51 protein-coding genes (1 of these 51 running past the window's edge) are annotated in these 57,671 nt (G+C 56.2%); 24 read left to right on the top strand and 27 right to left on the bottom strand.

From position 1 onward, the window contains the following. Positions 1-1,190 carry the 5' portion of a carbohydrate porin gene (locus tag GOB85_RS06905; RefSeq protein ID WP_242011342.1) on the bottom strand. 247 nt of this gene lie to the left of the window's left edge, so only the first 1,190 of its 1,437 coding nucleotides appear in the window; the start codon lies at positions 1,188-1,190; the stop codon falls past the left edge of the window. Between the two features lie 243 nt (positions 1,191-1,433). On the opposite strand from GOB85_RS06905, the gene moaB reads away from it, so the two are divergent. Both moaB and GOB85_RS06895 read left to right on the top strand, forming a co-directional pair. Then, complete coding sequence (gene moaB, locus GOB85_RS06900) at positions 1,434-1,964, top strand: molybdenum cofactor biosynthesis protein B (RefSeq protein WP_173576824.1); 531 nt, start codon at positions 1,434-1,436, stop codon at positions 1,962-1,964. An 11-nt stretch (positions 1,965-1,975) separates the two neighbouring features. Beyond that, positions 1,976-2,554 (top strand): DJ-1/PfpI family protein, encoded by a 579-nt coding sequence (locus tag GOB85_RS06895; protein ID WP_173576823.1) that lies wholly within the window; start codon positions 1,976-1,978, stop codon positions 2,552-2,554. A 94-nt stretch (positions 2,555-2,648) separates the two neighbouring features. Here GOB85_RS06895 and GOB85_RS06890 read toward each other — a convergent pair whose 3' ends face one another. From GOB85_RS06890 to GOB85_RS06860, 7 genes are all read right to left on the bottom strand, one after another. Beyond that, positions 2,649-3,338, bottom strand: coding sequence for an SIMPL domain-containing protein (locus tag GOB85_RS06890; protein ID WP_173576822.1), 690 nt, complete (start codon positions 3,336-3,338; stop codon positions 2,649-2,651). Beyond that, on the bottom strand, positions 3,335-3,727 hold the full coding sequence (locus GOB85_RS06885) for a hypothetical protein (RefSeq protein ID WP_173576821.1): 393 nt from the start codon (positions 3,725-3,727) through the stop codon (positions 3,335-3,337). The genes GOB85_RS06890 and GOB85_RS06885 overlap by 4 nt, the downstream gene beginning before the upstream one ends. Then, on the bottom strand, positions 3,724-5,199 hold the full coding sequence (locus tag GOB85_RS06880; RefSeq protein WP_338421669.1) for a sensor histidine kinase: 1,476 nt from the start codon (positions 5,197-5,199) through the stop codon (positions 3,724-3,726). The genes GOB85_RS06885 and GOB85_RS06880 overlap by 4 nt, the downstream gene beginning before the upstream one ends. Before the next feature lie 191 nt (positions 5,200-5,390). Further along, entirely contained in the window at positions 5,391-6,071 is a 681-nt protein-coding gene (locus tag GOB85_RS06875) for a winged helix-turn-helix domain-containing protein (RefSeq protein ID WP_146887381.1), read from the bottom strand. 127 nt (positions 6,072-6,198) lie between these two features. Beyond that, positions 6,199-6,966, bottom strand: coding sequence for an arginyltransferase (locus tag GOB85_RS06870; protein ID WP_173576819.1), 768 nt, complete (start codon positions 6,964-6,966; stop codon positions 6,199-6,201). Positions 6,967-7,116: 150 nt separating this feature from the next. Beyond that, positions 7,117-8,118, bottom strand: a complete 1,002-nt coding sequence (hemB, locus tag GOB85_RS06865; RefSeq protein WP_173576818.1) for a porphobilinogen synthase — start codon at positions 8,116-8,118, stop codon at positions 7,117-7,119. A 259-nt stretch (positions 8,119-8,377) separates the two neighbouring features. Further along, positions 8,378-10,558, bottom strand: coding sequence for a hypothetical protein (locus tag GOB85_RS06860; RefSeq protein ID WP_173576817.1), 2,181 nt, complete (start codon positions 10,556-10,558; stop codon positions 8,378-8,380). A 250-nt stretch (positions 10,559-10,808) separates the two neighbouring features. On the opposite strand from GOB85_RS06860, the gene pheS reads away from it, so the two are divergent. The 6 genes from pheS (at position 10,809) to GOB85_RS06825 (ending at position 19,453) form a co-directional block, all read left to right on the top strand. Next, positions 10,809-11,876: a phenylalanine--tRNA ligase subunit alpha gene (gene pheS, locus GOB85_RS06855; RefSeq protein ID WP_173576816.1), complete on the top strand. Its 1,068-nt coding sequence runs from the start codon at positions 10,809-10,811 to the stop codon at positions 11,874-11,876. 3 nt (positions 11,877-11,879) lie between these two features. Continuing rightward, positions 11,880-14,342 carry a phenylalanine--tRNA ligase subunit beta gene (gene pheT, locus GOB85_RS06850; RefSeq protein ID WP_173576815.1) on the top strand — a complete coding sequence of 821 codons (2,463 nt, stop codon included), beginning with the start codon at positions 11,880-11,882 and terminating at the stop codon, positions 14,340-14,342. A 53-nt stretch (positions 14,343-14,395) separates the two neighbouring features. Next, the gene (locus GOB85_RS06845) at positions 14,396-15,544 is read left to right on the top strand and encodes an ATP phosphoribosyltransferase regulatory subunit (RefSeq protein ID WP_173576814.1); all 1,149 of its coding nucleotides are present in this window, start codon (positions 14,396-14,398) and stop codon (positions 15,542-15,544) included. A gap of 84 nt (positions 15,545-15,628) precedes the next feature. After that, complete coding sequence (locus tag GOB85_RS06840) at positions 15,629-16,918, top strand: adenylosuccinate synthase (protein WP_173576813.1); 1,290 nt, start codon at positions 15,629-15,631, stop codon at positions 16,916-16,918. Positions 16,919-17,021: 103 nt separating this feature from the next. Next, positions 17,022-19,004, top strand: a complete 1,983-nt coding sequence (locus GOB85_RS06830; RefSeq protein WP_242011333.1) for a serine/threonine-protein kinase — start codon at positions 17,022-17,024, stop codon at positions 19,002-19,004. Positions 19,005-19,030: 26 nt separating this feature from the next. Continuing rightward, positions 19,031-19,453, top strand: a complete 423-nt coding sequence (locus tag GOB85_RS06825) for a hypothetical protein (RefSeq protein ID WP_194298704.1) — start codon at positions 19,031-19,033, stop codon at positions 19,451-19,453. A gap of 59 nt (positions 19,454-19,512) precedes the next feature. On the opposite strand, the gene GOB85_RS06820 is transcribed toward GOB85_RS06825, so the two are convergent. From GOB85_RS06820 to GOB85_RS06770, 11 genes are all read right to left on the bottom strand, one after another. Continuing rightward, positions 19,513-20,424 (bottom strand): Tim44 domain-containing protein, encoded by a 912-nt coding sequence (locus GOB85_RS06820; protein ID WP_173576809.1) that lies wholly within the window; start codon positions 20,422-20,424, stop codon positions 19,513-19,515. Between the two features lie 114 nt (positions 20,425-20,538). Further along, positions 20,539-21,882, bottom strand: coding sequence for a TldD/PmbA family protein (locus GOB85_RS06815; RefSeq protein WP_173576808.1), 1,344 nt, complete (start codon positions 21,880-21,882; stop codon positions 20,539-20,541). Next, positions 21,879-23,144: a M16 family metallopeptidase gene (locus tag GOB85_RS06810; protein WP_173576807.1), complete on the bottom strand. Its 1,266-nt coding sequence runs from the start codon at positions 23,142-23,144 to the stop codon at positions 21,879-21,881. Before GOB85_RS06810 ends, GOB85_RS06815 begins: the two co-directional genes overlap by 4 nt. Positions 23,145-23,182: 38 nt before the next feature. After that, on the bottom strand, positions 23,183-24,583 hold the full coding sequence (gene thrC / locus GOB85_RS06805; protein WP_173576806.1) for a threonine synthase: 1,401 nt from the start codon (positions 24,581-24,583) through the stop codon (positions 23,183-23,185). Positions 24,584-24,623: 40 nt separating this feature from the next. Then, positions 24,624-25,757 (bottom strand): L-dopachrome tautomerase-related protein, encoded by a 1,134-nt coding sequence (locus GOB85_RS06800; protein WP_173576805.1) that lies wholly within the window; start codon positions 25,755-25,757, stop codon positions 24,624-24,626. Between the two features lie 73 nt (positions 25,758-25,830). Continuing rightward, the gene (locus GOB85_RS06795; protein ID WP_173576804.1) at positions 25,831-27,126 is read right to left on the bottom strand and encodes an Hsp70 family protein; all 1,296 of its coding nucleotides are present in this window, start codon (positions 27,124-27,126) and stop codon (positions 25,831-25,833) included. Between the two features lie 58 nt (positions 27,127-27,184). Further along, positions 27,185-27,982 carry an EAL domain-containing protein gene (locus tag GOB85_RS06790; protein ID WP_173576803.1) on the bottom strand — a complete coding sequence of 266 codons (798 nt, stop codon included), beginning with the start codon at positions 27,980-27,982 and terminating at the stop codon, positions 27,185-27,187. Positions 27,983-28,169: 187 nt separating this feature from the next. Then, entirely contained in the window at positions 28,170-29,201 is a 1,032-nt protein-coding gene (locus tag GOB85_RS06785; protein WP_173576802.1) for an isocitrate/isopropylmalate dehydrogenase family protein, read from the bottom strand. Positions 29,202-29,271: 70 nt separating this feature from the next. Continuing rightward, on the bottom strand, positions 29,272-31,059 hold the full coding sequence (locus GOB85_RS06780; RefSeq protein ID WP_173576801.1) for an aminopeptidase P family protein: 1,788 nt from the start codon (positions 31,057-31,059) through the stop codon (positions 29,272-29,274). Between the two features lie 171 nt (positions 31,060-31,230). Further along, a complete protein-coding gene (locus GOB85_RS06775) occupies positions 31,231-31,671 on the bottom strand; it encodes a hypothetical protein (protein ID WP_173576800.1) in 441 nt (146 codons plus the stop codon). Continuing rightward, positions 31,668-31,880: a hypothetical protein gene (locus tag GOB85_RS06770; protein WP_173576799.1), complete on the bottom strand. Its 213-nt coding sequence runs from the start codon at positions 31,878-31,880 to the stop codon at positions 31,668-31,670. Before GOB85_RS06770 ends, GOB85_RS06775 begins: the two co-directional genes overlap by 4 nt. A 383-nt stretch (positions 31,881-32,263) precedes the next feature. On the opposite strand from GOB85_RS06770, the gene GOB85_RS06765 reads away from it, so the two are divergent. After that, positions 32,264-33,265: an MIP/aquaporin family protein gene (locus tag GOB85_RS06765; protein WP_173576798.1), complete on the top strand. Its 1,002-nt coding sequence runs from the start codon at positions 32,264-32,266 to the stop codon at positions 33,263-33,265. Positions 33,266-33,311: 46 nt separating this feature from the next. Here GOB85_RS06765 and GOB85_RS06760 read toward each other — a convergent pair whose 3' ends face one another. The 4 genes from GOB85_RS06760 to GOB85_RS06745 form a co-directional block, all read right to left on the bottom strand. Beyond that, positions 33,312-33,470 carry a hypothetical protein gene (locus GOB85_RS06760; protein WP_173578986.1) on the bottom strand — a complete coding sequence of 53 codons (159 nt, stop codon included), beginning with the start codon at positions 33,468-33,470 and terminating at the stop codon, positions 33,312-33,314. A 926-nt stretch (positions 33,471-34,396) separates the two neighbouring features. After that, complete coding sequence (locus GOB85_RS06755; protein WP_173576797.1) at positions 34,397-35,620, bottom strand: phosphoglycerate kinase; 1,224 nt, start codon at positions 35,618-35,620, stop codon at positions 34,397-34,399. Positions 35,621-35,747: 127 nt separating this feature from the next. Next, complete coding sequence (gene gap / locus GOB85_RS06750) at positions 35,748-36,770, bottom strand: type I glyceraldehyde-3-phosphate dehydrogenase (RefSeq protein WP_173576796.1); 1,023 nt, start codon at positions 36,768-36,770, stop codon at positions 35,748-35,750. A 91-nt stretch (positions 36,771-36,861) separates the two neighbouring features. Then, on the bottom strand, positions 36,862-38,790 hold the full coding sequence (locus GOB85_RS06745; RefSeq protein WP_173576795.1) for a transketolase-like TK C-terminal-containing protein: 1,929 nt from the start codon (positions 38,788-38,790) through the stop codon (positions 36,862-36,864). Between the two features lie 166 nt (positions 38,791-38,956). On the opposite strand from GOB85_RS06745, the gene GOB85_RS06740 reads away from it, so the two are divergent. Next, positions 38,957-39,547, top strand: a complete 591-nt coding sequence (locus GOB85_RS06740; protein WP_242011332.1) for a hypothetical protein — start codon at positions 38,957-38,959, stop codon at positions 39,545-39,547. A gap of 280 nt (positions 39,548-39,827) precedes the next feature. Then, the gene (hemA, locus tag GOB85_RS06735) at positions 39,828-41,090 is read left to right on the top strand and encodes a 5-aminolevulinate synthase (protein ID WP_173576794.1); all 1,263 of its coding nucleotides are present in this window, start codon (positions 39,828-39,830) and stop codon (positions 41,088-41,090) included. 279 nt (positions 41,091-41,369) lie between these two features. Here hemA and GOB85_RS06730 read toward each other — a convergent pair whose 3' ends face one another. Further along, the gene (locus tag GOB85_RS06730) at positions 41,370-41,768 is read right to left on the bottom strand and encodes a hypothetical protein (RefSeq protein ID WP_173576793.1); all 399 of its coding nucleotides are present in this window, start codon (positions 41,766-41,768) and stop codon (positions 41,370-41,372) included. 302 nt (positions 41,769-42,070) lie between these two features. Beyond that, a complete protein-coding gene (locus GOB85_RS06725) occupies positions 42,071-43,414 on the bottom strand; it encodes a DUF445 domain-containing protein (protein ID WP_242011331.1) in 1,344 nt (447 codons plus the stop codon). 146 nt (positions 43,415-43,560) lie between these two features. On the opposite strand from GOB85_RS06725, the gene GOB85_RS06720 reads away from it, so the two are divergent. The 9 genes from GOB85_RS06720 to GOB85_RS06680 all read left to right on the top strand — a co-directional run bounded on the left by GOB85_RS06720 (position 43,561) and on the right by GOB85_RS06680 (position 53,277). After that, positions 43,561-46,395: a phosphoenolpyruvate carboxylase gene (locus tag GOB85_RS06720; RefSeq protein ID WP_173576792.1), complete on the top strand. Its 2,835-nt coding sequence runs from the start codon at positions 43,561-43,563 to the stop codon at positions 46,393-46,395. A gap of 155 nt (positions 46,396-46,550) precedes the next feature. Continuing rightward, positions 46,551-47,045 carry an SUF system Fe-S cluster assembly regulator gene (locus tag GOB85_RS06715; RefSeq protein WP_173576791.1) on the top strand — a complete coding sequence of 165 codons (495 nt, stop codon included), beginning with the start codon at positions 46,551-46,553 and terminating at the stop codon, positions 47,043-47,045. Between the two features lie 7 nt (positions 47,046-47,052). After that, positions 47,053-48,543 carry a Fe-S cluster assembly protein SufB gene (gene sufB / locus GOB85_RS06710; RefSeq protein ID WP_173576790.1) on the top strand — a complete coding sequence of 497 codons (1,491 nt, stop codon included), beginning with the start codon at positions 47,053-47,055 and terminating at the stop codon, positions 48,541-48,543. Positions 48,544-48,641: 98 nt separating this feature from the next. Next, positions 48,642-49,412 (top strand): Fe-S cluster assembly ATPase SufC, encoded by a 771-nt coding sequence (sufC, locus tag GOB85_RS06705; RefSeq protein WP_173576789.1) that lies wholly within the window; start codon positions 48,642-48,644, stop codon positions 49,410-49,412. After that, complete coding sequence (gene sufD / locus GOB85_RS06700) at positions 49,409-50,719, top strand: Fe-S cluster assembly protein SufD (RefSeq protein ID WP_173576788.1); 1,311 nt, start codon at positions 49,409-49,411, stop codon at positions 50,717-50,719. The genes sufC and sufD overlap by 4 nt, the downstream gene beginning before the upstream one ends. Then, complete coding sequence (locus GOB85_RS06695; RefSeq protein WP_173576787.1) at positions 50,716-51,963, top strand: aminotransferase class V-fold PLP-dependent enzyme; 1,248 nt, start codon at positions 50,716-50,718, stop codon at positions 51,961-51,963. The genes sufD and GOB85_RS06695 overlap by 4 nt, the downstream gene beginning before the upstream one ends. A gap of 9 nt (positions 51,964-51,972) precedes the next feature. Further along, complete coding sequence (gene sufU, locus GOB85_RS06690; protein WP_173576786.1) at positions 51,973-52,410, top strand: Fe-S cluster assembly sulfur transfer protein SufU; 438 nt, start codon at positions 51,973-51,975, stop codon at positions 52,408-52,410. Continuing rightward, complete coding sequence (locus GOB85_RS06685; RefSeq protein WP_194298703.1) at positions 52,403-52,867, top strand: SUF system Fe-S cluster assembly protein; 465 nt, start codon at positions 52,403-52,405, stop codon at positions 52,865-52,867. Before sufU ends, GOB85_RS06685 begins: the two co-directional genes overlap by 8 nt. A gap of 14 nt (positions 52,868-52,881) precedes the next feature. Beyond that, positions 52,882-53,277 (top strand): HesB/IscA family protein, encoded by a 396-nt coding sequence (locus tag GOB85_RS06680; protein WP_173576785.1) that lies wholly within the window; start codon positions 52,882-52,884, stop codon positions 53,275-53,277. A 39-nt stretch (positions 53,278-53,316) separates the two neighbouring features. On the opposite strand, the gene GOB85_RS06675 is transcribed toward GOB85_RS06680, so the two are convergent. Both GOB85_RS06675 and GOB85_RS06670 read right to left on the bottom strand, forming a co-directional pair. Then, entirely contained in the window at positions 53,317-54,633 is a 1,317-nt protein-coding gene (locus GOB85_RS06675; RefSeq protein ID WP_173576784.1) for a DNA polymerase IV, read from the bottom strand. Then, the gene (locus GOB85_RS06670; RefSeq protein ID WP_173576783.1) at positions 54,600-55,526 is read right to left on the bottom strand and encodes an ROK family protein; all 927 of its coding nucleotides are present in this window, start codon (positions 55,524-55,526) and stop codon (positions 54,600-54,602) included. The genes GOB85_RS06675 and GOB85_RS06670 overlap by 34 nt, the downstream gene beginning before the upstream one ends. A gap of 137 nt (positions 55,527-55,663) precedes the next feature. Here GOB85_RS06670 and GOB85_RS06665 point away from each other — a divergent pair, with 137 nt between their 5' ends. The 4 genes from GOB85_RS06665 to GOB85_RS06650 all read left to right on the top strand — a co-directional run. Continuing rightward, entirely contained in the window at positions 55,664-55,942 is a 279-nt protein-coding gene (locus GOB85_RS06665) for a sulfurtransferase TusA family protein (protein WP_173576782.1), read from the top strand. A 115-nt stretch (positions 55,943-56,057) separates the two neighbouring features. Continuing rightward, positions 56,058-56,288 carry an exodeoxyribonuclease VII small subunit gene (locus GOB85_RS06660; RefSeq protein ID WP_173576781.1) on the top strand — a complete coding sequence of 77 codons (231 nt, stop codon included), beginning with the start codon at positions 56,058-56,060 and terminating at the stop codon, positions 56,286-56,288. A gap of 8 nt (positions 56,289-56,296) precedes the next feature. Then, positions 56,297-57,244, top strand: coding sequence for a polyprenyl synthetase family protein (locus tag GOB85_RS06655; RefSeq protein WP_173576780.1), 948 nt, complete (start codon positions 56,297-56,299; stop codon positions 57,242-57,244). 4 nt (positions 57,245-57,248) lie between these two features. Then, a partial coding sequence (locus GOB85_RS06650; RefSeq protein WP_277875868.1) for a 1-deoxy-D-xylulose-5-phosphate synthase N-terminal domain-containing protein occupies positions 57,249-57,671 on the top strand: 423 nt, incomplete at its 3' end.

Raw genomic sequence — 57,671 nt, 5'->3', positions numbered from 1 at the left:
TCAAGCCACTGGTACATAGCGCCGATACTGTCGAGAGGACGTCCCCACGGAGCACCTGTTTCCACCATTCCGGCCCAGGCATGGTGTGCCATTGCTGTTGTCTGGCCATCTGTCCACATATATCCGGCGAGAGCAATCAGGCCATTTGTTGGCCCTGCGCCATTGCGAATAAGCATCTGGTCGAGCTGAACCCAGGCGCTGGCCCGACCGGCATGCATTCTTTCCGGAAGACCGGTTTCCTGCCAGGAATTTCCGTTAATATCGGAATAAAGATCAGCGTAACGGGAGTTGTCATAGCTGAAACCAGCTTTGTAATGGCCATCAAGTTTGTTGCGGCCCCAATGAGGCATCCAGGCAACTTCGACGGGAGATGAAAACTTTCCAAGTCCGTCCTGTGCCCAGGCCCAGCCTGAAATGCCGCCATTGAACGAATGCGGTGACACAGCGAATAATCCAGCCATGATGTAAGTGTCGCGTGTCGGATTTACGCGAACCACAAAACCCAGATTGCCAGATGGCCAGTCACGGTTGCCCTGAGTATATTTATTAGGCGCCGGGTTTCCGCACATCGCGACGTTCATGAACATACAATAAAGTGGGGAGGCGGCGAAAAAGCTGCCTACTGGAATCCAGCCTGCACTGACGTCGATGCGATTGTGGAGAAACGTCTTTTCGCCCCAAAGATACACAAGATGCGCCACGACGTTGCCTCGAGCACCATAGATCTGCTGAACTCCGCCAATCGCATCGCCGATATACTGTGTGCTGAGATTCTGTCCATGGCCGTTAACGACCATCATATGTGTCCAGAAGCCATCCATAAATTTTGCGTTTGTCAGCTTTCCCCAGTCGACGTCTGTCTCAACACCAACCTGTCCGGCATTTGTCACACCCTGACGCCATCCACCCCGGAAATTTCCGGCCAGTTCTTCATGCACATCGACCAGAATATGGATGCCGTGATCCTGCAACCACGTCTGAGCACCCCACCAGTCTCCGAAAAAATGAGTCGCACCATAAGGTGCAGAAAACTGTTGAGGATACTGGTTGTCTTTGCCGAGCTCGTTATTGACCGCCAGAGAAGGTTCGAGGCCAACGGCACTGTTTCCGCCCGGCAATATCTGAGCTTCTGCTGGAAGTGATGCGACGCCTGACAAAAGGGAAAAACTCGCTGCGACCGCAAGCGGCATCTTTCGGAATACAGAAAACATATGGCGGGGCATATCAGAAACAAACGGAAGAAAAGGCATGAAATTTCGGCTCTGTTGCTCGTTATTTTTGCGCGGACCACGCGTTGATCTTTTGTGGATCATTTTCGTTATCTAACATGCCGCAATGGCTTTTTGCGATGTCATAGGGCAAAAAAACATCCTTGCGTGACATTTTTGCATGAATATTGACGTGAGGCGCCGCTGCGGGGATATGCTCGAAGCATGACACGTATTGATCATTCCAAACCGTTTCTGCCCGTCCGGATCGCAGTCCTGACAGTCTCGGACACACGTACGCCCGAAACCGATATTTCCGGCAAAGTGCTTGCTGAGCGGATTGAAGGTGCTGGTCACATTGTTGCTGATCGCTGCATCGAGCAGGACGATGCGGGGAAGCTGGTGAAACGGCTCGAGGGCTGGATAGCTGATCCGGAAATCGATGTCGTCATCACAAATGGAGGAACCGGCGTGACAGGTCGCGATGTCACACCGGAGGCATTTGATCGGGTTCTGGAAAAACGCATTGAAGGTTTTGGCGAGTTATTTCGGATGCTGTCCTACAACAAAATAGGCACGTCAACGATCCAGTCTCGTGCGCTTGCCGGTGTTGCCCGGGGAACTTACCTGTTTGCTCTCCCTGGTTCGAGTGGCGCGGTAAAGGACGGCTGGGACGATATCCTGGTGTTCCAGCTCGATAGTCGCCACATGCCCTGCAATTTTGTCGAGCTTATGCCACGTCTGCAGGAACAATAGGGGAATTACGGATGACAGACGATATTCGGCTACTCATGCTCGCCGGCGATTATGTGGAAGACTACGAAATCATGGTGCCATTCCAGGCACTGACGATGGTAGGTTACACGGTCGATGTTATCTCGCCTGGCAAGAAAAAGGGTGAGACAGTTATCACTGCCATCCATGATTTTGAAGGCGCGCAGACTTACAGCGAAAAACCCGGGCACCATTTCGCTCTGACTGCTGATTTTGATGCAGTGTCTCTCGATGATTATATCGGACTGATTGTTCCGGGTGGCCGTATGCCAGAATATTTACGGCTTGATCCTAAAGTCATAGCGATGGTCCAGGCGTTCTCAGATCGGCCGATTGCCTGCATCTGTCATGGAATCCAGATTCTTACGGCGGCAGGCATGGTGAAAGGACGACATGTTTCCGCATATCCGGCATGTCGTCCTGAGGTCGAGATGGCAGGCGGAGTTTATGCGGATATCCCGGTGACTGAAGCTGTCACAGATGATCAGCTTGTCACCGCTCCGGCGTGGCCTGCTCATCCGGCCTGGCTCGCTCAGTTCCTGAAAGTGCTTGGCGCGAACGTATCCATCTGAGCGCACCATTCCGGGCAACTCCGTATGGCGTTGTCCGAAATGGTAGTTTTGTCAGCGAGTGAACAAATTAACAGGACACTTCATCGTGGGGTGGTTATTTAAGCAGCAGGGTCGCTCGCACCATTGCAGTCACTTTCTGTGTATCCGGTGTCGACATGGGGGCTGCTGCCGCGCGAGCCATGAACATCATTGGGTGCGGGATCATGGACTCATCCACGGTCACGTCCGCAATTGAAGCAACCTTCATGGAAAGCTCTGAAGCAATACCGGTGGCCCGGTGAAGCATATCCTGCACTGCCTGCTTCTCAGCATCACGCATGAGCGCTTTGCGGTGGTCGTCAGAGAGTGACCAGTCCAGGCCTTCCAGAAGCAACCCCGCTGATTGCAACCGGCCAACGAGCGATAACAGTGTCTCCGGGTTCTTCGATTTCACAGAGAGGGTCTGACGGGCCTCCCAGTTTCGTGGATTATTATTGCCCGAACTGTTCTGCGATACAGAATAGGCGCCCGCAGAAGCTGACACGCCGCTCACACCCTGAGTCATCGTCATGGCTTTATGTGTCATGTCATTTGTTCCCGTCTGTGCCCGGGCAGCATTGCCAGCTTCCGTACGCACGGTCAGAGTGGCGGTGATCAGATCTGGTGATGCTTCCACCGAACCGGAGCCTGTCACATGGAGTTTCGTCCGATCGTCATCGGTTCCTCTCGGAGACTCTGCTGAGGCGCTCCAGCTAAAACACAGGCAGACAGCTGCGATGGCTGCAGCCAGTTTTGAACCTCTCATTGATGATCCTTGCCTTTGAGCATGATAAGCGCTTCCCGAAGCCGCGCCAGCCCCAGTCGGACATGGCCTTCGTCGCACAGGCGCTCTCCTTCATGACGCAACGTTCTTATGGAACTCACTGCATCATTGCTACGGGCATCAATAACGTGAAGCAAGCGTGAACAGAAATCACGACTATCAGATGTCACCTCAATGCCACTGTCGTTTTCTGCCTCTTTGCGGTCCTGATTCTCCTGTTCTGACCGGGCTTTGTCGGCGTTCAGATAAGATGGTAGCTGATTCGCGGTAAACAGGGCGGGTGAGGAGCCAGTTACCTCCTGCTCAGCCGTGGCACCACATAGTTCCAGAGCCAGGGCAGGCATAACAACTAAGAGAATCACACGTTTCATATGTGAGGCTGTATCATCACGGATCTGTCCTGATGATGGGAAGACTGTGAATCCTGCTTCATGTCGGTTTCAGGTGCTTCTTTACTCTTTCCTGAAATGGGGAGCTGCATTTCTACCGATAAACCTGGTGAACGCCGTACAAATTGCAATATGCCGCCATGTAATTGTACGATAGCCTGTACCAGTGACAGCCCAAGGCCTGATCCCGGCGTGTTGCGGGCTGAGTCGGCACGAAAAAATCTTTCGGAGGCACGATCAAGATCGGCTTCGCTCATTCCCATGCCCTCATCTGTCACGGCGATGGTCGTAGCTTGTCCGGGCGATTTCCCGTCATGAGATAAATCGGGACCTATAGCGGCGGAGACAGTAATGGTCCCGCCATGCGGTGAAAATTTGATAGCATTATCGAGAAGATTGGATATTGCCTGCTGGATCATAGAACGGTCGCCATAAAACGAGATACGCTCAGGCATTCGGGGAACGACGCGGATCTCCTGTTCTTCAGCGACAGGTTCATAAAGTTCGACAATATCCTGCAAAACGGTGACGAGATCAAATGATGCGAAGGCGGAGCGACGTGATCCGGCTTCAATCTGCGCAATTCGTAACAAAGCCTCGAAGACCGTTGTGATATTATCGAGATCATTTACGCCGTTTTCGATAGCCATGCGCAGTGCTGCTTCATCAGGCGCATGCAATGCAGCATATTCGAGCTGAGTTCTTGCCCGGGTGATTGGGGTGCGGAGATCGTGCGCAATGGCATTGGAAACCTGCTTTACGCCGTCCATCAGCCGCGCGATACGGTCGAGCATTTCGTTGATTGCTTCGGCGACCTCATCGAGTTCATCGCCACGCCCGGACACGTTCATTCGCCGGCCCATGTCGCCATGTGCTATAGCAGAGGTGGTTCGGGCGATGGAGGAGATCATCCGCCGAAACATGTTGCGCACCAGAAGGGCGCCGACGAGCGTCAGAATAGTAATGACGACCCACGCCCATAACAGCGTATCAGTCAGAAGCCTGCGCAGATTGGTGCGACCTCGGACGTCTCGCCCGACCAGTAATCGATAGCCGCTTGGTAAATCGAATGCCTGCACTTCAGCGATGCCGCGGGAACCTGCCCGTCGGATAGTCAACTGATACCAGACACCGCTCATTGCGACATCGCCAGGCCAGGCAGAAAGATTGCCGGCCACGCGCTGACCGTGTGGATCGACAAGAAGGTAAAGCGCGTCGTCATCGACGTTGTCTTCAAGTCGGTCTTCAATGGTCAGAGCCAGCGCTGAAAGCCCTCCATCGGTCCATCGTTCCGATAAAGCCCGCGCATCCGCGGAGACTGATGCTTCAACCTGACGTTCCAGTAAACCAGCGGTGCCCCACCAGATGACAGACAGGAACATTACTGCCGAAACCCAGAAGAGGACAGCGTAACCGAGTGCAAAGCGAACTCCGGCGGAACGGAGACCACCGATATGATGACGAAAAGCAGCGTAGGAAAAGCGCCGGTTTTTCCGGTTTTCAGTCCGCCCATTACGTCTGTTCGCAGCGGAGTGAACCGGAATCACTCCGCCCGACCCAAATCGAATTTTGAATTAAGCGATTTCAGATCGACCGTCCTTATGAGCTGATCCGAAAGCCATATTGTACAGCTGCTTTTCATGGCTCAGTCTGCGCGCAGCATATAACCTGAGTTGCGCACGGTCTGGATCAATGGCTGTGAAAAGGGCTTATCGACTTTCTGACGCAGTCTTGAAACATGGACGTCGATGACGTTGGTCTGCGGATCAAAATGGTAATCCCATACTCCCTCCAGCAGCATGGTGCGGGTTACCACCTGTCCTGCGTGGCGCATGAGAAATTCAAGAAGACGAAACTCCCGTGGCTGAAGGTCGATTTTCTGTCCATCGCGGCGCACGCTGCGCGACAGAAGATCCATCTCCAGTCCGCCAACTTCGAGTTTGGTCTGGGGAGCTGCCTCATTCCGACCCCGGCGCCCCAGGGCCTCCACCCGGGCGAGAAGTTCCGAAAAAGCAAAAGGTTTGGTCAGATAATCATCGCTGCCTGATTTGAGGCCGGCGACCCGGTCATCCACATCGGCCAGCGCCGAAAGAATCAGAACTGGTGTGGCGTTGGACTGGGCGCGGAGGGTTTCAAGAATGCGAAGACCGTCGATACCGCCGGGTAGCATCCGGTCCAGAATAATGACATCGAATTTCTCGCTGACTGCCAGAAACAGGCCGTCTTTTCCATTGTCGGCCTGTTCGACGAGATGGCCCGTTTCAGTGAGGCCTTTTGCCACGAAGCTTCGGACGGTCGGGTCATCTTCAACGAGAAGTATACGCATGATGTGACTCCGCAACTGCGATGTCCCGTGTATCGGGTACTTCAAGTCTAGAGAGCGCGCGCCTGCCTGTCACCTGAACGCCGTTGCTCGTACGGATAAAATGGAGTGCCTGCTTACGATAAAGCTGCTAAGAAGCCGCCGGTTCTTCTTTGAGGGGCATTCCGGGTAGTGCTTTAGCGGCATCCAGGTCGCGCCACATGCCACGGAACAGAATTTCCGCAGGCCTGAAATTCGATTTGTAAGCCATTTTACGACTTTCTGCGATCCAGTAGCCAAGGTAAACGTATGGCAAATTTCTGGCGCGAGCTCGTTCGATCAACCACATCACTGCGAAGGTTCCAGGTGAGCGGGCATCCATGGTCGGATCGAAAAAGCTATAGACAGCGGAAAGACCATCTCCCAGTCTGTCTACGAGACTGACTCCGGTCAGCTGATCGTTTTGCGTACGGAATTCGATGATATTCGTCTCGATCGGGGTGTCTTCGACCATCGAGCGATAGTCAGTGAAGCTCATCCCCGCCATATCACCTTCAGCATGACGCGCCATCTGATACTGATGAAACAGGATGAACTGCTCGGCAGTTGCCCGTGCCGGCATTTCAAATCCTTCAATTGTGGCGTTAGCCTTCATGATTCGGCGTTGTGTCCGGCTGGGAAGGAACCGCATCACGGGAATGCGGATCGGTATACAGGCGTTACAGCCGTTACAGACCGGTGCATAAGCAATCGTATGACTGCGGCGAAATCCGGAACGCGACAGCCGCTCATGCAGACCTTCCGCGTCGGCGCCGGCGAGGTCTGTGACGACTTTTCTCTCCATTCGCTCCGGCAGATACGGACAGGGCAGGGGAGCCGTCGTATAGAAAAACTGAGGATGACGCGATGAATAGGTCACGGTCTCACGCCTCCTTATTTTGCGCCATAGCAGGCAACGGATACCGTCCGTTACCTGCTGAGGTCAGGACTGATAATGTGGGTAAGACCGGACAGGTTTCAATCACCCTAGTGTATGCAAATCATACCTGAGACTAATAATGGCCCCCCGTCAGCCCAACCCTTTATGGATTCGTTCGGCGGCTTCGATGGCGAAATAAGTCAGAACGCCATTCGCGCCGGCACGCTTAAAGGCCAGCAGACTTTCCATCATGGCCTGCTCGTGATCAAGCCAGCCGTTCTGTATTGCCGCCATCAGCATCGCGTATTCACCGGATACCTGATAGGCAAAGGTAGGAACCGCGAAGCGCTCCTGGACGCGTCGGATGATGTCGAGATACGGCATTCCCGGTTTCACCATCACCATATCCGCGCCTTCCAGGAGATCGCTTTCGACTTCCCGCAGAGCTTCGTCCGAATTGGCGGGGTCCATCTGATAGGTTTTTTTGTCACCCTTCAGGAGACCTCCCGAACCCAGCGCATCGCGAAACGGGCCGTAGAACGCGCTGGCATACTTAGCCGCGTAGGACATAATCCGTGTGTTAACGAAGCCGCTTTCATCGAGATCACGCCTGATGGCTTCAATCCGACCGTCCATCATGTCGGATGGTGCGATAATATCGATCCCGGCAGCCGCCTGATTGGTCGCCTGACGCTTCAGAATCTGCACCGACTCATCGTTGATGACATAGCCATCGCGAATAATCCCGTCATGACCGTGGCTTGTGTAAGGATCAAGTGCGACGTCGCCAATAAGGCCGATCCCGGGAAATTCCTTCTTAAGCAGGCGGGCTGCCCGGCACATCAGATTGTCCGGGTTCATGGCATCCGTGCCTTTTTCATCACGCACTTCAGCGGGGGTGATCGGAAAAAGTGCGAGAGCGGGGATGTCGACCTTAGCTGCCCGTTCGACATGAGCGGCAAGCCGGTCAAGCGTCACTCGCTGTACGCCAGGCATCGAAGCAACATCAGTAACGGAGTTTGTTCCCTCCATGATGAAGATCGGCCAGATCAGATCATCAATGGAAAGAGATGTCTCGGCGACCAGTCTGCGGGTAAACCGGTCGTGCCGGTTGCGGCGTAGTCGGGTTAAGGGAAAACGACCGATGGTCATGAATGGCTCCTCTGACACCGATCGGAGAGCAGACACTCCCCGCCCGGATCAGCTTGTGATCAATTCAGAAGTGCAATCCGTGAGCCGGAGCAAAAGATCGCACTTTCACTGCGGGATATGCCCCGCCGCTAACGGAAATATGATCCCTTTCTGTCCGTCTGCAAACAGACGAGCGCGCAACCCTGTTTTCGGGATTTTTTCGTAACAAAACGATTCGTATATTTAACAAATATGCCGAACATTCTGAGATGACGTAATTTTAATATTTTACAGTGGCTCCTATGGCATCAGTCCATGCCGAACCATTCCACCAGACGGGAATCCCTTTCTGGCTGGTCGAGCCCGTCACTGAATAACAATCACTGCAGTAACGCTGGTCTCCGGTGACAGATCCGCTGGTCGGCAGAGCAGAATAAGTACTGACTGGTGCATTGACAGCGCCATTGCTCTTGAGTCTTGCGTCGACAACGACATTGCCGTTGTCTCCTGCCGTCTGCGAGATGTGGACCGCTCCGTCTGTTCCTGCCCAGATATTTCCACGCTGAACATTATTCGCGTCGTTGAAGTAGATTGACTTTCCGTTGGTCACGGTTCCATCGGCGATCAGTTGCGCTGCTCCGTTGCGGTCAACCGCGAAGCCGCAGCCACTGTAGCCACATAGTGCAATTCCGTTTGGGTAAGTTGCCGGATTGAATTCCAGATGCTCCTGCAGAGTGCCGTCCATGGAAAGGCTCCGGATGTCGTTGTGACCATCGACCTGAACACCCATGCTGGTCGTGATGTCATTGTAATCATTTGTATTATTGGTATCGTCGAGATTGCGCGTGTTCCAGACTGTCAGGCGCATATCGTGAGAAGAGCCCGGCCACGCCGTGTCAGCTACCCAGCCAGGACTGTTTGATTGATCGAATTCCGCCACTACTTTTTGGGAGCCCTGAGTATAATCAGGCCCGCCGAAGCTGCCGGACGCAAATGGCCTTGAGGCAATGTTCTGCGAATACCATTCACCGTTGATCTCAAGCATGTTGGCGTTTCCGCCAGCAAGGTTCATGTCATAACTATCGGCTGTCGGATTGCTTCTGCCGCTGTATGCGACTGTGATGCCGTGCATATAGGCTGTGTTATTTGTCTGGTCATTGTCCCAGAGATCGTATTCGATGCCTTCGCAACTTCGTGTCTGGTTGTTTGCCTTGCCTGTCGGGTCGTTAATGTCGCCTGGCTGTGCGTGTGGCGTCGGTCCCGGTAAATAGCAGATTACATTATTAGCAAATGCTTTGGTATAAACTCCGAACATAATTGCCGGATCAGTGAAGTCTGACCATACCGTGTCAATTGCCGGCGTCGAGCCGTCCGCCGTTGATGTCCCCGGAATCTGATTGGCTGTGGCGGAAGGCTGATCGAAAATACGCCATCCGTCTGTATAAATCTCTGTAATGAGACCACTTGCGTTGGCACCATAACCGGTCAGCACACCAGCATAAGTTCTGATTTCTCCTGTGCTGGCTCCCAGTTCGTTGGTCATCATCCGTACATGATTATGAGCCTTGATCCAGTCTGACCATTTCTGAGGAAGTGGGTTGGAAAATGTGGCTCCCCAGGAAGTAAATGTCGGGATATGTGTCAGGTTGTCCGGTGCAGTAACCGCCGCCCCTGTTGTCGTGAAAACCGGTGAACTCGGGCCCGCGTAGGTATAACGCGCCACGGCATCGAAATTATCGGTAGTAGCAATGCCATTTGCGTCGCCAACGCCAACGCCGGCAATTGAACCACGCATATTTTCAGATTGCATATAAACGCCCTCAACAATGCCCATATTGCCCTCACCGTAAGGGATATTGTGGATGAAGAGAGGAACGCCATCGAACTCCTGCGATCCGCCAAGTCGCAGATGGGTCGGAGGCATGTAATCGTCGACCGTATTGTTATCCATCATCCATCGGTGATTGAAAGCGACCGGGGGATTAGCTTCCTGAATGTTGCTGCCTGTGCCTGTGACCGTCCATTGAATTGCATCATTCCATCCGACTGTCGCATAATCGCTGGCTGTCGAGGTTGTCGTGGCAACCGGATCAGTCAGTGAACCGGATGCATCAAGTGCGGCAGGACCGTCTGGCTGGCCAAGCTGAGAGCTCTGAAGTGCGGATAGTGCCGTGAAATAGATCTGGTTAACGGTAGCAGAGACGGAACTGATAGTGCTCGTGTTCTGCTGGCCGGCACTGACGACGCTGGCAAGCGTCTGGTTTGTCCCAGAGACGACAGTGGTGCCGCTGATTTCGGCTACTGTAAATACAGAGGAGGCAAGAGCACCTGAATAAAACGGCATAATGTAAGCAGCAGCCATGCCGAGAGTGATACGGCGCCAGGATGTCGTCAGGGAGTGATGTTTAAATTCTCGATGTTGTGTATTCGGGAAAGCCCGCGAAAAAATCCGTATCATCATATCCTGCTGGATTGGCGAAATAAAATTAAAGAAAAGTCGTTCAATATCTGTCGCAAAATCTGTGTGAACCGATGCGGATATTACCCCGTCTCCACTCGCTCCGCCGATAATGAGTCCGGACGGTCATCAGGTGGGGCTGTTGGTCGATCCTGTTGCATGGGGGGTTTTCTCGGGCTTCCGAAGCAGCTATCCGCCCATAAAAGAACGGTCACTTCCTGGTGGATGGGGCGTAACACGCGGACGGGGTCACATGAGCGACGATGTCAATATTCTTCGGGAGGAGTGCCTGAACGCGCTTGCTGCCGCCTCAGATCATCGCGCGTGGGATGCGATCCGTGTCAGCGTTCTTGGTAAGTCAGGCCAGCTCACCGGGTTGCTGAAACAGCTCGGCCGCATGGACGCAGAAGAACGAAAGACACGGGGATTACTGCTCAATCGTCTGCGCGATGAACTCACCAGAGCCATTGAGGCACGAGGCCAGGAACTCGAAACCGCCGCTCTTGACGCCCGCCTTACCGCTGAACGCGTGGATGTTTCTGTTCCCGTCATGGAGGCAGGTCGCGGTGCAATCCATCCTGTCAGCCAGGCCGTGGAAGAAATTACTGCCATCTTTGGCGCCATGGGCTTTTCTATCGCGGAAGGGCCCGACATTGAGACCGACTGGCATAATTTCTCGGCTCTCAATACCCCTGAACACCATTCTGCCCGCACGGATCACGATACATTTTATCTTCCGGCAGAAGGGGACGGTCGCAATCGTGTCCTGAGAACACAGACGTCTGGCGTGCAGATCCGCACGATGCTCGGCAATAAGCCTCCGATCCGCATCATCGCGCCTGGACGGACCTATCGCGCGGATCATGATGCCACGCATTCTCCGATGTTTCATCAGTGCGAAGGTCTGGTTATTGATCGTGGAATCACGCTCGGACATCTCAAAGGTTGTCTGATCGAGTTCCTGCGCGTGTTCTTTGGGAAGCCAGACCTGCCAGTTCGCTTTCGGGCGTCCTACTTTCCCTTTACCGAGCCATCCATGGAAGTCGATATTGGCTGGTCCCGCAAAACCGGAGAAATCGGCGGAGGTAAAGACTGGCTGGAGGTTCTGGGTTCCGGCATGGTTCATCCCCGTGTTCTGGCGAATTGCGGTCTCAATCCGGAAGAGTGGCAGGGATTCGCATTCGGTATGGGGATTGAGCGTTTATCGATGCTGAAGAACGGTATCCCGGACCTGCGTTCATTCTACGAAAGCGACGTCCGGTGGCTACGGCATTATGGAACTGATCCACTCGTTCCCGCTCTGCTGCATGAGGGATTCTGATCCATGAAGTTCACGCTATCCTGGCTCCGCGATCACCTCGAAACCAGCGCTACGGCCGATGAAATCTGTGCAACGCTGAATCGTATCGGCCTTGAGGTCGAGCATGTGGAGCAACTCGGTGCGCAACTGGCGCCGTTCCGTACCGCTCGTATTCTGGAGGCTATTCAGCATCCGAACGCTGATCGGCTAAGGGTGTGTAAAGTTGATGCCGGGCCGGACCTCGGCGAGGTGCAGGTCGTTTGTGGCGCGCCAAACGCACGTGCAGGTATTGCTGTAATTTTTGCTCCGCCCGGAACATATGTTCCGGGATCGGATATCACCATCAAGGCAGGCAAAATTCGGGGTGAGGCCAGTGGCGGCATGCTCTGTTCGCTGCGGGAACTGGGGCTGGGGCAGGAAACGGATGGTATTGCCGAACTGCCAGAGGACACATTGCCTGGTGAGTCATACGCGGATTTTGCCGGTCTTGATGATACGGTCATTGAGATTGCAGTGACACCCAATCGTGGCGATGCCCTCGCTATTTACGGGATCGCGCGCGATCTGGCTGCTGCAGGCATTGGTGAACTGAAGCCTTTTCTGGCTGATACCGTCGAAGGAACCTTTGAGTGTCCGATAAGCTGGAGCATCAGCTATCCGGAAGCCTGTCCATGGGTGCTGGGCCGGACAGTTCGCGGTGTAAAGAACGGACCAAGTCCGAAATGGCTGCGGGATAAACTGGAATCCGTCGGCCTGCGGTCCATTTCGACTCTTGTCGATATCACAAATCTGTTCACCATCGATCTTGGCCGCCCGCTGCATGTTTTTGATGCAGACCGGATCAAAGGCAATACTCTGTCTCTCTGCCGGGGGGGGAACGAGACTGTTCGTGCTCTTGACGGTAAAGATTACATCGTCACGGCTGAAGACTGCGTGATCGCGGATGGCGCCGGGGTGCAGTCCATTGCAGGCATCATGGGAGGTTCCGACACTGAGGTGACAGATCGGACGACGGATGTTTTTGTCGAATGTGCTCTGTTCGATCCTGTGCGTATTGCCCTGACCGGGCGGCGGCTTGGGATCAGTTCCGACGCTCGCTACCGTTTTGAGCGAGGCGTTGATCAGGCGATGCCTGTCGCCGCGCTGGAAGCTGCAACCCGCCTGATTATGGATCTCTGTGGCGGGGAAGCCAGTGAAGTGGTTTCAGCAGGTAATCAGCCGCACTGGCAAAGGGATGCACGGCTGAGATTTGAGAGAATCAGCGCCCTTGGCGGTCTCGATATCGCGCCCGAAGAAGCTGTAGTGATCCTCGGTCACCTTGGTTTTGAGACAAAGTTACGCGATGAGCATAGTGTAACTGTTGCGGTCCCGTCCTGGCGCAACGATGTCGCGCAACCGGTCGTCCTTGATCCGGCGCCGACACTCTCGCCTGAGCAGTGCATGGTGCTTGAAAGTGCCGTTGCTCATATTGAACCAGAATGCGATCTGATAGAGGAAATCCTCCGTATCAAGGGACTGGATCAGGTTGCGCCGATACCGCTGCCTCCCGTTTCCACAGTGCCGGGTGTGTCGATGACGCCGGCCCGCACCCGTGTGGCACGGGTGCGCCGCGTGCTCGCAACACGAGGCCTTCTGGAAACGATCGGATTTTCCTTCATTGCACACGAGGAAGCCGCTAAATTCGGAGATGCGCCCGAGTCTCTGAGGCTGCTTAATCCAATCGCCGCCGACCTCGATCAGATGCGTCCGACACCTCTGCCGGGTCTGCTGGCAGCCGTTCGGCGCAACACGGCGCGTGGCTGGCCAGATCTCGGATTGTTCGAAATCGGTGCCGGTTTCGCGGAGGACGGGCAGACAACAATTGTCGCTGGTCTTCGTTCCGGGCGTACACCGCGCCAGCCTGGCGGCGGTGGTGAGGTGATGACATTCATGGCAGCCAGGGCTGATGCGACAGATGTACTGACGTCTCTGGGGGTCTCGTCTGATGCGCTGACAATTACGGCCGATGCTCCAAAATATTATCATCCCGGTCGTTCGGGTATATTGAGGCTTGGTCCGAAGACTGTGCTGGCTGCTTTTGGCGAACTGCACCCGTCACTGCTTCAGGATGCGGGGTTTGAGGTGCCCGTTGTCGCGTTTGAAATCTTCCTTGACCGGATCAGCGACCCGAAGAAGCGTCGCAGAACTGCACCGGATTTTTCTGCGCTGCAGCCGGTGCGCCGGGATTTCGCTTTCCTTGTCAGGAATGACACGCCGGTTGATTCGGTATTGCGGGCCGCACGAGGAGCGGAGCGCGCTCTGATAACGGGTGTGTCGCTTTTCGATATTTATGAAGGAAGCAAGCTTCCTGATGGTCAGAAATCGATAGGAATTGAAGTGACACTGCAGCCGGAGAGCGTCAGCCTGACGGATGCAGAGATTGAAAAAGTCTCGGAAAAGGTCGTTGCCGCAGTGGCAAAAGCCACGAATGCGGTCCTGCGGTCATGAAGCAGGCATTTGTCGGGCATGACGTGCGGGATATGCGGTGATATGAGCGCATCATGACAACCGACCAGTCTCCTTCACCGGCGCTTTTGCCGTCCGGCTTTGTTGATCGTCTTCCACTTGACGCGCAGGCGGAGGCAAGTGGTACGGAGACGTTGCTGTCGGTCTTTGCCAGCCATGGATATGAGCGTGTAGCGCCGCCTTTGCTGGAGTTTGAGGATACATTGCTGGGGGGGGCGGGCGCTGCACTTGCCGATCAGGCCTTCCGTCTGATGGATCCTGATACACGCAGGATGATGGCGCTGCGTCCGGATATCACGCCGCAGATTGCCCGCATCGCTTCTACCCGGCTCGTCGGGGTCCAAAGGCCTCTGCGTCTTTCTTATGCCGGACAATCCGTTATTGTCGGGAATGGCAGCGCCGGGCAGAATGAAAGACAAATCGGGCAGGCTGGAATCGAACTTATCGGCCCTGATAGCGTCGAAGCAGATGCCGAAGTTGTGGCCGTTGCGGCAGAGGCGCTTGCCTGCCTTGGTGTCACTGCTGTTTCGTTCGATCTGACGATGCCTCCTCTGGCTCCGTCCCTGATTGAGCAGGCGGGACTTCCCGGGGCAGCAAGAACGGCTCTGATGCATGCTCTGGACCGCAAAGACGCCGCTGCCATCGCGCAGCATGGGGGAGCGATTGCCAATACACTGATCGGACTCCTCAGCGCTGCCGGTGCAGCAGACCAGGCACTGGAAGCCCTGAGGACTGCTGATCTGCCAGCTGTCACACGTTTGTTCAGCGAGCGATTGAGAGCATCTGTTGAGGCTATTCGGACGAGACTCCCTGATTTGCAGATCACGGTCGATCCGGTGGAATTCCGTGGCTGGAAATATCACACCGGCGTCTGTGTCACTGCTTACGCGCTTGATAGCGGAGAAGAGCTCGGCCGCGGTGGACGCTATCTCTGTAACGATAATGAACCGGCCTGTGGCCTCACTTTTCGACCTGACGCAGTTTTCAGAGCGGCTCCGCGCCGAACATTGCCCGGTCGGGTCTATATTTCGTCTGGAACAGACCCGTCCGTCGCGAAATTGTTGCGCACGGCAGGATATGTGACAGTCGCAGGCCTTGATTCGCATGAGCAGCCTGAAGAAGAAGCGCGACGTCTGTCCTGTTCCTCCGTTGTCCAGGGCGATAAGCTCATATCGCTTGATTAACGGCACCTGTCACAGCCTGATTTCGCCCCAACCATGCCCCTGATCCGGGCGTTCCTCTGAATTTACCGCCGGAGAACCTGAGCCATGTCCAATGTCACCGTTATTGGCGCCCAGTGGGGCGATGAAGGTAAAGGCAAGATTGTCGACTGGCTTGCCAGCCGGGCCGATGTCGTCGTGCGGTTTCAGGGGGGGCACAACGCAGGTCACACTCTGGTGGTCGGCAATCAGGTCTACAAGTTATCTCTGCTGCCCTCAGGACTGGTGCGTGGCAAGCTTGGTGTAATCGGCAATGGTGTCGTCGTTGATCCGGAAGCGCTGCTGGCAGAGATCGGCAGGGTAACGGAAAAAGGGCTGACAGTGTCGCCTGATACGCTGAAAATCGCGGAGAATGTTCCGCTCATCCTGCCACTGCATGGTGCGCTTGACCGTGCGCGTGAAGCCGCGCGCGGCGATCGTAAAATTGGCACGACGGGACGGGGTATCGGGCCTGCCTATGAGGATAAAGTCGCAAGGCGCGCTATTCGTCTCTGTGATCTTGCTGAGCCGGAGACGCTGGACTGGAAACTCGACGAACTCCTGCTGCATCACAATACTCTTCTTGCAGGACTGGGCGCAGAAACATTTAAAAAAGCGGATCTGCTCCAGTTTCTGAATGACATTTCTTCGCATGTCCTGGCGTATATGGCGCCCGTTGCTGATCTTCTGGAAGAACAGCGTAAAGCTGGAAAACGCATTCTTTTCGAAGGGGCGCAGGCGGTTATGCTTGATGTTGACCACGGAACGTATCCGTTTGTCACAAGCTCCAATACTGTAGCATCCAATGCAGGCACAGGGTCCGGGATGGCGCCTTCAGCCGGCGGTTTTGTGCTCGGGATCGCAAAGGCTTACACCACACGCGTGGGCGAGGGACCTTTCCCCAGTGAACTGCATGACGACACGGGACGGACACTGGGCGAGCGCGGCCATGAATTCGGGACGGTGACGGGGCGTCCGCGTCGATGTGGCTGGTTTGATGCCGTACTTGTCCGGCATGCAGTGCGGGTCGGTGGTATTGATGGTCTGGCCCTGACCAAGCTTGACGTTCTGGACGGGCTTGACGAAATACAGATCTGTGTTGGCTACGAACTTGATGGTGAAATAATCGGGCGCTTTCCGGCCGGTCCTGCCGCTCAGACGCGGCTCAAACCTGTCTTCGAAAAGCTTGATGGATGGAAAGAGTCGACGTGTGGCGCAAGAAGCTGGGCTGAACTCCCGGCACAGGCGATTAAGTATGTCCGTCGGATCGAAGAGCTCGTTGGTGCACCCGTTACACTTCTCTCCACGAGCCCGGAACGCGATGACACAATCCTGATGCGTGATCCGTTCGACTCCTGAGTTGGCACTGCGAATATCTGCGGTAGTCTGCGGACATTTGTAAGCAATCCTTTAAGGCATCTCCGGTATTCTGAACGCGTTCATGGATGCGTGAAGGATACCTATGGCTGAGGCGGACTTTGCTGCGGATGCAGAGCATTCTGCGGAGAGAAAAAGCGATCGGGTCACGATCGGGGAGCGCTATGTCATTGAGATGACACATGCGCTGCCCGAACTTGCGGGTTGCCCGGCCTGTGTCGCACATGACACGCTTTCAGCGCATTCAGGGGTCATCGCCCTGGCGCCCGATGCCTTTCATCCGGTGCGCCCAAACGCACAGAAGATGGCAAGAATCCGCTCGCCACATCTGCTGACGGTCCATGCGCTGGATGAAGCGACCGGTTCTGTCTGGCTTATCTGTGATGCTCCGCCCGGACCGGCTCTGACTGAGAACTCAAACTGGTCTGAGGCAGCGGTTCTTGAAAGGGTTATCGAGCCGATTGCGGCCGCTCTCCATACATATAAAGAATCCGGCTTCACGCATCGTGCGATCCGCCCGGACAATGTTTTTGACCCAGGAGGTCGTTTTTCAGTTCGACTGGGGCCGGGCCTCGCGACACCTCCTGCAATATTTCAGCCCGACAGATTCGAGGCGCTTTCATCCGTTGTCTGTGCGCCCGCCACTCGTGGGAATGGCACGATTGCTGACGATGTGTTTTCTCTTGGAGCACTTGCAGCCTGGCTTCTTGGTGGCGGTAAGCCTTACGGTAGCGAGCAGCCCGGAGCATTAACTGAAGAGCGGATGGCGAAAGGCAGCTTCACGGTGCTCGCCGGACATCTTTCGCTTTCTCCTGATGTGATGTCGCTTCTGGCAGCGATGCTTTCGGATGATCCTTCTGCTCGGCCGGCTCCCAGGGATCTGCTCAATGCAGCGGATCGTAAGGGATTTGTCGCCAGACGGCAGGTCGTGGCCTCTATGCCTGTTCAGCTTGGGCCAGTCCGTGTTCGAACGGCGAGGGAACTGGCGTGGCACGCCACACGGTACCAGACGGAATTTACCGGATTGTTTCGTCGTGGAGTCGTCGAACGATGGCTGTCACATGAGCTGGGTCTCACGCAGGTCGCCAGCCGATTAAGCGTTATTGCCAAAGAAGGCGCCGTTTCCGCAGATTCATCCCTGTCTCCATACAGCATGATGGAGATCATTGCCGTCCTGGATCCGTTTTTACCGATGTTCTGGGATGGTCTCTGGTTCTGGCCAGACGCGATCGGAACCCTTGCTGTCGCGGCTGCATCGGAGGCCAGCGCCTTCCCCGTTGATCCGGCTACTGCAATCGTTGCGATCACACAGGGGGGAAAGCTCGCTCGTTTTGCTCAGCTATCCGGAGTAGAGGGGCAGGTCGCAGCCTGCCAGCAGGTGCAGCTTGCCACCAGGCAGGCAACAATTGAAGGGCCTTCGGATGTGATCCGGCTGGCCTATCTTCTCAATCCATATCAGGCTTGCCTGTCATCGCGTTGCGTAGAGAAACGCTTTTCAACTGCGTGGGCTCTTCTTCAATGGCTGAACGCCGGGGAAAATGTTGATAAGCCCGGGGTTTCCGGTCTGCTTGATCCTTACATGATGACGTTTCTGTTTGCGTGTTCCCACAGAAATGGCCTGATAGAGTATTTTGATGACATTGCGGCCAGGGATAATTCTCCATGGGCGTCTGATCTTCGGATACTTGCAAAATTGCAGCATCTGTATGCTACGGGGCCTCTGTCCGGAATTGCAAGGCAACTTCTTCCTCACCTCAGTCCGTCATTAAAACAATGGCGCAGCCGTACAATGAGAACGCGGCGGGGCGAAGATCTGGCTACCGCAGCCGATACAGGCGATCTCATCAAAATGTTCGAACTTCTGAATGATATCAAGGCGCTCGCCAAAGATCGGGAAGCGTGGCTGGCGGCGAAACGTGAAGCAAGAACACTGGAGCTTCAGCAGGCCAGTCTCACGCCGCAGTCGACTGATGTCCCCCCGAAACTTCGGGCTGAGATGTTTCGGGTCGCTACGGCATTCGGGGCAGTGACAGCAATAGCCTCATTGTGTCTGGAGATCGTGTTGTGACGTCCCTTGTCAGGCGCGGGCAGCCGATGAAATGGACACATGGTCTGGTCTGTGGAGCTGCGCTGGCCTGGTTGCCAGCTTATTCGTTGCTGATTGGAGTTCTGTTTCTACCTCTTGTCATTGCGTACTTTACCGATACATCGCGCAATCAGGACATGGTTCGTATGATGTTGCCATACGAATTTGCGGCGCTGATTCATCCATTACACATACTGTGGAACGATGAGGGCTCGCTTAACACAACGATTTCGTTGCTTCTGAACCCTATGACCAGCGTCGTTGGCTGGCTATCAGCCGGAGCCGGATGGTTTGTCCTGGAGATGACTCTGATTTCAGCGAAACTCATCCGACAGTATCAGACACGTAGCAAAAAAGCTGAAATTGCAGCACGTTTGAAAGAGATTCACGAGGAATGGACTGAAAACCCCGGTATGCCAGAAGCATCCTGACCAGATCCTCAGCCCTTATCCCCTGATCGGCCCCGATCAGGGGCGCGTATAAAGTACCGTTAGCGGCCTTGCTGGATCGCGGACAAAAGCCAGCTTCCACCGCGCGAAGGACGCACGAACGTCCACAATTCAGTCACAGTAACCGGGTCGGTCGAACTGCCTGAAACCACACGTCCGGTCATGTCGGTCGTCAGGTCAATCAGGCTGTAACGCATGGCGACAGTCGCATAATCAAAGCCGTTCTCTGCCCAGGATTCAGACAGATCACCCTGGATAAACCTGACATCCGACACGATATTGCGTTCACCCCGGCTTACGAGTGCACTTAATTGCTGATTGAAATAACTTACCATTTCGGGCGTCGCCATGCCCTGCAGTGCCGGGATATTCTGCTGGCTCCAAGCCGCCTGAATGTTCATCAGCAACTGCTGGAAAGCCTGATAATCCTGCGCTCCGATTTGCAGAGAAGGCTGGCTGCCACCCGACGAAAAGCCGGCATTGCCCGGAAGGGCTGGGCCGGAGGATATCGGAGCACCATTCCTGTTCCGAACAAACATCCCAATCAGCCAGCGAATAATAAGAATGCCAAGGGCGATCTGGATCAGGAGACCGATAACACCAAATAAACCATGAACGCCACCAAACAGACCATGTCCGGATAGCAGGCCAAACAGTCCCGCGCCCAGAAGGCCGCCCGCAAACCCCGTCAGAAACGGATGGCGACGCGGCGCCATGCCCATACCATTACTGGTGTAGGGTGCATTATAACCTGGCGCCTGACGTGGAGCGATCGATCGCTCCACGTCAGGCGCACTATAAGGCGACGTTCGTGTCGGAGGTGGTGCCGACCAGGTGCGGCTGCCACGGCTGCCCATCGACCCGCCTTCTCCCGGGCGCGCATACGCCAGCCCGGGAGAGAGCGCCAGTAACAGAGCGAGGGCTGCGGCTGAATAAGTGGCCTTACGTTTCATGGCGGGCAGAGGAAATCTCCTGTGAGTTGCGGTGGTCTTCAGGACATTAATGCAGCTTTTCGGAAGGGAACGACTCCATCGTGTCATATAAGTCTGGCGCGGACTAACCAGATATCAGTCACCGGCGATGCTCATCGCATCAATACGGACGGTCGGAGCGTTCATCCCGAATCGGAACGACAGATCGTTTGCTATCTGTAAGCGCCCGAACATGTCCGAAAGATTGCCGGCGACTGTGAATTCAGCAACGGCTTCAGCGATTTGTCCGTTTCTGATCATGAAGCCGGATGCTCCCCGACTGTAATCACCTGTCAGTCCGTTAATCGCGGACCCCATCATTTCGGTAATGTAGAGCCCTTCAGTGATGTCGGACATCAACTCTGCAGGGGATACTGCACCCGCTTCAAAGAAAAGATTGGTGACTCCCGGAGCGGGTGGAGAAGATGGTCCCCGGGTTGCTCTTCCGTTTGTCTGCAATCCGAGTTGCCGCCCGCTGCGACTGTCCAGAAGCCAGCTTTGCAGTACACCATCTTTCACCAGATCGAGCTTCTGACCCGGAACACCCTCACCGTCGAAAGGACGGGACCGCAATCCGCGCGTCCGGCGTGGATCATCGGTCACAGTAATGCCGGAAGAAAATATCTTTTCACCCATTCTGGTTTTCAGAAATGAGGTGCCACGGGAAATCGCCGCTCCGTTGATGGCTGACGACAGATGACCGAGCAAGCTGCTGGCGACGCGTGAAGCAAGGACAATTGGCAGCGTACCTGTCCGCGGGCGAACCGGATTGAGGCGGCCCACGGCCCTTCGTCCGGCGCTGGCACCGATAACTCCCGGATCGTCGAGATCAGATAGCCAGACCGTTGAATGATAATCGTAATCGCGCTGCATACCGGTTCCCTGGCCGGCCAGCGCACTCATCGATACGGAATGACTCGTGCGGGAATAACAGCCTGCTACTCCCGATGAAGTCACCAGAGCCACCGTGCTGCGGCCCCATGTGGCGCTCGCCCCGGCCGAATTTGTCACACCTTCGATTGCCCGTGCGGCATCTTCCGATGTGCGTGCACGCTCCAGAAGTGCGGCAGCATCAGGTTCCGTGGCGTCCACAAGATCAAGATCGTTTGTTTCAACGCGACCAATCAGGGGTACGCCCTCAGGCAGACCAGCATGGGCGTCTTCCGGAAGAACCTGCGCCATAGCAAGAGCCTGATCCACGAGCGCGTCGAAACCGCTCGAATCGAGCGTAGACGTTGAAACGATCGCCGATCGTTTGCCGCGGAAAACCCGCAAACCAAGATCCGTAGTCTCTGAGCGCTCAAGTTCTTCAGTAATTCCGTTTCTGACACCCACACCAAGTGATGTGCTGCCAACATAAACCGCATCTGCCGCGTCCGCGCCTTTCTTCCGTGCGCGATCGACCAGATCGCTGGCGAGATCGAGAGGAGATGTGCTCATGCGGCAAGTTGTCCCTGAAGCGAATGAAGTGACATGACGCCACTGATCGGACCCAGCGTGGCAAGTGTCGGCTGAGCACGGAAAATGCGTGAGGCAGCGCGACAGATATCAGCGGGCGTCACTGCGTTGATCTTCTGCACTGTTTCTTCAACAGGAATCAGTCGGCCAAAAATCTGAAGCTGACGGGCAATTTGCTCACATCGGCTGCCGGTACTCTCGAGTGACATCAGCAACGAGGATTTGAGCTGTGCCCGGGCACGGGACAGTTCGGCATCGCCGACCTGTTCCTGAATTTTGTGTAACTCCGCCAGAGTAACCGGCAGGAGTTCAGCTGCTTCCTTTTCGCCCGTTCCGGCGTAAATACCGAACAGGCCACCATCAAGAAATGGTGAGGCAAAGGAATACACTGAATAGACAAGTCCGCGTTTCTCACGAATTTCCTGAAACAAGCGGGAAGACATGCCGCCACCCAGAACCGTGGAAAGGAGAAGAACCGGATAATAATCGGGGTCACCGAACCCAACTGATGGAAAGCCCAGCACAATATGTGCCTGGTCGAGGTCTTTTTCACGACGGAATTCGCCACCGGTATAATGACTCGGGGTTCTGTCAGGAATCTGCACAGAAGGCAGATCCTCAAAGTGGCGGGCAACCATATCCACAACCGCGTCGTGTCGCAGATTACCCGCTGCCGCAACGACCATGTTTGCCGGCGTGTAGTGTGTTTTCATGTATGACATGAGGGTCTCGCGACTCATGTCCCGGATCAGTGCTTCAGTGCCAAGTGTAGGCAGCCCCATAGGCTGACCGCTGAAAGCGGTTTCCTGAAAATGATCGAATACGATATCATCCGGCGTATCATTGGCCTGACCGATTTCCTGCAGGATCACACCGCGTTCCCGCTCGACCTCTTCAGGTGCAAAAGCGGAATGTGTCAGAATATCGCCGATAATATCGATGCCGAGTGGCAGGTCGTCTTTCAGAAGCTTGACGTAATAGGCTGTCTGCTCCCGTGCTGTGTAAGCATTGATATGGCCGCCAACATTTTCGATCTCCTCGGCAATCTGCGCTGCAGACCGGGCCGCCGTGCCTTTGAAGGCCATGTGCTCAAGAAAATGCGATACGCCATTCTCCTCAGGACGTTCGTTTCGCGTGCCGGTCGCGACATACGCGCCGAATGACACGGTCTCGACGCGGTCCATGCGCTCGGTCACGACTGTCAGGCCGGAAGGAAGGCGGGTCTGCTGGATGGGATCGGTCATATTGGTCCTGAAGTCGGGTGGAGAAGTCCCGGTGAAAATCAGCGATCGTTATTGAGAACGCCCGAGCGTACAGCATCTTCAACAAGGTTGAGTGTATTGGGCACAACACGGAAACGTTCTTCGCGGTCAAAGAGGTCTGCGAGTGACGGTGGCAGGGCAGGAAAAATGCCTGTGGCAGCCCGCATTGCATCAGGGAATTTCGCCGGATGAGCGGTTGCCATTGCCACCATGGGAATACCAGGCTGACGAAATTTCCGGCCAGCCGCGATCCCGATGATCGTGTGTGGATCCGCGAGGTACTGACTTTTCTGATGCACGTTGCGGATTTCGGTGGTCGTGGCCTCATCATCAAGGGCCAGACCAGAAAAAAGCCCGTGAATTGATGACCACACCGATTCGGGTACATCCATTTTCCCGGTTTGGCGGAAGCCGGTCATTAGCGAAGCGCAGGATTCCGAGTCGCGGTCCAAAAACTCGAACAACAGCCGTTCGAAGTTTGAGGATACCTGTATGTCCATGGAAGGAGAGAGGCTCGGTACGACGGCCCGGGCTGTCATATCGTTGGTGTTGAGGAAGCGTGTGAGAATGTCGTTCCGGTTGGAGCCGACGCACAGGTGTCTGACGGGCAGACCCATTCGGCGTGCCACCCAGGCAGCAAGAACGTTGCCGAAATTTCCGGTCGGGACCGCGAATGATATCTCGCGATCGGGTGCGCCCAGAGAGAGCGCTGCGTAAACGTAATACGGAATCTGCGCCGCGATTCGCGCCCAGTTAATGGAATTTACCGCAGACAGACGCATCTCGTTGCGGAACGGCATGTCCGCGAACATTGCCTTCACCAGATCCTGGCAGTCATCAAACGTGCCCTGCACGGCGAGATTCGAGATGTTTGGATCCAGCACAGTCGTCATCTGACGACGCTGGACATCGGAAGTCCGCCCTTCCGGATGCAGAATGACTACGGACAGACGTTCCCGGCCTTTGCAGGCCTCGATTGCCGCTGATCCTGTGTCGCCTGATGTCGCCCCGACGATGGTCACCCTTTCGTCACGTTCCGTCAGAACATGATCGAACAGCCTCCCCAGAAGCTGCATCGCCATATCTTTGAAGGCGAGGGTCGGCCCATGGAACAACTCCTGCACAAACAAACCGTCTTCAATCTGTACAAGCGGGGCGATCGCTGCATGATCAAAGTTTGCGTAAGCATCCCGACACAGGCGCAGCAATGTTTTCTGATCGATTGAGCCTGCCATGAAAGGCGCCATGACTCGCGCCGCCAGCTGCGCGTAGGGGAGGGAGCGCATGTCCCGCCAGTCTTCAGCGGTAAATTGTGGCCATGTCTCAGGCATGAACAGGCCGCCGTCTTCGGCGAGACCGGCGAGCAGGATATCGGAGAAGGAGCGCGCCGGAGCCTGGCCACGCGTGGAAACGTATTTCATGCGCGTTGTATAACCCGTCTGGTCCCGGTCGGGGAGGGGACTATTTATGGAGAACGTTTGACGTAGCGTCGTCGGGCACTCTGAACTTATAGACCGTCACCGGCCATTGAACGGCAGAGTGTCCGTTATGGAACCGCGCCGCCTGGTCAAGCTGCGAGGCAGGTACGTAAAGCGTCTTGCCTGAAAGTGAGAGACCGCCCGGCCAGCGCAGACGCGGATCGGTGATCAGATGGTGCGGGATACGGCCTTCTGTGTAACTATCGATGCTTCCGGTCGTGACATCTGACCAGTAAAGCGTCCCGTCCGGACCAACGGTAAGGCCGCCAAGTGAATGGGTTTTATACCATCGCGTGGCACTCTCCTGCAGAGCCGTTCTGGTTGAGTTGGGGTCTCTGAAAAGCGATGTCGCGATGTGGAAGAGCGGGCCACAATATGGCTGAACATAAAGCCAGTTTCCATCGGGGCTCACTGCAATAAGGCTGGCATCGATGGCAAGAGGCCGACCGTCCCTCGCTTTGACCACACCCGCAGCCGCATCGATCGGGCGTCCGGCGGTCAAAGCTTTTTCACGGTCAAGCAGACGGCGCGTCTCACCCGTCCGGAGATCAACGGCGAGCAATCCTGCTACGCCCGAGTCCGGTACGTAGGCTATCTGTCCATGCACGGCGATGCCGCCAACGATGCTGCCAGGATGAAGGCTGGAAGGCGGAATGGAAACAATTTTAGTTACCCGCGCGGTTGCAGTATCAATGCGGATCAGCCGGGCTGGCGCTACAGGCGGTTTTTCCCGATCGGGCACGCCACTGTCGACTATCCAGAGGCCACCATCCTTTGCCAAAGTTATCCCTGTGACCGCAACAAAACGATGCGTAATATCGCCGTCTGCAGCATTCCAGTCCGCATCAGGATAGGGGGCCGCCGGTGATGACTCTCCCGGTGTGCCAATGCTGAGTTGCGGTGAGGAGTTTCCCAGCCATGGAGGAGCTTCAAGCACCAGGCGACCGTCCGGCAAGGCAATGACAGCGTCGATAATCTGTGACGTCGAGGTGAGAGCCGGCAGGAGATCTGCTGCTGATGCTTCAGGCTTGTGCGGCATGTGAACAGCAAGACCCGGCAGCACAGCCGCGAGTGCCATCGCTAAAAAAAACAGAGCAAGGAAGAAGTGGCGTTTCATGGGCTTATGTCACCTGGACAGAGGCCTGTTGACAACTCCCGGCTGATGCGGAGCTGCCTCATGTTAGCGCGGATTATGTAGCGGGAGATGATTCAGCCAGAGCCAGTCCCTCTGCGACAGATACAAATTCACCACCAAGTTCGACCCTTTCGGAGCCAAAGCGACTGGTGAACAGTTCCCGAACGGCGGGGACAAATGAAGTGCCTCCTGTAAGGAAGACCCGGTCAATCTGTTCCGGCGCCAGCCCCGAACGCTGCATGGCGAGATCGACCCCGTTCCCGAGCCGGGTGATATCCGGTGTAATCCACTGTTCAAACGCCTCACGGGTCACCTCCTGTTCGATGACCAGACCGCGCTGAGAGAAACGCAGTGTAGCCCGATCTGAGGAAGAAAGCGCGCGTTTGGTCTCAGAAACAGCGGTATAGAGTGTCTGCCCGTTTTGTTCCTGGATAAGCTCAATGAGATTTTCAAGTTTGTCGGGTTCAGAGGCGGTTCGGGCGACCTCTGCGATTTCGTTCAGAATTCGTGGTGTCCGCATAAGTGACAGACGATGCCATCGGGCAAGTGAGGTATACCACTCTGCCGGCACAGGCAGTGGCGTCCCACCCATAATACGGAACGTACTGTCGCGACCAAGCTGTGGTGAGATAACATGATCAATGATGCGGAAATCAAACTGATCACCGGCCAGTCCCACACCGGCATAACCGAGAGCCTGTGTTGCATCCCTTTCATCGGGATCAAAACGCATGACCGAAAAATCGCTCGTTCCACCGCCAAAATCACCGACAAGTACTGTGGCTGGCTGATTGAGCCGCTGCGCGAATCTCCATCCGGCCGCTTCCGGTTCCAGCATGACTGAAACTTCAGTGAAGCCTGCCGCTGCGAAACTCGCGCGAAGACGTCTTTCCCCAAGTGCATCGTCCGCATTGTCACCAACGAACTGTACCGGACGTCCGACCGCGACTATGCACTCTTCAGGCTTCAGCCTGGCAAGGGTCATGAGTTCTCGAAGAAAAGTGGCGACGAGAGTTTCGAGGGGTAAGCGCTGGCCAAAAACCTGCGTTTCACGGAAGCTGGCCTGTGCGAGGTAAGATTTCATCGACATGATCAGACGCGTTTCAGTCGGATCGTCGAGATAGGCTTCGATGGCCTCTGCGCCCACCGCTCGCCTTATGGTGCGCCGGTTGCCTTCGTTATCGAGCCAGATGCCGAGTAATGTCCGGCATGTATCGGTCTCGCTGCCATCGGGCATCCGGAAGCTGATGGTCTGCGTGGTGGCATCAGGTTGCCTGATGACGATAACGCTGTTTGTGGTTCCGAAATCGATCCCGATCCGCGTCTTGCTGGCATATTTCGTCGTGGTCATGGCCGGGCGAATAAAGTGTCTGTTGCCGGCTGTCCACGATGCAGTGAGATGTGTTGCTTCAGGACTGTCGCCGGGAGCGGTCTGGCTGAAAGTAGGAAGACACGAATAGCGGTAAGGTCTGAGGTTTCCCCAACACTGAACCGCGGCCTTCCTGGCATCCAATGTCCTGCAGAAACGCAAGTGTCTCCTGGGTGTCGATACCATCTGCCCGGGTTGTCAGACCGAAATCACCCCCGAGTTTCACAATGGTGCGCGCCAGAACATGTCCCGCTTCGGCATGCATGGGGTCGCGGAGTAAAAGAAGGCGATCAAGTTTGAGGCCCGTCAGCAGGCCGCCGAGAACACGGTCCCGCAAAAGGGTCAGACTGGTTACGCCGGTCCCGAGACCGGAAAGCACGAGGCCCACGCCAACATCACGAAGCGCGGCAAGAGAGTAGTACAAAGTGTCACTGTCAGCAGTGAGGCTCGATTCGCTAAATTCAAGATCGAGTCGCTCGGCACTGACACCCGATTCCGAGAGTGCGGCCGTGAGCTGGAGAATCAGATCTTCAGGAATAGCGTCCATGTGCTCGATGGGTAATGCAAGCCGGCAATGTGCTGGCAATGTCGCTGCAACCGGGCACCCCTGTGCGAGCATGGTGGTCCATGCTGGCTCACGATGTTTCCGGCGCATCGTCGTCCGGCCTGCACTCAGAACCGGTTCGCTTTGCATATCCGCGCCAGCCAGCGTTAACGTAGAGAGCTTGAATCGGGGCGCGAGGGTCGGGACAGTAGTGTTGCGGTCTTCAGCACGTAACAGACCACTACGGATCACTCTGCGTTTCAGTGGGTCTGCTGACACCGGTTCGGTTGTCACAGGTAAAAAATCTCCGTGCTGCGAGTCAGCTACGAAGAATGCTCTGCGCCGGTAACCGTCTGGTAAATATCGCAGGATTTCTGATTAATATGCGCCGTATAAAATAAAAATGGCCGCTTCCGATATTATGAAAGCGGCCATTTTCATTAGTCTGCATGGCACGACATAATGCCCTGCAATGCAGTGATCAGACGAGCTTCTGCTTCAGAGCTGCGGTCAGGTCTTTTGTGGTGGCTTTACCGCCCATATCACCAGTGCGGACTTCACCGCTGGTGATTACGGATTTAATGGCGCTGTCGATGCGATCAGCAAGATCCTGGCGACCAACATGACGGAGCATCATCACAGCGGCAAGCAGCAGGGCCAGCGGGTTGGCGATACCTTTGCCGGCAATGTCAGGCGCGGAGCCATGCACGGCTTCAAAGACAGCCGCCTTGTCGCTGATGTTCGCACCAGGTGCGAGGCCGAGCCCGCCGACGAGTCCGGCGGCCTGATCCGAGAGAATGTCACCAAACAGGTTGGTGGTGACAAGCACGTCGAACTGCCACGGATTGGTCACAAGCTGCATGGAACAGGCGTCGACGATACGTTCGTCGCAGGCCACCCGGCCCTTATATTCCTCAGCGACCTTGCGGCCTTCCTCAAGGAACATGCCGCACATCTGTTTGATGATGTTCGCCTTATGGACGAGCGTCACCTTCTTGCGGTCATTCTTCACCGCATAATCGAACGCAAAGCGTACGATGCGATTGCACTCCTTGCGTGATACGTAACCACCACTGAGCGCGATGCCTTTCGGATCGCCATCAGACGGGATCGTGTGCTCCATCGCCGCGTAATAGCCCTCAAGGTTTTCGCGAACGATCACAAGGTTAATGTCTTCGTAACGACCACCCGGAATAATCGTCTTGGTCGGACGAAGATTTGCGTAAAGACCAAACTCCTGGCGCAGTGTGACGTTGATGGATTTAAATCCACCACCGACTGGTGTCGTCAGAGGACCTTTCAGTGCCAGACCCGTCTTGCGGATGCTGTCAATCGTGTCCTTCGGCAGAGGATCGTTCACGGCGTCGACGGCTGCCATGCCGGCGATGTGGCGTTCCCAGGCAAATGGTGCGTTTACGGCATCCAGGATTTCAACCACTGATTCCGTGATTTCCGGCCCGATCCCGTCGCCCGGAATAAGCGTGGTGGGGATGGTTTTGCTGTCTGTCATCATACACTCCCTAAGCATCCGCCGCCTGTTCTGCCTCGCATTGGCTCAGAACGCGACGCGCAATCGCGTGTTTTCACTTCCTGTTGATGGGAGAGCAGGCATGCGCCAGCCATGAGCGTATCTCATCTGACAGATGCGGTCCGACGGTCTCCAGAACGTGAGCATGGTAGGAGTCGAGGGCATCTGTGTCTTCCGGGCCGAGAATGTCCGGGTCAATCAGTTGCTTGTCGAATGGCGCCAATGTCAGCGTTTCGAACGACAGAAAGGACTTTCCATCCGGACCTGGCTCAGGTTCGCTGACCATCAGAAGCGTTTCAAGCCGGATACCAAATGAGCCGGGCCGGTAATAACCAGGCTCATTAGAAAGGATCATCCCTGGAGCGAGCGGTACAGAGCTGAAAGCTTTTGAAATACGTTGTGGTCCTTCATGCACGGAGAGGTAGCTGCCAACGCCGTGTCCCGTGCCATGATCGAAATCGAGCCGCGCCTGCCACAGGGAAAATCGGGCCAGCGTATCAAGCGCATGTCCGGCTACCCCGTCGGGGAATATAACACGCCCGAGCAGAAGATTACCTTTGAGAACGCGGGTGAATGCAGCTTTCAGTTCTGCTGATGGTGTGCCGGGGCCAGTCCAGATCGTGCGCGTGATATCAGTCGTGCCATCGGCGTACTGACCACCACTGTCGACGAGGTAAACCATATCAGGTCCGATGGCCCGGTTGAGTTCCGGGGTCACGCGATAATGCATGATCGCGCCATTTGATCCGACGGCGGAGATCGTCTCAAATGATTCATCACGGAATTCCGGCGCTTCGGCACGAAAGGCCGTCAGTCGCGCGGCGGTGTCCATTTCTGTAGACCCGACCGCATGGGACACAAGCCAGTGCAGAAATTTGCAGACTGCCACTGCATCGCGGAGATGTGCCTTTCGCGCACCTTCCTGCTCGACGAGATTTTTCCTCGCACGAGGCAGAGCGCAGGGATCGTTCGCATCCACAACGGTAGCACCTGCCGCCTCAAGTGTCTGCGCGAACCAGACCGGTGTCGCGATCGGATCGGCCGCAACAGTTTTGCCGGAAAGGGCCGCGAGCGCAGCCGGTAATTGCGCCGGCGTCCTGATGGTTATGTCATTGCCAAGCCAGACGCGAACGTCGTCCGTGATTTTCTCCGGAGCGATAAATAAATCGACCTGTGCGTCACGATAAAGCAGGGCCGAACTCAGGACGACCGGCGTGCAAGGCACGTCCGTTCCGCGGATATTCAGCAGCCAGGCGACCGATGTCGTATCGCTGATCACCACGGCATCCCAACCTGCGCTGACCATGTCACCAGCCAGAGCTCCGCGTTTCGCAGCGCTGCTTTCACCTGCAAATTCCAATGGATGCACCCTGGCAGAAGCAGACGGAGCCGCCGGACGATCAGTCCATATCGCATCAATCAGATTGTATGGCGTCGGAATGAGTTCAATATCAGGCGATGCAAGTCCGTCCCTCACGGCACGGCTGATAACGCGGGGATCATAACCGATTTTTGCTCTCTTAGGGGCATGGATTGCGAGCCAGTCACGCGGCGATGCTTCAGTGATATGCTGGCAGTCCCATAATGCATCATCAACCTGATCATGCATCTGGGTGATGTAGCGCCCGTCTGAGAAGACGGCAGCGCGGGTATCGAGAATGATGGCGATGCCAGCGCTGCCCGTGAAGCCGGAGATCCATGCAAGACGTTCCGCACAAGCGGGAACATACTCACCAAGATATTCGTCACTTCTCGGCACGACTACGCCATCAAGCCCTTCGCTTCTGAGCAGAACACGCAGCGAGGCCAGGCGACTGGCTGCTCTGACGGCGACATCGGACATGGACGGGCGTCTCCTGATACGTGGCGCGAGGCCGCGCCGGAAGCCAGCACACTATCGTCAGGTCGCAGAAAGATCGACGGCGGATGAGAAAAGATCGATCGGATTACATCGGGCGGCCACCAGAGTTGCTGAGTGCCCCGGAAGGTGGCGCGTTCAGCATGTAAGTCGATATCAGTTTGATGTCTGGCTGGTCCCGGTAGGTTTTCCGGTGAAGAAATTACCGATGCCCTGGCCGGTCTTTTCGCTCCAGTTGCCGACCTTCTTTTCCGTCTTGCCGCCCCATTTTCCAACGTTGCTGGTTTTCTCCCTGCTCCACTTGCTTACAGTCTTCTCTTTGTGGCTGCTCCAGCTACCGACCTGATCTTTTTTCTCCTTTCCCCAACTGCCGACCTTTTTTCCTGTCCTGCTGCCCCATGAACCGATATTCTTTCCGGTATGCTCACCCCAGCTGGCAGTCTCATGAGCGGCGTTCTGCGTTCCGTTTGCGATGGTCTGCCCGATGCCCGGGCTTCCGGTGCAGCCCGATCCGGTGCAACTGGTGTCCGCCATCGCAGGTAAGCTCGCTGCGATCAGGCCAGTCGTGAAAGCAGCAATAAGAAAACGCTTCGTCATTCGTCGAATCCATTCAGTGTTGTTTTATCGGCGTCCGGGGCCATGCCAGCGCGGATCGCGCCATCCCCGGGTGCGTTCGTCGTGCCAGATGCCGTCTCGCTGCCATCCCCGCCAATAACCCTGAGGGTCATACCAGCCCCTATGGCCACCGTAATAACCTGTGTACCAGCCCTGGTTCCATCCTGACGGGCGATAGTTGTAATGCGCATAGCAGCCACTCAGAGTAAGTATCAGCAGCAGCGAACTGGCTGGCAGGATAAGGCGCTTCATGACAACTCCTGTGCCCGGTTTCATATGATCTGGTCCAGTCATATGCGGATCTGCGGCATCTTATGGAGGCCTCGGTTCCTGTTGCATGACGGGTCAAACGGATATTGTTTCAGGTCAGAATATAACAGGCAGTTTCCTCCAGGTTCGGACGATTTGATGCCACAACCGGTGCCTGTATTTCGGAATGGCAGTATCATATAACGATTGCAGGTAATTGCGACTTCCTTCCTGAGTCGAATGACATAGTCATGTCCCGCGTTGGTATGAACCCGAGACGCAATATTGCGAATGCGTCGTTAACCGGAGAAAGAACGCGTTTATTATGTGGAAGCATGCGTCACATCTGCCTCGTGAAGCTGGTCATACTCATCCGGATTTTCATCCCATTCGTTTTACGCGACGAGAACTCGATGATCGTCCCCTGGCCGGCGCGCCTCATCCAAATCATCTGCTGCACTGGAAGCTTTACGGGTGCGAGGCTGTTGCGACCGCAATCATGATGATCATCGGCGTGGTTTCAGTCATTCTTCTGTCCGGTGACGGTTCACCGTTTGCACGCCTTCTCGATGGACATCCATATCTGCAGACAGCACTCTGTGGGTTGTTCTTTGGCTCTGCCGGGACCTGGGCGGCAATGACACGTTTTGGAAAAGTCAGCGGTGCTCACCTCAGCCCATCGGTTTCTCTGGCTTTCGCGCTGGCCGGTCGTCTGTCATGGATCGATGCTCTCGGGTATGTCTGTGCCCAGACACTGGGTGCGTTAGCCGGAACCGGGCTTGTGTCGCTCAGTGGCGCATTGTTCCGCCCATGGGAGCACATTGCCGCCTCTGCGCATTATGCCGCGACAATTCCCACAGCGGCCCTTGGTCCGCTCTGGGTCGTGGTTACGGAAATCGTTGTCACGGCAGGACTGATTTTTGCGCTGTACTGGGCAGCAGCTCATCCACGCCTCCAGCTTTTTACTCCCTGGATCGGCGGCTGGTATTTTTTCATTATGAACCCGGTTTTCGCCTGGATCTCCGGTGACAGCACAAATTTTGCACGATCACTCGGCCCGGCGATATTTGATGGTAATCTGACGGGGATCTGGATTTACCTCATTGGTCCGCTGATCGGTTCGGCCTGTGCCGTTGGTATCATCAGGTCCGGTCTCGTCGGTTATGTTCATCTGGCAGAAGCGCGCATCGTCAATTTTGGTCACCACGGTCGCGTGCCGCATCTGAACGCGCCGGATGTCAGAAGTGCTGAGCCTGTAACAGCCGAAGACCCAGGCACAGTTAAAACTGAAACAGATAAAGTCTCACTTTCACCGGGTGATCGCTGACCGATACAACTATGATTACGCGCGCTCTGTCGGTTTGCGGCTGGAGTCAGTGAAATGTTTCAGGCGGTGGATCTTTGACCGGTACAGGCTGCTCCGGATCATGCTGTGGCGGCGGCGCATCCGGATCATTCGGCTGCGACGGCGGGGTGGTCGGATGGGGTGGAATTTCAGGGCTGGAAGGGACACCATCGGCTTTGTGTCGCATCTGAACCTCCGGGAGTGGAATACAGATTTAACGAATGGCGGGAGAACTGGTTTCCGGGGATAATTGACATCCGGTATCACTCGAAGTGATCGGATTGCGTCAGTCGAAAACATTATGTGCTGCATGGTGTCCGCGGCGGGATTCGAACCCACGGCCCCAGGATTCATACCACTTCGACTTTCGCCGCCGCAGGCCGTTCCGGCACTGCGTTCGTGGTCTGGACTGTCCCTTCGCCATAGGCCCGTCAGGGCCAACAGGCGCTGCCCGTCCAGTCTCTACACCTTTCCGGCTAAACCGGACTTGGCTCGGGATCGGCATGACCTGAGAAGGTCAAGCGTTCCCCGAATTTGAGCAGATTCACCATATGGTTTCCCGACATGGTGCCCAATTCAATAGGAATCCTGTGCTCTATCCTGCTGAGCTACGCGGACAGCACGAGCCTTCTCTACCTGAGCTGTGACGGAGCGACAAGCACGAAAAAAGCATCGTGACTGATGTGGGGAATTGCTCTGACTGTGTCGTTCTGGCTTCAGTGAGGAGAACTTTGCTCCGGGTTGAAGGGGCCGTCGTACGCAGCACGCCTTCGTGTGACGGTCTCTTCCGGGTTCAGGCAGAGCTCAATCTTCATGCTCGTTGGTTTCAGACAACCAGATCCAGGTAATATCCACGTCGCCGGAAGGCAGGTGTGAGTCCGTCCGAAGTTGGAATCATCGTTCGGCTGCTGCTCGCAGGGAATGAGCGCGTGCCTGCGGTGGATTGCACTGCCAGAGCAGAAGAGGACGCGCGGGTTTTGCGCGCTGCTTGCGAAGTAGACTGCGTTCTGCCCGGTAATGAAAAAATACTTAAAAGATCAGACGAGATCACACAAAAACGCCTTGTAGTCAGGTAACCGGCATCGATATTGCCCGATGCCGATTAACGGAAATTTAAAGCGGAGCGACGTCGTGCGCTGTTTCTTCCAGCATGACAATGCCGGGCAACAGCTTACCTTCCAGCCACTCAAGGAAAGCGCCGCCAGCCGTCGATACATAAGACATGTCATGAAGCACATGCGCGTGCCGCAGCGCCGACACTGTATCGCCGCCGCCTGCCACAGTCTTCAGTTTTCCGTCCTTTGTCAGCCGGGCGGCTTCCTGTGCCACGGCATTTGTGCCGGTGTCGAAAGGCGGCAACTCGAACACACCCAGTGGTCCGTTCCAGACGAGCGTTTTGAGTGTGCCGAGTTTTTCGGTCAGCAGCGCCACGGTTTTCGGTCCGATATCAAGCGCCATCCAGCCAGCAGGAATTTCACTGACTGATACAAGTTCAGTCGGTGCTCCGGCCATGAAATCGGAGGCAACCACCACATCCAGTGGGAGCACCAGATCACACCCACGTTGCTTCGCCTGTTCTATGATGGATCTGGCCGTGTCGAGCATGTCGTCTTCCTTGAGCGACTTGCCTACGGAGTATCCTTGCGCCGCGAGGAAAGTGTTCGCCATAGCACCGCCGACGGCGAGCATATCCACTTTCCCGATCATGTTGTTCAGCAGGTCGAGCTTTGTTGAAACTTTTGCTCCGCCAACAATCGCGCCGACCGGCCGTTCCGGATTTTCCAGTGCGGCTTCCAGTGCGCTCAGTTCGATCTGCATGAGCCGACCAGCAAAGGACGGCAGATGATGCGCCACGCCTTCTGTCGATGCATGTGCCCGATGAGCAGCCGAAAACGCGTCATTGACATAGACGTCCGCGAGCGAGGCGAGAGATTTCGCCATCTCAGGATCGTTTTTCTCTTCACCGGGATAAAAACGGGTGTTTTCAAGAACAATTACATCACCGTCCTGCATGGCCGTGGCGGCGTTCTGCGCCAGGGAGCCAACACAGTCGGGAACAAACGTCACTTTTTTACCAAGGACGCGAGCGAGTGCTTCTGAGATCGGCGCGAGCGACAGTTCAGGCACCGGCTTGCCTTTTGGCCGGTCGAAATGGCTGACGACAATCACGCGTCCACCTTTCTCAGCAAGCTCTTTAATGGTTGGCGCGAGCCGCTCGATACGGGTCAGATCAGAAATTGCGCCATCGCGCACAGGCACATTCAGGTCGGCGCGCAGGAGAATTTTTTTGCCGCGGGGATCGAGTGTATCCAGCGTCCTGAAGGACTGGGTTGTCATCGACTTAATCCTTTCTGTCGCTGCGCGGATTTGCCGCATCCGTTCAGAAGTATGCGGCTGCCACGAGCGAGAAATCAGCAGAGAGTCCGCAAGCATGTCGCCAGTGAGATGCTTGCGGAGGTCAGTCTCAGAGCGTTCCGAAGACAGCAGCGGTGTCTGACATGCGGTTGGAAAAGCCCCATTCATTGTCATACCAGGCACAGATGCGGACGAGCTGGCCCCCATCGACCAGTGAAGTCTGCGTCGCATCGAATGTCGATGATGCAAGGGCATGATTGAAGTCGGAACTGACGAGGGGGGCCGTGTTGTATGCCAGAATGCCCTTCAATGGCCCGGCCTCAGACGCCTTCCGGATGGCCTCATTCACGGCTTCAACAGAATCGGGCACATTTTTCGGCACAAAATCGAGCGAGACGAGGGACACATTGGCCGTAGGGACGCGAATTGCAGTGCCATCCAGCTTGCCTTTCAGATGCGGGAGAACCAGCCCGACCGCGCGTGCAGCCCCTGTGGAGGTCGGAATCATGTTCAGCCCCGCAGCGCGCGCACGGCGCAGATCTTTGTGGAGAGTATCCACGGTGCGCTGGTCGCCTGTGTAGGAGTGAATTGTCACCATGTAGCCGCGCACGATCCCAAACGTATCGTCGAGTACTTTTGCGACCGGTGCGAGACAGTTGGTTGTGCAGGATGCGTTGGAGATAACGGTCATGTCGGAGGTCAGGGTGTCCTGATTCACGCCATAGACGATGGTGGCGTCGACACTGTCGCCCGGCGCCGAGATGATAACTTTACGCGCGCCTGCCGTGAGCAGCGGAGAGGCCTTCTCCTTCGTGGTAAACAGGCCGGTACATTCCATGGCGACGTCAATACCGCCAAGCGGTACTTTTGAAGGATCCCGTTCCGCTGTGACGGTAATCGGATCCCACGTCCGGCCATGTGCACTGATAATCAGCTTATTGCCATCGACTTTCACTTCGGCCGGGAAGCGACCGTGAACACTGTCATAGCTCAGAAGGTGGGCATTTGCTTCGACGCTGCCGAGGTCGTTGATGACAACCGGAACTACATCTGTTCGGCCGCTTTCAATGATGCCACGCAGGACGAGGCGGCCAATGCGGCCGAATCCGTTAATCGCGATTTTGACTGCCATCTGATTGTGTCTCCGTCTTATTTTTCAGGCGCCGAAATGGCTCCATGCGTTTGACTTGAGCAACAGGGGCGTAACCTGCCTCTGTCGCATTTCAGTGATGCAGCCCGCCATGCGGGTCCGCCGCCGTTCGTGTCGTTCCGAGCAGATCATGCACATGGTCACGAATGGCCTCCGGCGTAATGCCGAAATTCTGGTATAGCGCGCCGAAACAGGACGCCAGATCGAATTCATCTGTGCCGATAAAGACTCCTCCGCCACCGAGCCAGCGCTCCCAGCCGAAACCGGAAGCTGCCTCGATAGCAACGCGCGGAGCTTCGCCAAGAACAAAGGCACGATAGGCGTGATCCTGCCGGGTGAACAGTTCCCAGCATGGCAGAGAAACCAGAGCGACCAGCAATCCCTCCTTATCAAGAAGCGCCTTTGCCCGGCGGGCAACGGCGATTTCAGGACCCGAGGCTATCAGCGTGACATCGCGTTTTCCATGATCCTGGACAGGGAATTCAATGATATATCCACCGCGGGACGGGCCGCTCAGCGCACCCGGCCCGTCGATTGTGTCAGTTTCTCTCTGATCCAGGGCATCCGCCGGGCAGGGAGGTGCGGATGTGCGTCCGAACACAATCACACTTGGACCCGTGCGCCAGGCCAGCGCACTGCTCCACGCGGCGGCTGCTTCGCGGGCGTTGGCGGGGCGAAATAGCGCCAGATTTGGCATTGCCCGCAGACTGGCCAGTTGTTCAACCTGTTGCCACATGCCAGCCCCGAGATCAGGATCACTTTCGATCAGAGCACAGATCAGTCGTTGTTTCGCCAGGGCAGCGAAACGCAGGGCAGGTCTCATGCGGTCCACTGAATGCAGCGGGGCCATGCCACAGGGGATGACACCCCCATGCAATGCCAGACCGTTCATCATGCCGACCATGGCAGGCTCTCGCGGGCCGCAAACATAGGATTTCCCTAACGCCAGCGGACCTGCTTTGCTGACGCCGGGACCGGTCTTTCGGCGTGACGGCGGATGACGGAGGTTGCTGGTTCTCAACGTGGTAAATTCTGGCAGCAGACCCGAAAGAACAGTATGCCCGTACAGACCCGCTCTGATGATGGTCTGAGCAGAATTTACCGACTGATTTTCTGTCCATTGCTGGCCTGTCCAGCCACGATTGAAGTCGTCATCCAGTCCGGATGTCAAACGTCCTGAGATGATGCGCTCGAACTCGGCCCGCTGGGCATGATGGTTCAGGCGGCGCAGCCACGCGCGTCTGGCTGCGCGACCCCTGCTTTTTGTCGGATCCCACAGAGCCGCAGGTGAGACGGACACAGATGTCGAAGGTGTTTCGGAACCGGCTTCACAGAGTATGAGGGATGGTTTTCGTCCGCGCTGCGATGAGGTTATGGCTGCGCTGATTGCAGCAGTATCGCTGGCGTCTGCCCGGCGGGTTGACCACCCTGATGCCTCAAAACTTCCGAGCATCTGGCCGATATCCTCCTCCGCGGCGTTGCCATCCATGGTCTGCGGGTCTGATGCAGCGACAATGATAGTGAGGCGATCGAGGCCAAACCGACCTGCGAGAATAGCGGCTTCAAGCGCCACGCCTGTGTAAAGGTCTCCGGAAAGAGCAATCAGCCATGTCCGGTGATTGACGAGGGAATGACCAAATCGCCGGGCCAGTATTTTTTCGCCCAGAGCCATGCCGGTTGCAGATGCGACTGCCTGACCGGCAAGTCCGCCTGCCAGACCATACAGTTCTCCGGTTGTTTCGGTGGATGCCGATTCATCCTCACTCCGTCCTGCAAGCCGCAGGAAAGCTTGCCGAAGAGGCAAAAGGCGTGGGGAAGAAACAACAAAACGATCCCGATCCGGCCAGAGACCATATGCAGGATCAAACCGCAGAGCTTTTTCGCAGAGAACCGCAACAGCAGGCCAGAGTGCTGCTGGAATAGCGTCGACCACGGTGGCTGACGGCGCGAGTTGAGAGGCAAGAGTCCGGGCCGCTGCTGCAAACTGCAGCGCCGAATCCAAAGTCGGAGCTGACCGGGGTTCGACCTGAGACACCATCACCCCATATCCGATGGAAATTTTTTTCTGTCCGGTATCAAGGCATTCTGCCTGTTTTTTTGTTGCTTATGGCTATAAGCGCCAGCTTTTTCGGCGACAAGACCGGGGGGAGCACATGATCTCTGAAAGTATGAGCATCGCAACAGATGTGAGTGGCTTGCCGGGCCGCGAACTTCCTGCAACCGTTTGTGTCATGTCACGTCCCGATCTGAGCGAACCACCGGCATCGCACGCCATCCCGCGCACGAAAACTGTTGCGCGAGCTTTTTCATGTCGCAGAGTTTTTCTCCGGTCCGGCCTGACCGGAGTGGCCGTGGCGCTTGCCGGATGCGATCTGCTGGACCAGCGCACCTTTAATTCGCGGGCCAGCCGCCCTCCGAAAGTCTATATTCCACCGCCTCCGCCAGGACCGCCCCCCATTCCGCCGCTAATCGAAGTGCTGGCCGGTACACCGCCGGTTCAATGGACAAAGCCGCTTCAGACGGTCGTCAGGCAGGCGTTGCTCCGAAAGCCGAATATTCTTTTTCAGGTGAGGGCACTCGCTCCACCGGGCCCGGATGCGGATGCAGACCGTCAGAATTTGTCCCGGCTGGTCGGCATCGATGGACAAGCCGTGGCAAGTGCGATCATAGCCGCGGGTGCAGCACCGGAGCAGGTGGAGATGACGGCTATGCCGGATTCCACAGTAGCAGGGCCGCGAATCCGGGTGTATGTGAGATGAAACTGACGGTTCGTTACACCGCCTGCGTGTGACGGTCGTCACTGTGCTCGTGCCTGTCGATGAATTCCGAAAACGGATTCCAGCCGGAACAATGGGGGTCCGGTCGTCAATCAGAGTTTCACCCATCCGTGGTGACTTTCTTTGACAGGCAGGACAGGTGAGTATTGCTGATGAATGTCCTGTGCCGGTTCGGCCTTCCTCAGGAAGGAAGTGCCGCGTGCCGGGCCGGAATATGGGTCGCATCGAACGGGAGCGGCCAGAACAGGAGTAAGGCAGGGTGATGATTCGTAACGCGAGACACCCTTTTTACGATTTTTGTGACGAAGCTCTCGCGGATATCCGGAAACAGGGGCGTTACCGGACGTTTACGTCGCTTGCCAGGCAGGCTTCGCGATATCCGGTTTATGAGGAAGAGTTGCCTGCCGTCCCTGAGGGACGGGAGGTCGTTGTCTGGTCGTCCAATGATTATCTTGGCATGGGAGTGGCCCCCGAAGTCTGCGAAGCGGCCATTGCTGCTGTTCGTGAACATGGGGCGGGTGCGGGCGGAACACGCAATATCGCGGGTACAAGTCCTTTGCACAAGGCGCTGGAAACGGAACTGGCCTCCCTGCACGGTAAGGAAGCCGGACTGCTGTTCGTTTCCGGTTATGTCTCGAATCAGGCGAGCTTACAGACGATTCTGACATCAATGCCCGGCTGGATCTGTTTTTCCGATCGCCAGAACCACGCCTCTATGATCGCCGGCATCAAAGGCGCGCGCGGGTCGACAACGATTATCTATGAACACAATAATCTTGCCGACCTGGAAGCGAAACTGGCTGCGGCCCCGGCAGATGCTCCGAAGCTGATTGCGTTCGAGAGTGTATACTCAATGGACGGCGATATTTCTGACATTGCCGGCACCTGCGCTCTGGCCCGTAAATATGGCGCGATGACTTATATTGATGAGGTTCACGCCGTTGGCCTCTACGGGCAGGAAGGCGGTGGCGTCACTCAGCGGGATGGTGTTGCTGATCAGGTCGATATTATCGAAGGCACGCTTGCTAAAGGGTTTGGCGTGCATGGTGGTTACATCACGGCATCAGCCAGAATTGTTGATTATTTGCGATCCTCGGCTTCAGGCTTCATTTTTACAACGTCTCTGCCTCCCTCAGTGGTCGCTGCGGCGCTGGCCAGTGTGAAGCTGGTTCGCGCACAGAACTGGCGCCGGGAAAAGATGTTCGAGCGTGTCGACACATTCCGGGCGAAGATGCGGGCGGCCGGAGTGCCGTTCACCATGACGCCGAGCCATATCGTGCCTGTGCCGGTTGGTGATGCGGAACGCTGCAAGACCATCAGTCGTCGTCTGCTGAATGATTATGGGCTGTATGCAACACCGATCAACTATCCGACTGTTGCACGAGGAACAGAGAGACTCCGCCTGACACCAGGTCCGTTTCATACGGATGCGATGATGGATGAGATGGTGGAAGCACTTCGGGTGCTTCTGGCGGACGTCCGGATATCTTCATCCGCTGATGCCGCTGTTGATAAAGCCGCCTGAATAGCGGGGCCTTATTATCCAGGGATGGGCTGTACAGAGTTTGCGCTGGAAATTCCGGCGCATTATTGTGATTGTCAGGCGTGGCGGGAATTCATGTGGCGCCAGATGTACTAAGGCTTACGTCTGGTAAGTTCGGAATTATGCTACAACTGACCGCATTTTTTATGCCAGTCTCTGGTCTGGATGATGTTTCGGGCCTGTTGGCAGAATTTGATCTGCAAAACGAAAAAAGCGGGATGTAACGAATTTATCGCACATCCCGCTCCTGACTGACGATAATCAGTTGCCGGTCGGGGCGTTCGCAGGAACTGTTGTCGTCGGTGTTGCCGGTGCAGCAGGGGCAACGAGCCCTGTCCCGGCTGCCGGAACGGACACAGTCGGAGCCGTTACGGTCGGAGCTTTCATTGTGGGCATACCGACAGTCGGAACACCCGGCATGGATGGCATCATGCCAGTCGAACCGGTTCCAACCGAAGGAACCTTATCCTGCTGGGCAGCCGCAAGGCTCTTTGCATTCAGATCATCAGTCGCAGCGTCTCCGTCTTTTATCGGGCCCGCCTTGGACTTGTGAGCGTGATGGGAGGCAGCTGAGGCCGGAGCTGCTGCGGAGAAGACCAGAGTCGGCGTGCCAACCAGAATGGTTGCGCCAAGCAGGGCCTTTGAAACAAATGACCGCATGAAAGGATTCCTTTCGTTATCTGGCTCTGCGCACAGAGCCGGTATCGAGGCAGAAAAAGATGCTGCCTGAAACGCTTATAACGTAACGCGCCATCAGAAAGACCCGAGGTCATCAAAATTTTTCCAGCGCGGGAACTTTTTGTGGACTTTTCTGTTTGCTGATTTTCTGTTTGTTTCTGTGTTCTTCAGAAGATTTCACGCAAGAGAATGACAGGAAATGGATTTCATCATAAATTTATCGTGTCTCTTATATCTGAATTCTGAATAAAATACTGCTGATGATGAGCAGGACAAAGGGGCTTCTACTGACCAGTCACCCCAAACAGGAAACGAAGCAGCAGAGACAGCAACGCGCCAACTCCGAAGCCCACAAGAGTACCATTGACCCTGACATATTGCAGGTCCCGGCCAACTCTCAGCTCGAGTTTGTCGGCAACAGCGACAGCATCCCAGTTGCCGACAACAGTTGCAATAAAGCCGGACAGATGTTCGCGCAGATAGGGAAGCGATCTGTGAATCGCCTTACGGGCACTCTCTTCGATTCGTGCGCGCATGGCGGGGTCGTGCCTGGCCTGAGCTGCCAGTCTTGCAAGAGCCTCGCGGATGAGCGTGGCGATCCAGCCGTCATCCTTGCGAATATCCTCTTCGATCATGCGCTTCAGCCGGGACCAGATGTCTGATCCCCAGGTCAGCATGGAATCGTGAGCGAATACGGCTTTCAGGGTATGCGAAAGATCTTCGGCCCGTTTCGGATCCTGCTCAATGCGATCAATTTCAGATCGCACCCATTCAGTAAATCCTTCCCGTAATGTCGAATCTTCCGGATTAATACGGTCAAGCTCTTCGCTCGCCGCCACCAGCACCTTGTTGGCGATCGATCCGCCAATGGCCCAGCCCAGAATCCGTCCGCCCTGTTCGCGAACACGTTCCTCGATCATCGTACGGAGCGCCGGCTCTTTAGCTTTTAACCCGGATTTGAGCTGGCGAAGCAGAAAAGATAACACTTCCTGATGCTGGTTGCCGTCCACCAAAGCCCGTAATCCACGGGCGATAACCGGTGTCAGATGGCTCCCTCCGAGCAGGAGCGGCAGACTGCGCCCGACAGCAGCTCCCGCGCGACCATCCTCCATTCGTTCCAGCATCTGCGGCACAGCATTGACCAGGCCCGTAGTGAGCGTGTTCGCAGTAGCCGGATCAGCAAGGATGTCAGCAACGACAGCCGGGATGTCGACCCTGGTCAGGACCTGGTCAATTTCTTCTTCAGTGAAAACCTGTGTCGAAACGAAGCGGCCAAGAGCCCGGCCGAGTCGCTCCTTCTGGGCCGGAATAATTGCCGTGTGGGGAATCGGCAGCCCGAGCGGGTGACGAAACAGTGCCGTGACCGCAAACCAGTCCGCCAGTCCGCCGACTACGCCGGCCCGGGCACCAGCCCGTAATGTCTCGACCCAGAGCCCTGGTTCAACCAGCCCGTAAAGCGGCGCAAGATAACCGGCTGTTGTCAGGCCACCCATAAACGCCAGGAGACCTGTCGCGGCGCTTTTCTGCCGGGCCAGTGCACGGCGGGCTTCGTCGTCGGAATAAGGCTGCATACTCATCAATTGCTGGATAGCACTGCCTTGACCACCTTCCCAAACGGATGGCGTCATGACGGAGTAAGTCCATTGTCTTGCCTGACCCGGCGGATTGCCTGGCCACATCAATTCAGATCGAGAAGAAACCTATGGCCGAAACGCAGTCATTCGCCGGTTCAGCCGGATCACACCTCTCCGCAGAACCCACTGCCGGAGCTCGTATGGTTCTTTCTATGGCAAAATCTCCTGATAACGATGTCGTGGCGGAGAAGGAAGGTTCGGGCTGTGTGCCGGAGATGACCGGCAATGACGTTTTGTCGATGGCCCGGCGAATCGATAAAATGCTCGATCGTGGAGAGGTGTCGCTGTCTGATTTGCAGGCTGCCGTGCGCCGTCTGCGTGACGATGCGTTTCTGCGCCGGGCTACACGTCTGCATCGGTATCCTGGCGGGACCAGCCCGTCGGACACAGCGGAGCGTTTCTCCGCAGTGGTCAGACTTGTGCTTGCCAATGCATCCGGATGTGCAGGCCCGGAACAGGACGGTCACTCACAGAGTGTAAGCGATCCTGCTGAAGCGCTCGGACGGTTTCGTTCACAGGTAGAGCGTACACATTTCGCAGCCGTGTTCACCGCTCATCCGACATTTGCGCTTGCGAACCGCGTCTATGCGGCGCTGGCAGGTTATGCCTCGGCACCCGAACCGCTTGATTCGGCTCCCGATTTCGAAACACACCGCCGGACGGCCCCTCCAACGCTGGAAGAAGAATTCACCCTCGCATCTGAAGCAATTTTGCGCGGTCGTGATGCGATTGATGACTTCGTTGCCGGCCTTCTCCTCGCTGCGCGCGACCAGTGGCCGGATGCGTGGTCTCGAATTCTCCCCAGACCGGTGATCGTCACGAGCTGGGTTGGGTATGACACTGATGGCCGCACTGATATTGGCTGGTGGGATACCATGCGTCTTCGTCTTCGCATGAAGCTGTTTCAGCTTCAGCGAGTCCGGGCGCAGGTCATGGACGCAGGCGTGGAGGCGCCCATCCTTGTCAGTCGCCTGTCCCGTGCCTGTTACACGGTTGAAGCGCAGATTGCCGCATGTCCGAAAGGAAGTGATCCGGAGGCTACGGTTGAATTCTCCAGCCTGATCGTGGATCGCAGCGCGGACGCCATCGCCGATCCGGTTGTTCTTGCCGATCCTTTTCAGGACGCCATCGACGCCGCTCCTGCGGATGCAACGCTCAAACTCGCGGTCGCGCGCGCCGGTTTGTTCGCACATGGCATGTCGGCGGCTCACAGTCACACGCGACTGAATGCTACGCAGATCCACAATGTTATCCGCCAGCGCCTCCGCCTCACCGATGACCCTGCTGATCCGGCTCACCGGCGTGCATTGCTTTCCAGGATCAATGAGGCACTGGATATCGTAACGCCTGTTCCTGTCGATTTCGGCGCTCTGCTCGTCGAACAGGCCTCGGCGGCCCGGTTGATGATGACGATCGCGCAGATCGTCAAACATATTGATACGGTCACTCCGGTGCGTTTTCTGATCGCTGAAACTGAGAGTGGGTACACGCTGCTGGCCGCTCTGTGGCTGGCGCAACATTTCGGTATTGCCGAAAAAATAGAAATTTCACCACTCTTCGAAACGCGGGAAGCGTTGCTTGGCGGCGCACAGATCATTGATGAAGCTCTGCGATCGCCGCACTGGAGGGCTTATCTTCGCGCCACAGGCCGGATGGCTCTTCAGTTCGGGTATTCCGATTCGGGTCGCTATGTTGGTCAGCTGGCAGCGACTTATCTTGTCGAACGTCTCAGATTCAAAATTGTCGATCTTCTGAGGAAATGGGATCTGCCCGATATCGAGGTGATTCTGTTTGACACGCACGGTGAAAGCATCGGGCGTGGCGGTCATCCGTTCCGTCTGGCTGACCGGCTGGATTATCTCTCGCCCGGGCATGTACGGGCGAGGTTTACTGAGCAGGGTGTGAAATACCGGGAGGAAACGGCCTTTCAGGGTGGCGATGGCTATCTTCTCTTCGGTGCCCCGGAACTGGCCAGTGCGAGCATCGCGACTATTACGGAACATGTCTTCGAACCGGCCCGGAGTCTGAAAGATCCGGTTTATGATGAGCCTGATTTTTCATCGGATTTTTTCTCGACCATTGCCGAGGCTATGACTGGCCTGGTCGCCGATCGGGGTTATGCGGATCTGCTTGGCGCTTTCGGTCCGGCACTGATCGATAAAACAGGTTCTCGTCCGGCGGCCCGGCAGAGCGAGGGGAGGGGAGCCACACCCCGTATTACACATCCCGGGCAGCTTCGTGCGATCCCGAATAATGCCATTCTTCAGCAGCTTGGCTGGTGTGCTAACACTATTCAGGGGCTGGGATCTGCGGCGCGTCGGCACCCTGAAACCTTCGACACATTCCTGGAGCATAGTCCGCGGTTCCACAGAGCCCTTGATTTCGCGGCTCATGCGCTGGCGCATTCGGATGATCAGGTTCTGCGCAGTGTGATCTGGCTGCTCGATCCCGGTTACTGGCTCGACCGGGCAACAGCCGAGCTGCGTCCGGCTCAGCGTGAGCGCTACCTCTCCGTCATGCACGATCTCGAAAGTCTGGATTTCTGGGCTGACACTCAGTCCATGTTCCGGCGGATTCAGGCCGATCACCTCGCTCTGCGCGCAGCATGGCCGGATGCTCCTGTGATGGCAGCGCCGGAACGGCTGTTGCATGCGATCAGAATCACGCTCATCGAGCGCATCTGGGTGCAGGCGACGAAAGTACCATTCTTCATGCCTCGCGGAAATTTTACGCGTGAGGTGATGATGCAACGTATTCTTTGTCTCGAGATTCCATCTGTCCTGCGGGAACTCGAAGCTGTTTTCCCGCATGGGGGTGATCCGCTGGAGTTTGATTTCCACGAGCCAGCCGGCCCACAGAACGAAAATTCCTACAGCGAGGAGCACGAGGAAATCTTCCTGCCGATGCAGGCAATGTTCCAGACCATGCGGGAAATCAGCATCGCGATCAGCCACAGCATCGGAGCTTTTGGCTGAACAAAACGTGGCTTGCGCATTTGTGTTTATGCAACTGCTGCACGTCTCCTGCGACGCTTTGGCCTTGACCTTACGGTCTGCGGGTCGCATCTCTGTGGAAACCGGACTGATTTAGTCCATAATGGCGGGGAGGCCCGCCGCAACGGACGGAAACCATGCTCAGGCTGTCGAAACTGGCCGATTACGCCGTTCTGACCCTTGTCGGACTTGGCCGTCATGACGAGGTCGTGACGTCATCCGCACTTGCGGCAGAGACGGGCGTACCGGAACCCACCGTGGCCAAGGTTCTGAAAACGTTGTCGGCAGACGGACTTCTGGTATCGCAACGGGGCGCACGCGGCGGGTACCGTCTGGCCTGCAAGCTGGAAGATATCTCGGTCGCGCGCGTCATAGCCGCTGTTGACGGGCCGATTTCACTGACAGCCTGCGTCAGCGGAGGCGGATGCGATAATGGCGCTGACTGTGCGCTTTACGGGAGCTGGGATGTCGTCAACGAAGCCATCCGGGATGCGCTGGCCGGTATATCGATCGCGAAAATGGCGGAGATGAGTATGCCGGCACGGCGGATCCGTGCGGAACTTTGTGCATCCCGGGATAATACGCTGCACGATAGTAAGTCTGCCGACCAGGTCGGCACGTTCGGAGGATAAGGGGATCATGCCAGCTATTACCGAAACTCGCGAGCAGGTCGAAAAGCTTGGTCAGTCTTCTTACAAATGGGGATTTGAGACCGACATTGAGATGGACGTTGCCCCAAAAGGACTTAACGAGGACACGATCCGTCTGATCTCTGCCCGTAAAGAAGAGCCTGACTGGCTTCTCGAATGGCGGCTGGCGGCGTTTCGGGTCTGGCAGACCATGACAGAGCCGACCTGGGCCAAAGTCACTTATCCGCCAATCGATTATCAGGATGTGCATTACTACGCCGCTCCCAGGAAAAAGCCGGGCCCAAAATCGCTTGATGAAGTCGATCCGGAGCTTTTGCGGACGTATGAGAAACTGGGTATCCCTCTGCACGAACAGGCGCTGCTTGCTGGTGTGGAAGTGCCTGAAGGGGAAGAAGCGCGTCTGCCGGTCGCGGTTGACGCTGTGTTCGACAGTGTTTCAGTCGCAACGACGTTCCGTAAAACTCTGGCGGAAGCTGGTGTGATCTTTTGCCCGATCTCGGAAGCCGTGCGTGATCATCCTGATCTGGTCAGAAAATATCTCGGCAGTGTTGTCCCGGCCGGTGACAATTTCTATGCGGCGCTGAATGCCGCCGTATTTACGGACGGGTCTTTTGTCTTCATCCCGAAGGGCGTGCGCTGCCCGATGGAGCTATCGACTTATTTCCGCATCAACGCACGCAATACGGGTCAGTTCGAGCGGACGCTGATCGTCGTGGAAGACGGTGCCTCGGTCTCGTATCTGGAGGGGTGTACTGCCCCTATGCGTGATGAAAATCAGCTTCATGCCGCTGTCGTTGAGCTCGTGGCGATGGAAAATGCCTCGATCAAATATAGCACAGTGCAGAACTGGTATCCGGGCGACGAGAACGGACTTGGAGGAATTTATAATTTCGTCACCAAGCGCGGCGCCTGTCGTGGAGCAAAGTCCAAAATCTCGTGGACGCAGGTTGAGACCGGATCGGCCATTACCTGGAAATATCCGTCCTGCATTCTCCAGGGCGAAGGCTCCGTGGGTGAGTTCTACTCTGTGGCTGTGACGAATAATTATCAGCAGGCCGATACCGGCACGAAGATGATCCATATCGGTAAGAACACGCGCTCGACGATCATCGCCAAGACGATCAGTGCCGGGCATTCTGACAGCACCTATCGCGGGCTGGTGCGGATGCTGCCAAAGGCTTCTAACGCACGGAACTTTACGCAGTGCGACAGCCTTCTGATCGGCGATCGCTGTGGTGCCCATACGGTGCCTTACATCGAGAACCGCAATATGTCGGCGCGGATAGAACATGAAGCAACGACGTCAAAAATTTCCGAAGATCAGATGTTCTACTGTCGCCAGCGCGGTCTGTCGCAGGAAGACGCGGTCGGGCTGATCGTCAACGGCTTTTGCAAGGATGTGCTGAAGGAGTTGCCTATGGAGTTTGCTGTCGAAGCACAGAAACTTCTCCAGATCAGTCTTGAAGGCAGTGTCGGCTAAAGCATCAGTCGCCCGTGCATCGGCGCGGACATTAGCGGATATTAAGAGAAAGCAGGATCTTTGTCGCGAGGCTGGCAGGGAGTCCGGGAGTGGAAAAGATGAGCGAATTACTGAAAATTTCCGGTCTTCATGCCAGTATTGATGCTGATGGCATCCCCAAGGAAATTCTGCGTGGCGTCGATCTTGTTGTGCCGCCAGGCGAGGTGCATGCCATCATGGGACCCAACGGATGTGGTAAATCCACACTGTCCTATGTGCTGGCCGGCCGTGAGGAGTATGATGTCACTGCTGGATCAGTCTCTTTCATGGGGCAGGATCTCCTGGCGATGGAACCTGAGGAACGTGCTGCCGCGGGGCTCTTTCTGGCCTTTCAGGCGCCAGTCGAACTTCCTGGCGTCAATAATGCTAATTTTCTGCGCACAGCAGTAAACGCCGTGCGGCGTGCCCGTGGCGAGCCCGAACTGGACGCCGTTGGTTTCCTGAAAACTGTCAGAGCGGCGACAAAAAATTTGTCGATGTCCGACGACATGCTGAAACGTAATGTCAATGTCGGGTTCTCGGGTGGCGAAAAGAAGCGAAATGAAGTGCTTCAGATGACCATGCTGCAGCCAAAACTCGCCATTCTCGATGAGACGGATAGTGGTCTCGATGTCGATGCGCTCCGTATCGTTGCTGAAGGTGTCAAAAATCTTCGCTCCCCGGATTTCTCGGCGCTGGTTATCACCCATCATCAGCGCCTGCTGGAGTATCTGGGTCCGGACCGCATCCACGTGATGGTACGGGGGCGGATCGTTCGTAGTGGTGGCCCTGAGCTGGCGAAACAGATTGATGTGGAAGGATATGCGTCCTTCCTCACGGAGGCGGCATGAACGCTCTGGCACCATCAGGTCGAAGCCTTGCGCCATTCGAGGCCCGGCTGTCCGGGGTTCATGATGTGGAACGCAAGTCTGCGGCAGGCGATCTCGCAAGGACGGGCCTGCCAGGTCCGCGTGTCGAGGCATGGCACTACACGAACCTGCGGGCGCTCAGCGGACATGTTTTCGCTGAATCTGACGTGCTGTTCGATGAAAAAGAAGCACGTGCTGTCCTGGCGTCTGTGATCCCGGAGGGTAGTATCTTTGAAAAACTACCCCGCCTTGTGCTGGTGAATGGCAGAATTGCACCAGGTCTTTCTTCATCGACAGCATCGCTGCCGGAAGGCGTCTCCTGGTCCTCCTTTGCCTCTGCTCCCGATTTCGGAACGCAGACATCGCCACAGCGTGATCCGCTGGTAGCGCTGAATACGGCGCTGGCGTCGGATGGTATGCAATTGTCGGTAGCCACCGGTGTGAAAGCCGGGCAGGTTTTGCTTGTGTCTCTGGCGCTTTCATCATCCGGGGTCGTGTCATTCCATCCGCGGCATAATGTGGCGCTGGCGCCGGAGGCATCGCTGACACTTATTGAAATCTCTGCCGGAAATGACGGACAGGAGTTGTATTTTCATAACCCGGTTCTGACGTGTTCCTTGGCGGAAGGCGCACATCTGGAGCATGTGAAGCTCCAGCAGGAAGCCGGAAATGCCATTCATCTGGCAACGGTTTATGCTGACATCGCCGGGCATGCGACTTATGAAAGTTTTACTCTGACACTGGGTTCTGCGTTGGCGCGTCACGAGGTTCACGCAAGCCTTGCCGGCGCGCATGCGGCTGTTCATGTAAATGGCGCGCAGCTTCTTGGAAACACGCAGGTTGGCGATATCACGAGTGTGATCACGCATAGTGCGCCGGACTGTATTTCGCGGCAGACAGTGCGAAATGTGCTGACGGACCGCTCTCGTGCGGTGTTTCAGGGTAAAGTGCTGGTCGAACGCGTTGCGCAGAAGACCGATGGTTACCAGATGAACCAGGCGCTGCTGTTATCGCCAACGGCTGAGATTGATGCCAAGCCGGAACTTGAAATTTACGCTGATGACGTACGATGCAGTCACGGGGCGACGGTTGGTGCTCTTGATGAGGAACAGCTTTTTTATCTTCGCAGCCGGGGTATCGCGGGTGCGCAGGCCCGGCAAATGCTGGTCGAGGCATTTCTGATCGAAGCCACTGATCTCGTGCGGGATGAAGTCGCCCGTACTCTGCTGGATGGTGCTCTGGCAGATGCGCTGCTGAACCGGATTACGGCAGAGGAGAGAGGATCATGAGCGCCTCTGATACTGACGTTTTAAGCCAGGCGGATCTCTCGCATCTGCGCGCGCAGTTTCCGATCCTGTCACAAACTGTGCATGGAAAACCACTGGTTTTTCTCGATAGTGCGGCTTCAGCGCAGAAACCGGATGTCGTGATCGACGGGATGGCGGAGATGATGCGTACTCAATACGCGAATATTCATCGTGGTTTGCACTGGATGAGCGAGCGCAGCACAGAGGCTTACGAGGCCGCCCGTACACGAGTCGCTGAATTTCTTGGTGCCGCTGCACGCGAGGAAATTGTTTTTACCCGCAACAGCACCGAGGCGATTAATCTCGTTGCCTATTCCTACGGTTCGCTGCTCAGGCCCGGGCAGGCTGTTCTGATTTCGGAAATGGAACACCACGCCAATCTCGTGCCCTGGCAGATGCTGCGTGACCGGATCGGGATCGAATTGCGGGTCGCGCCCATCACAGATGATGGCGATCTGGATCTCGATGCTTACGGTGCGTTGCTCGCGGATGGCAAGGTCGGGCTCGTGGCCATCACGCATATGTCGAATGTGCTGGGTACAGTCACGCCGGCGGAACGTCTGGTCGCAATGGCACACGAAGCCGGCGCCAGAATCCTGCTGGACGGGAGCCAGGCCGTCGTCCATCGCCGCGTGAATGTTCAGGATCTCAAAGCGGATTTTTATACATTTACGGGTCATAAGCTTTATGGCCCAACCGGAATCGGCGTGCTCTGGGCCCGTCGCGAACTCCTGGATGCCATGCCGCCGTTTATGGGGGGCGGTGACATGATTTCGTCCGTGACATTCGAGAAATCTGTCTGGGCACCGGTTCCGGCAAAATTCGAAGCCGGAACACCAGCGATTGTCGAAGCTGTGGGTCTTGGAATCGCCATCGACTGGGTGGAGTCCATTGGCTTTGATGCCATTGGTGCCCATGAAGCCGCTCTGACAAAACATGCTTTACGTGTTCTGCCTGAAGTGCCGGGGCTTTCTGTTGTCGGTAAGCCACGTGAACGGGGTGGCGTTGTGTCGTTCACGATGGATGACGTTCATCCGCATGATATTGCGACGCTGCTGGATCGAAATGGCATTGCTGTCCGGGCCGGACACCATTGTGCTGAGCCCCTCATGCGCAGACTGGGGCTCACCGCGACAGCCCGCGCGAGTTTCGCGGCATACACGACTGAGCATGAGATTGATGTTCTCGCCGAAACTCTCCGGCGTATTCGCCAGTTTTTCGTGTAGGACAGAGCAGTGGATGAATGTTCGCTCTATGACACGGTCATCGTTACCCGGTCCCGCTCGCCCCATCATGCGGGAGTGGTTAACGAGCCAACATCCCGGGCTCAGGGCGTTAATCCGCTTTGTGGGGATCGGGTCCGACTATCTGTCCGTGCTGGTCATGACGGGATTGAAGACCTCCGCCATGAGACACGTGGCTGTGCAATCTGCATTGCAGCAACGGATTTGATGGCGGAAGTGGTCACAGGCCGGACGAGAACTGATGCCCTTGAACTGGGGCAGCGGTTTACCGATATGCTGGAGAGCCAGTCGCCACCAGGCGAGGTGGCAGATGACGCTGATATGCCAGAAGTATTACGGGCCTTTCTGCCGTTGAAAACCCACCGTTCACGTCTCCGGTGTGCAACATTGCCCTGGACCGCGCTTGGGGAGGCGCTGAATCATGACTGATCCCGTTACGATCAATAATCAGAACCAGACCGATGTGGCAGAGGCACCATCGGATCAGTCCCGGTCTGTGCGGCATATTTCGGACGTCGCGGATACTCATCAGGCTGCAGTCGCGCACTGGACACCTGACGGAGAGGTTCTGCCTCATTCCGGGGTTCCGTCTGAAGAGGCTGTGATCGAGGCGATTGCGACGGTGCATGATCCCGAGATTCCAGTGAATATCTATGAACTCGGGCTGATTTACGCGATTGATCTGCATGATGATGGACGGGTGAAAGTCGAGATGACGCTGACTGCTCCGAATTGCCCGAGCGCACAGGAGTTGCCCGTGCAGGTGCGTGAGGCGATCGAAAAAGTGAAGGACGTCACGTCAGCGGAAGTCGATGTCGTGTGGGATCCGCCATGGGATATGTCGCGGATGAGCGATGAAGCCCGCCTCGCCCTGAACATGTTCTGATGCAGGAGAAGACAATGACCGTATCCGAAAATGTGGCGTTCCCGGCTGTACAGCCAAAAACGCGCGCTCCCCGTGCGCTCCCGCCAGTGGTGACGTTGTCAGATGCTGCGGCAGACAGACTGTGCGGTCTTTATGAAAACGCCCATGCCGGGGAGTTGCTGCGTATCTCCGTGACCACGAAGGGCTGTTCCGGAAAAGCCTATGACATGGATTTCGTGGCAGAACCTGGTGAACCGGGCGATGAACGAGTGATGGATAAGGGAGTAACCGTGCTGATCGATCGCAAGGCCGTCCTTTTTCTGATCGGCTCGGAGATGGACTACCAGAGCGGTGAATTTGAATCGGGCTTCGTCTTCAGTAACCCGAATGAAAAAGGACGCTGTGGCTGCGGAATGAGTTTCCACGTCTGATTTTCCGGGCTCAGACAATGTAAATTCTATCTGATCTGTTTATCTGGTTCCAACTGAACGACCCCGCTTAATAACGTCATTTCCAAAGCGGTTCCGCAGAGTGTCGATAGCATGCTGCATTGCGACACGAGTCTGTGATCCTGCATCCGCGAGGTCCGGCGGATCGGCCACGGCAAGTGGGGCCAGTCCATTTGAGCCCAGACCGAGAAGGCGAAAGGACTCTTTCCCGATCCCGTCGCCAAGAAGATCTCTGGCCGCGCTAAAAAGTCTGTCGGGAAGAACCGTTGGTGATATGAAAGTCGTCGCTCGACTCGTTGTTCGAAATGCAGCTGTTCGCAGCTTCAGAGAAATACCGGTTGCTGCGAAGCCTTTGCGACGGAGGCGGCTGGCGAGTTGTTCGCACAGCTCCCATAGTTCCCGTTCGAGTATCATCGGGTTGCTGATATCGGTGCTGAATGTCTTTTCGGCACTCACCGATTTTGTGGGCCTCAGGGGCGTCACAGCACGATCATCCTCGCCCCGGGCTCTCGCCGCCAGGCTCGGACCGCGCGGTCCGAGGCGACGCAATGCTTCAGTGTTGCTGAGGGCGGCAAGGCCGGCGAGATGCACAAAACCCTGACGATGCAAAGCCTGTTCCTGAGCTTTGCCAATACCAGGTAATATCCGGACAGGTTTTTCCGCAAGCCATTCGCGTGCTTCTGAACCGATGACACCAAAGCCCCGCGGCTTATCAATCGAGGCTGCAAGCTTCGACATCAGCGGGTTGGCGGCGAGGCCGATGGAGATTGTCACTCCCAGTTTCCGCTCCACGATCAGTGCCAGCCGGGCAACCGTCACGCAGGGCGGAGCACCGTGAATCTGCTCAGTTCCGGAAAGATCGAGTGTGGCCTCATCAATCGACCTGACTTCGACAAGCGGCGTCAACTCACACATGAGCTCCCGGATTCGGGCCGACACAGCACGATAGGCGTTCATATCCGGAGGAAGAATAACGGCATCGGGGCAGAGTTCCCGTGCGCGCCGCATGGACATAGCGGAGCGCGCTCCGTTCAGGCGGGCGATATAGCAGGCAGTGCTGACGACACCCCGGTCACCGATGCCACCAACCAGGAGAGGGAGATTGGTAAGTTCCGGACGTCGCTGTTTTTCAACGCTCGCGAAGAAAGCGTCGCAATCGACATGCGCGATAGCAAGGTGGACAAGGTCGGGATGGGCAACAAGGCGTCGCGATCCGCAGACAGGACATCGTGTCGGCACTGTCTGCCGGAGCGGGATAAACAGGCCGGGACAATCCCGGCACAGAACTGAAGTGGTTTCTTCGCTCAGCTGATGGTCTCCGCGGCGTCCCACAGCCATGCGGCGCCACGCACGCCGGAACTGTCACCATGCAGGTTCGGGAGAATTTGCGTCTCACATTTCGGGGTAATCACATGTCTTGGCAGCAGTGACGGGATGCGAGCCAGGGTCTTGCGAAGGTTGGAAACGCCGCCGCCGAGGACAATAGCATCCGGATCAAGAAGGTTGATGACGAGAGAGCAGGCACGCGCCAGCCGATCAACATAGCGATCCAGTGCGGCCTGCGCGGTCTTGTCGCCGGCAGCAGCAGCGTCCTCGATTCCTTCGGCACTGCGATTCCCTGCGCCTTTCCAGTCAGCTGCAAGCGCCGGCCCGCAAAGGAAGCGCTCGAGGCAGCCTTCGTTGCCGCAGAAGCACTTCGGCATCGGAAATTCGTCAATACGTGGCCAGGGAAGGGGGGTATGCCCCCACTCGCCGGTAACATGATGCAGGCCAGTCACGAGGTGGCCGTTAATAACGAGGCCGCCACCCATGCCAGATCCGATGATAACACCAAAGACGATGCTCTTGCCTGCGGCTGCGCCGTCAATTGCCTCGGAAAGCGCAAAGCAGTTGGCGTCATTTTCAACCCGCACCGGACGACCCGTGACGTCCGGCAGGTCACGTTCAAATGGTTTGCCATTCAGCCATGTAGCATTCGCATTCTTTACCAGGCCATCGGCCTTGTTTGTCGAGCCAGGTATCCCGACTCCCAGCGGAATGCTTCTGCCGTCTTCGCCGATGCCAAGTTCAGTGACAGCAAGATCAGCAAGGTTACGGATGGTTGTCAGAAGACCATTATATTCTCCGGGATTGGGAACCCGGCGTCTGAAACAGATGTTTCCTGACTGATCAATGGCCGCCAGTTCGACCTCGGTTCCGCCGACGTCGATTCCCAGACGCAATTTATTCATCGTGCTCGCTCTGTCCCGGCATGCCGGTCAGCGGGACGTGCCCGGACCGGGATTGAAGGTCTGTCTGACTGCAGGAATCACCTATGCAGAGGAATATGTCTATATTGCAGAGCATTTTTTGAAACGGATTGAAGCTGGTGAGCGAGACTCTTCTGGATGTGCGAGGACTTAGTTGTCCTCTGCCTGTGCTTAAAGCCAACAGGGCATTGCGTGCTCTGACGGGAGGTGAGCACCTTCGTGTTCTGGCAACAGATCGTGCGTCTGCGTCGGATTTCCGGTCATTTTGCCGTGAAACCGGGCATGATCTCATTGCATTTGGCGAAGAAGCCGGGGTGCTGTCATTCGTGATTCGAAAGAAACAGGACACCCCGGCCGGGTCGACAGATAATGGTGCAACGACAATTCAGGACCGATGAAAACGCGGCCATCTTTTTGTTCGCTTTGCATGTTTGGTATGTCTCCGGGCTTGGCAAAAGACGGGCGCGCGAGGTAAGGGCTGCGGCCTGATGACCAGTGAGGATGCCATTTGACATGACGGGCGACATTGCTTCCCTGTCCTTTGAGGATGCTCTTTCCGAGCTTGAGCGTATTGTGAAGAGTCTCGAAGGAGGCCAGCTCAGACTCGAAGATGCTATTGCGTCCTATGAACGTGGTGCCGCATTGCGCGCCCATTGCGAGAACAAACTGCGTGAAGCAGAGGCTCGCGTCCAGGCGATCGTTCAGAGAGCTGACGGCTCGCTGGACACCCGAACTTTGGATTGATTCTCGTCATGACCAACCCCGGTGTAAGCCAGCCTCCTGTGTCTTCCGAACGCGAGTCCGAAGCGTTGCGCGTCTCTCTGAAAGAACGCGCTGTCGCTATTGAAGCTATGCTCGGCAGGCTGATTCCACAGACGAAAGGGGCTGAGGCCAGGCTGATGGATGCCATGCGCTACGCAACTCTTGGCGGTGGAAAGCGACTGCGCGGTTATCTGGTGGCTGAAGTGGCATCGTTGTTCAGCAGCAATGCCGATGTTGATGAAGGCGGCGCATACCGGGCAGCGGCCTCGGTGGAAATGCTCCATGCCTATTCGCTCGTGCATGATGATCTGCCGGCGATGGACGATGATGATCTGCGTCGTGGTCAGCCATCCACGCATCGTAAATTTGACGAGGCAACAGCCATTCTTGCGGGCGACGCCCTGCAGACAAGGGCCTTTGAGGTTCTTGCTGAGATCGACACACATCCTGACGCTGCCGTGCGACTGGATCTCGTCCTTGCTCTGGCTCAGGCTTCTGGTGCCGCGGGTATGGTCGGTGGTCAGATGATCGACATGGAAGGTGAGGGGCGGGCTCTTTCTCTGGCCGAAGTAAGCCACCTGCACGCACTTAAGACAGGATGTCTCATCCGCTTCTCTGCGGAAGCCGGTGCTATTCTCGGACGGGCTAACCCCGGGCAACGCAGGCAAATTGTGGCCTACGGCCGGGATATCGGGGCCGCGTTTCAGATCGCCGATGATGTGCTGGATGCGACGGCAAGCGCCGAAGAACTGGGAAAGACAGCAGGTAAGGATCTTGCAGCGGAGAAATCGACTTTCGTTGCCCTGCTTGGCATAGAAGGCGCCCGGAGCCAGGCCGAAACACTGGCTCAGCGCGCCTGTGACGCATTGCATATTTTCGGAGACAAAGCTGAACGGCTGCGCGATCTTGCGCGTTACGTCGTCGAGCGCAGGAGCTAAATCCATGAGCGATTCGTCAGGCTCGTGTCCCTCCCGGGGACGTTTTCCGTTACTGGACCGGGTAGATTACCCGGTTGATTTACGGAATTTGTCGACGGATCAGCTGAAGCAGGTAGCGGACGAGCTCCGTTCGGAGACGGTTGACACGGTTTCGACGACTGGCGGTCACCTTGGAGCCTCGCTCGGGGTGGTTGAACTGACCGTCGCGCTGCATGCTGTGTTTGATACGCCCGATGACCGGGTGATCTGGGATGTCGGCCATCAGGCTTATCCGCATAAAATCCTGACCGGCCGTCGCGACCGGATCCGTACATTGCGTCAGCCAGGCGGCCTGTCGGGCTTCACCCGGCGCTCGGAGAGCGAATACGATCCGTTCGGCGCGGCTCACTCCTCCACCTCGATCTCGGCCGGTCTCGGCATGGCCGTG

It is taken from the genome of Acetobacter fallax (genome assembly GCF_011516735.1).
Taxonomy (GTDB): domain Bacteria; phylum Pseudomonadota; class Alphaproteobacteria; order Acetobacterales; family Acetobacteraceae; genus Acetobacter; species Acetobacter fallax.
The sequence above is the reverse complement of the archived record's forward strand: the minus strand, read 5'-3'. Positions and strand labels throughout refer to the sequence as shown.

Coding starts and splice junctions, on each gene's coding strand:
- GOB85_RS06715 (WP_173576791.1), top strand. CDS start 46,551: ATGCTCAGGCTGTCGAAACTGGCCGATTACGCCGTTCTGACCCTTGTC.
- GOB85_RS06770 (WP_173576799.1), bottom strand. CDS start 31,880: ATGCGCATTACAACTATCGCCCGTCAGGATGGAACCAGGGCTGGTACA.
- GOB85_RS06695 (WP_173576787.1), top strand. CDS start 50,716: ATGAGCGCCTCTGATACTGACGTTTTAAGCCAGGCGGATCTCTCGCAT.
- GOB85_RS06660 (WP_173576781.1), top strand. CDS start 56,058: ATGACGGGCGACATTGCTTCCCTGTCCTTTGAGGATGCTCTTTCCGAG.
- GOB85_RS06680 (WP_173576785.1), top strand. CDS start 52,882: ATGACCGTATCCGAAAATGTGGCGTTCCCGGCTGTACAGCCAAAAACG.
- GOB85_RS06740 (WP_242011332.1), top strand. CDS start 38,957: ATGAGCATCGCAACAGATGTGAGTGGCTTGCCGGGCCGCGAACTTCCT.
- GOB85_RS06675 (WP_173576784.1), bottom strand. CDS start 54,633: ATGGCTGTGGGACGCCGCGGAGACCATCAGCTGAGCGAAGAAACCACT.
- gap (WP_173576796.1), bottom strand. CDS start 36,770: ATGGCAGTCAAAATCGCGATTAACGGATTCGGCCGCATTGGCCGCCTC.
- GOB85_RS06895 (WP_173576823.1), top strand. CDS start 1,976: ATGACAGACGATATTCGGCTACTCATGCTCGCCGGCGATTATGTGGAA.
- GOB85_RS06760 (WP_173578986.1), bottom strand. CDS start 33,470: ATGCGACACAAAGCCGATGGTGTCCCTTCCAGCCCTGAAATTCCACCC.
- GOB85_RS06785 (WP_173576802.1), bottom strand. CDS start 29,201: ATGATGACAGACAGCAAAACCATCCCCACCACGCTTATTCCGGGCGAC.
- GOB85_RS06655 (WP_173576780.1), top strand. CDS start 56,297: ATGACCAACCCCGGTGTAAGCCAGCCTCCTGTGTCTTCCGAACGCGAG.
- GOB85_RS06845 (WP_173576814.1), top strand. CDS start 14,396: ATGACAACCGACCAGTCTCCTTCACCGGCGCTTTTGCCGTCCGGCTTT.
- GOB85_RS06780 (WP_173576801.1), bottom strand. CDS start 31,059: ATGTCCGATGTCGCCGTCAGAGCAGCCAGTCGCCTGGCCTCGCTGCGT.
- GOB85_RS06885 (WP_173576821.1), bottom strand. CDS start 3,727: ATGAAACGTGTGATTCTCTTAGTTGTTATGCCTGCCCTGGCTCTGGAA.
- GOB85_RS06830 (WP_242011333.1), top strand. CDS start 17,022: ATGGCTGAGGCGGACTTTGCTGCGGATGCAGAGCATTCTGCGGAGAGA.
- GOB85_RS06860 (WP_173576817.1), bottom strand. CDS start 10,558: ATGATGATACGGATTTTTTCGCGGGCTTTCCCGAATACACAACATCGA.
- GOB85_RS06875 (WP_146887381.1), bottom strand. CDS start 6,071: ATGCGTATACTTCTCGTTGAAGATGACCCGACCGTCCGAAGCTTCGTG.
- sufD (WP_173576788.1), top strand. CDS start 49,409: ATGAACGCTCTGGCACCATCAGGTCGAAGCCTTGCGCCATTCGAGGCC.
- thrC (WP_173576806.1), bottom strand. CDS start 24,583: ATGAAATACGTTTCCACGCGTGGCCAGGCTCCGGCGCGCTCCTTCTCC.
- sufB (WP_173576790.1), top strand. CDS start 47,053: ATGCCAGCTATTACCGAAACTCGCGAGCAGGTCGAAAAGCTTGGTCAG.
- pheS (WP_173576816.1), top strand. CDS start 10,809: ATGAGCGACGATGTCAATATTCTTCGGGAGGAGTGCCTGAACGCGCTT.
- hemA (WP_173576794.1), top strand. CDS start 39,828: ATGATTCGTAACGCGAGACACCCTTTTTACGATTTTTGTGACGAAGCT.
- GOB85_RS06815 (WP_173576808.1), bottom strand. CDS start 21,882: ATGAGCACATCTCCTCTCGATCTCGCCAGCGATCTGGTCGATCGCGCA.
- GOB85_RS06765 (WP_173576798.1), top strand. CDS start 32,264: ATGTGGAAGCATGCGTCACATCTGCCTCGTGAAGCTGGTCATACTCAT.
- sufC (WP_173576789.1), top strand. CDS start 48,642: ATGAGCGAATTACTGAAAATTTCCGGTCTTCATGCCAGTATTGATGCT.
- GOB85_RS06755 (WP_173576797.1), bottom strand. CDS start 35,620: ATGACAACCCAGTCCTTCAGGACGCTGGATACACTCGATCCCCGCGGC.
- GOB85_RS06810 (WP_173576807.1), bottom strand. CDS start 23,144: ATGACCGATCCCATCCAGCAGACCCGCCTTCCTTCCGGCCTGACAGTC.
- GOB85_RS06730 (WP_173576793.1), bottom strand. CDS start 41,768: ATGCGGTCATTTGTTTCAAAGGCCCTGCTTGGCGCAACCATTCTGGTT.
- GOB85_RS06840 (WP_173576813.1), top strand. CDS start 15,629: ATGTCCAATGTCACCGTTATTGGCGCCCAGTGGGGCGATGAAGGTAAA.
- GOB85_RS06720 (WP_173576792.1), top strand. CDS start 43,561: ATGGTTCTTTCTATGGCAAAATCTCCTGATAACGATGTCGTGGCGGAG.
- moaB (WP_173576824.1), top strand. CDS start 1,434: ATGACACGTATTGATCATTCCAAACCGTTTCTGCCCGTCCGGATCGCA.
- GOB85_RS06890 (WP_173576822.1), bottom strand. CDS start 3,338: ATGAGAGGTTCAAAACTGGCTGCAGCCATCGCAGCTGTCTGCCTGTGT.
- GOB85_RS06685 (WP_194298703.1), top strand. CDS start 52,403: ATGACTGATCCCGTTACGATCAATAATCAGAACCAGACCGATGTGGCA.
- GOB85_RS06800 (WP_173576805.1), bottom strand. CDS start 25,757: ATGAAACGCCACTTCTTCCTTGCTCTGTTTTTTTTAGCGATGGCACTC.
- GOB85_RS06825 (WP_194298704.1), top strand. CDS start 19,031: ATGAAATGGACACATGGTCTGGTCTGTGGAGCTGCGCTGGCCTGGTTG.
- pheT (WP_173576815.1), top strand. CDS start 11,880: ATGAAGTTCACGCTATCCTGGCTCCGCGATCACCTCGAAACCAGCGCT.
- GOB85_RS06725 (WP_242011331.1), bottom strand. CDS start 43,414: ATGACGCCATCCGTTTGGGAAGGTGGTCAAGGCAGTGCTATCCAGCAA.
- GOB85_RS06775 (WP_173576800.1), bottom strand. CDS start 31,671: ATGACGAAGCGTTTTCTTATTGCTGCTTTCACGACTGGCCTGATCGCA.
- GOB85_RS06820 (WP_173576809.1), bottom strand. CDS start 20,424: ATGAAACGTAAGGCCACTTATTCAGCCGCAGCCCTCGCTCTGTTACTG.
- GOB85_RS06670 (WP_173576783.1), bottom strand. CDS start 55,526: ATGAATAAATTGCGTCTGGGAATCGACGTCGGCGGAACCGAGGTCGAA.
- GOB85_RS06795 (WP_173576804.1), bottom strand. CDS start 27,126: ATGACCACGACGAAATATGCCAGCAAGACGCGGATCGGGATCGATTTC.
- hemB (WP_173576818.1), bottom strand. CDS start 8,118: ATGACCATCGGTCGTTTTCCCTTAACCCGACTACGCCGCAACCGGCAC.